Raw genomic sequence first — 57,518 nt, 5'->3', positions numbered from 1 at the left:
TGGGCGACAGAAAAAGAATGTATTTGCAAACCTTGCACCTCCGTAATTTTCGCAACTACCAGCATCAGCACGTTGATTTTTCGGCCCAAAAAACCATCTTGATCGGCAACAACGCCCAGGGAAAGTCCAACCTCCTCGAAGCCGTCGAACTCCTGGCCAGCCTCAAGACCCACCGCACCAGCCGGGACGCCGACCTAGTGAAACAAGGGGAAGCCACCGCCCGCATCCAAGCCCAAATTCAGCGCGGCTATGGCACCGTTGACTTTGATCTGTTGCTCCGCAACCAGGGGGGACGCACCCTCAAGCTCAATGGCGAAACCCTCCGTCGCCAACTCGATGGTCTCGGTACCCTGAATGCCGTGGAATTTTCCTGCCTTGATTTAGACCTCGTGCGGGGTGGGCCTGACTGTCGTCGCCAATGGATTGATAATCTTTTGATCCAGTTAGAACCTGTCTATGCCCGGATTTTGCAGGAGTATCAACAGGTGCTGAAGCAACGCAATGCCCTCTTAAGAACGGCCAAAAAACTCCACCGGAACCAAGCGGCGATCCCCACTGATTTGACCCAACAGTTGACCCTCTGGGATCTGCAATTGGCAGCTACAGGTTCGCGGGTCACCAGAAGGCGATCGCGGGGGTTGCTCAGGCTGATGCCCCTGGCCCAAGCTTGGCACCGTGATATCAGTAGCCAAACCGAAACCTTAGAAATCACCTATTGTCCCAATATTCCCTGGCAACAGGATGACCCCCACCATGTGCAACAGGCCTGCCTCGACAAAATAGAACAACGCCGCCAAGCAGAACAACACCAGGGCAGCAGCATGGTTGGCCCCCACCGGGACGAAATCGAATTTTCCATTAATGGCACCCCCGCCCGCTTCTATGGCTCCCAGGGGCAGCAACGCACCTTGGTTTTAGCGCTCAAACTCGCCGAGCTGCAACTCATTGAGACGATCATCGGAGAACCGCCCCTGTTACTTTTAGATGATGTCCTGGCTGAGCTTGATCCCTCCCGCCAAAATCAACTGCTAGATACGATTCAAACCCGTTTCCAAACCCTGATTACAACCACTCACCTCAATTCCTTTGGGGCAGACTGGCTAAAGCATTCGCAAATTTTGACGGTAAACCAAGGCACCTTACAACCCTACGCCCGTCCCCTGTCGGAAACCTACGGCCCCTGAGGTAGATTGGCTCCCCACGACAGATGACAATCCTGGAATTCGATCATAATGTAAGGGTATTTGCTCTTTTTGGTGTGAGCTGACCATGATTGCCAATCCTTCTAGTTCTCCGAGCTTCGATAACGTTACGCCCCTACCCCAGAGTGGTGCTTCGGTACCCATTTCTGTTTATCAACAACTAGCCGAAAAACTCCGGGCCACCCAAGCGGAGATGACAGCCCTCCAGCAGGAAAATCAACAGTTGCGGGTGCATAACCGGAAGCTATATAACCAGGTGCATCAGGTGGTGCAATCTACAGAATGCCTCAAGGAAATGGTCAACCGCCATGATTTTGGCATTGAGCCACTGCCACCGGTTACCCCCCACCACCGTCCCCCACAGGAAAAGCCAACTGTGAATAATGTGGTCGCGGCTCTACCGACGCCAGAACCAGTACGGCAGTTTACGACGGTACTGCCGGAGCATTTTGAGAGTGGGACGGATTTTGATGCTGGGGTGAGTGCCTGGGTGCTCTTGGTAGCGGCGATCGCCATGATTTTGACAGCATTTGGGGCAGGATACATGGTAGTTTTACCTCTGCTGAACAATAACAACGCCCCATCCCGATAAGCTGGGATTGGTACTTTTTTCTAGACATAATGGCAACAATTCAAGCTTTACGAGGAACAAAGGATATTTTTGCGCCGGAGATCGCCTACTGGCAGAAGGTGGAGGCGGTGGTGCGCGATTGCCTCGGCCGGGCGATGTACCAGGAGATCCGCACGCCCATCTTTGAGCAGACCAGCTTGTTTGAGCGGGGGATCGGTGAGGCGACGGACGTGGTCAGTAAGGAAATGTATTCTTTCACAGACCGGGGCGATCGCCCAATTACCCTCCGACCTGAAGGGACAGCAGGGGCAGTCCGGGCCTATATTGAGCGGAAATTGTTTGCCCAGGGTGGTGTGCAGCGGCTGTGGTACACAGGGCCAATGTTTCGCTACGAAAGACCCCAGGCGGGCCGCCAACGGCAATTTCACCAGGTGGGGGTCGAGGTGCTTGGCAGTGCGGATCCCCGCGCCGATGTGGAAGTGATGGCGATCGCCACGGAAATTTTGCAGAAACTGGGCCTGAAAAATCTAAGTTTACAACTGAACTCGGTGGGCAATGGCGGCGATCGCCAACGGTATCGTGAAGCTCTGGTGAATTACTTACTCCCTTTTAAGGCGGATCTCGATGCCGATTCCCAGGAGCGGCTCGAGCGCAATCCCCTGCGCATTTTGGATAGTAAAGATCAAAAAACCCAGGAAATCGCCCAAAATGCCCCCAGTATCCTGGATTATCTGGGAGATGACTCAAAAAAACATTTCGACCAAGTGCAAGCCTCCCTTACGGCCCTGGGCATTGATTATGTGTTAAACCCTTGCCTTGTGCGGGGCCTAGACTACTACACCCACACCGCCTTTGAAATCCAATCCAGCGACCTCGGTGCCCAGGCCACGGTCTGTGGAGGCGGGCGTTATGATGGCCTCGTGGCGGAATTGGGTGGCCCCGAAACGCCAGCAGTGGGTTGGGCCATTGGTTTGGAGCGTTTGGTGATCCTGTTACAACAATTGGGAGAAGCCCCCGGCCCCCAACTTGATTTTTACCTCGTTTCCAAAGGAGAACAGGCCGAGGCCGCCGCTGTGATTTTGGCCCATAAGTTGCGTTTTGCGGGGTTCTCGGTGGAGCTTGATCTCAGTGGTAGTGCCTTTGGGAAGCAATTTAAACGGGCTGACCGTAGTGGGGCGATCGCCTGTTTGGTGCTCGGCGATGAAGAAGCCGCCAACCAGCAGGTACAACTCAAATGGCTCCAGACCAAGGCCCAAGAAACCCTGGCCCAAGCAGATCTGCTGGGAAATCTTGAGTCGTGGCGTCAAAAAATTCAGCAGGCAAAACATTAGAATCCCAGAGGAGGCGTCGATGGTGCACTGGCAATTTCTGCTACAAAAAAAAGGCGATCGCAATTGGGACATCCTCCAGACCGAGACCCTGAGCTTAGCGCCTGGGGAGTATCGTCTAGCTGCCCGGGGCGACGCCCAAGTAGAAATTCACTGTGAGATTTGCTTTCCCCAAGGGCAAAGATCGCAGCGCATAGATGTCACCACCGACCAGGGCTTATTTGCGATCATGCCCCTGCAACACCTCGGTGCTGGAAAATGGGTGATCATCTGCCGGAGCCTTGAGGTGACTAACCCCTGGGAAAAACGTCTCACGCTCCAGGTCACCCAGCCAACATTTAAGCCGTTGCCGCTGCCCCCAAACCCCAATGTCTTTTCCTTTGAAACAACGTTTTCCTTGGCAGACAGTCACCCAGAAACAGCAGATCAGTCTACCCAAAAAATAAGCGACGACATTCCCCCTCCACGGGAGGAAACAGCAGCAACACCCGTGATGAATTCTTTGGCCGACGCTGACCAAAGTGCAGCAAACCATGAAACGTTAGAAGAATTAGCCGGAGTAGATGAGGCTCCCACTCTGTTAGAAACGTCAAAAACATCCACACCCCCAGCATCCCCAGAACCAGACGAAGAGGAACACGCCACCGCCCTGCTAGAAAATTCCCTCACGGCATTGGATGAGCTGCTCAGGGAAGAATTAGAGCCGATTTGGGCAGAAATGGATCAAGTGGCCCAAGCTCAAATTGCCGCTGCACCACCCGCGCCGCCCACTTTGGATATTCCTCCGGCCCCACTCTCCTATCAGATCGTTCTGGCGCAGACCGTTTATCTCTGGGATAAAGCCCAGGCACCGGAACTCCGGGGAGACATTCAACCCAATCCCGCCGCTGGCGATCGCCAACCAATTTCTGAGCCTGGCACCCTAACGTTTACCCTCCGGGATCCCCAGACAGCCACAGTGGTAACCACCTTAACGGCGGCGATCGCCCTTGATGATTTTCCCTGTGCCTTTAGCCAAACCATTACCATCGATGGGTCTTTGACAACTCTGCTCCTGGTCGGAGAAATCACCCTACACACGGAGGCAGGGGCATTACTCGCCCAGCAAACCTTTAGCCTTATGGCAGATTATGGGGCGATCGCCAACCAACTCCAAGTAACCGCGCCCCCAAAACCAGATTCTCCAGCGCCAACTACGCCCACCCCCAAACCCCTCAAGCTTCCTACCCCTGAGGCCGTGGCTCCTAGTCCCCAGCCCCAAAGTCAGCAAACCCCGACCATTCTGCCCCCCAAGCTCAAAACCAAAGGTCAAAAGTCAACCACGGGCCTGCAATTGCCCAACTTCACTGCCAAGGCAACTGTGCCTGATGTTCCCCCGTCAGACCAAACTGAACCGACCGATGAAGCACCTGTAAGCTTCTCAGATCATGCCCTAAAAGCCTCAGAAGCTAATGACCCCCAGACAGCGGCGCCAAAGACGGACAAAGATACTGCTGCACAAGACTCTAATCCCCCTGCTGCCGAAGCCTCGGAAACGCCTCCGGCAGAGGATTTGGATTGGAATTCACGGTTTTTTACCCGGTTAAATGCCCTGGCCGTGGATGGAGAAGATGCCACCTGGTTAATGCCCGAACCGGAACCGCCGACAGTCCCCCCTGAAGCAACCCTAGAAGCAGAGAACCCACCACCGACACCATCGCCCCGCTTGGAAATTGTTGTTGATAGCCTCTGGGATGAACAACTTGAAGTCCAAAGCCCAGAAGAGGTACCGGAAGCTACCCCAGAAACGACGTCTGAATTCCCTGAGCCGGAAATGCCTTTCGCTCCAGAAACACAAACTGACCCACCACCATTACCGATTCCAGAACCCCAGCTGCACCTTGATAAAACGGCTTACCAGGTGGCAGATTTAGCCGTTGTTGAATTGAGTTTACCCGCCGGGGGCGATCGCCTCCATGGACAACTGTGGCTCCAGGATCGCCAAACGCGGGAACTTTTAGCCGGGCCATTTCAACTAATGACCTTTACCCCAGGCTCCGAAGGACGGCTCTATTGTCGCCAAGTGGTTTCGATTCCCCCCGGTGCTTTGGCGTTGAGGTTTGAGGCGATCGCCCTTGACCCCCACTCCCAACAAGAAAGCCGTAAAGTGAGCCAAGACTGTCAGGTGTTGCCAACCGCAGCCACAAACGGAGATTGGCCTGCCCTCGAATCTGGAGAATCTTGGTGATGTTACCCTTGGGCAAAGAATCGTTCTACTCGGTCTGTCTGGCATAACGGAGCATTTTGATGAAAAAACCCATCCTGATCATTGCGAGTTCAATTTTGGCCCTCGGTGTAGTGGGGGGTGGAGCTTTGCTAGCAACGGAAAACTGGTTAGGCCAGCGCCTGGAAACGGAACTCGAAAGCGAACTCACCGAGAGCACGGGCATTGAGGCGGCAGTGGGTCAGACCGAGGTGCAACTCCTCCAACGTCGGGTAATGTTTCATGATTTGGCCTTTGCGAACGTGCCGGGCTTTTCTGGGGAAAATCTATTGGTAATTCGTCACATCGAACTGCAAAACCCCCAACTGCAAGGCAAACCCCTCCAGGTGGCGATCGCCAACCTCGAAGGGGTCACGGTCAACATCGAAGGCGATCTAAATGACTTGCCGGATCCGCGCCTTGTGGGTGCCCTACCCAATGTCAACATCGCCCAATTGATCGAACAACTAGAGCCACAGATCCAAGCTTCCAGCACGGCCGATGGTCAACCCACCACGACATTTACGGTGGATCAACTAGCGGTGCAAAATATCCAGGTAAATTTAAACCTCACGGTGCCTTGGCAGGAGCAGGCGATCGCCCGGCAGATCACTGTACCGGATGTCAGCCTTACGGGGGTGACGAACCTCAACCTAGGCGACAAATTAGGCGAAAGCCTTGGGGCGGCCCTCACCGAAGAATTATCCTTGTTTTTCTTTGAAGAAATTTTGCCCGGTTCCTTTCAATATGCCCAGGAATCTTTACCCGGAAACCTAGACCTCTCTGGGTTTGAACTGCCGGACACCATCGAAATCCCATCCCCCCAGCGCCCCTAGCCTGACCTTGGGGAACAATTGTGGCGCGTTTGAATTCTTTGCGCTGCAACGGGGTCGTGTAGTCCCTGGAAATTTTGGCTATCCTTAAGACGGCAAACGGCGATCGCCACGATTCCGATTTCTAGTTATTTTGTCATTATTTCAAGTGTGAGTATTTTATGGATCAGCGGCCACCATCAATGGGAACTTGCCCCAGAAAAATTACCCAGGCCCGGCAGCAACCTTGGCGTCACCGTCTCCAGGCCTTTTGTCTCGCCCTTGGTTTGGGTGGCCTTTCCCTCGGTATCGATCCCCTCACCGCCCAGGCCCAAGTCAATAATCAACTAGACGAATATTGCCGCCTCAATGCTGGGGCGATCGCCGCGAAAGATCAACGGCGCGCCGCCGCTATCCAAGGTGATCGTAACGCCCAAGCCGAGTACCAAGCACTCCTACAACAACACAAAGATCAACTGCAGCGTTGCCGTCAAACCTACTGGCCACGGCACCAGGCCATGTGGCTCCGCGTCTATCCTTGCGACACAAAAGCCGGGATGATTGAGCGGATTCTCGACGACATTGTCAACAAAGGCTACGATCAGCTTTATCTCGAAGTCTTTGCCGATAGCCAGGCCCTGTTACCCAAAAACCAAAACAATACCCCCTGGCCGTCCCGCATCCAAACCCCCGGCCTCGAAAATCGCGATGTGATGGCTGAAATCATCGAGAAAGGTCGGGCGCGTGGTCTAGAGGTCTATGCTTGGCTATTTGGGATGAACTACGGCTATGTCTATGGAAATCGGGGCGATCGCCAAAGTGCCATGGCCCGGAATGGTTACGGTGAAACCAGCCTCGACTTTGTCCAAGATGGTGCCCAAGCCTTCGCAGATCCCTACAATGCGATCGCCCAGGCCGACTATAAAAATCTCGTCAATCAGATGCTCCAGCGGCAACCCGATGGCATTTTATTCGATTACATCCGCTACCCCCGGGGCACCGGTGCCCGCTCCGTGGCGGCTTCCGTGGCGGATCTGTGGATCTATAGCCCCGCCTCAGCCCAAGCCCTCTACGACCGCGCCGAAAATCGCCAGGGTCTAACCCTCATCGAAAAATATCTCCGCCAAGGCAACATTACCGTCGGGGATGTGGCGGCAGTTTTAGCCCAATACCCCGAAGAAGGCACGCCCCGGTGGCAGGGTCGAAAAATCCTGGGGGATGAAGCCGATCTAGACGTCAATGCTCTCCATCAACGCCTCGTAGCGGAACTTTGGTATCTCACCGTCAGCCATGCGGCCCAAGGGGTCGTGGATTTTGTGAATAGCGCCGCCGCTCAGGCCCAAAGTCGCAATATTCCTGCGGGGGCCGTATTTTTCCCGGGGGGTAATCAACCCGTGGGTCAACGGGGTTTTGATTCTCGCCTCCAACCTTGGGATAAATTTCCTGGTTCGATGGAGTGGCACCCCATGGCCTATGCTGTCTGTGGCAACAGCAGTTGCATTGTTGACGAAATTAATCGGGTGCGTCAGTTTGCGCCAGCGGGGACAAAGATTATTCCGGCCTTGGCGGGAGATTGGAACCGTGCCCAGGACAATCGCCCTTCCCTCAAGGATCAAATGGCCGCCATCAAAGCTAGCTTCCCGGACATTACCCAGGTGAGTCATTTTGCTTACTCTTGGCAGGAACCACAATTTGATAATGACCGCAAATTTTGTCGCGTCTAGAATACTGGGGGGATTGGCTCGGTGACGAGGTACTTAGAGATTCATTGCATAGGTGTCATGAACGATTCAAGCACACCCCACAATAGAATCTAGTCATCGGTAGCCAATTATTTTCCCTAATCTTTTCTCTGTGATGGTTTTGTCGTCATTATCTCGTTTGTCTTCCCGTTTTTTGATTCATCAACCGGAACCTTGGTGGAAGCACGTGGTCGTGGCGATCGCCTATTGTGTTACGGCCCTGTTTTCCCACAATTTTACGGTTTACCCAGAAACAGGTTCGACGCCCATTTGGATTCCGGGGGGGCTAGCAGTGGGCTTCCTGGTCGTGTGGGGGCTACCCATGTGGTGGGGGGTCTTGGGGGGCATTTTGGTCGCAGAGATCGTCATTTACCAAGCCTGGCTCAGTGTGCCTAATTTGTTGATGACCCTCGGCATTACGGCGATCGCCACCGCCGGAAAAGTCTTAGCGGCCTATTGGTTACAATGTCGCAACCAACACCGTTATTTTTTAGACCGACCGGAGACGACCCAAAATTTTATCCTCTACAGTTGCATTCTGAGCCACCTCCCCGTGGCGATCGCCTGTGCCCTTATCGTTTGCCTGGCCGGGAAAGCCCCTTGGTCGCTGTACCCAGAAATTGCTGGGACTTGGTTTCTCAGTGACAGCTTTGGCATTCTCATTTTTGCGCCTCTGATTATTGCCACCCAGCATGGCTACCGTGAATTTATCCATCACCTCAAAAAATATTGGTTAGCGGCCATCAGCATCGCCGCCCTGACCCTCGGCATTAGTCACCTGGTGATCAACGGCTACCACGGTGAATATCTCCTTGCCCCTCTCCTGGTGTGGACAACCTTTCAGTTTAAAGAAGTTGGCGCAACACTCCTGATGGTGATGATCGTTTTGATGGTGGCGATTAGCACCGTCCAGGGCTATGGCACCTTTGTGGGGGAGTCGCTGCGTAATTCCCTGCTGCTCTCGCAATTTTTTATTGCCTGCATTGGCCTGATGACGTTGATGTTGATTGCGGTACTAAACGAAAAAAAGCAAGCCAAAGCCGATCTCAAGGCAATGAATCAAACCCTTGCCAGCCAAAATCAACGCCTCGAAGAGCTGGCGACCCAGAAAGAATTAGCCCATCAGCAGCGGGAAAATCTCTTGGTTAAATATAATCAAGCCCTGAAACGACAACTAAACCTTATCCAAGCTAAACAAGCCGCAGAAATGGCGGCCCAGGAAAAGAGTGAATTTCTCGCCAACATGAGTCACGAGATTCGCACGCCCCTAAATGGGGTGATTGGTGTGGCCCAATTGCTACTGACTATGGATCTCAAGGATGATCAAGCAGAATTGGTCGCCATTATTGAAGACAGTGGTAAAACCCTACTGAATATCATCAACGATATCCTTGATTTTCTTCGGATTGAGTCGGGCAGCCTCCGCTTAGAAGCCCGTTGTTTTTCGTTTCAGGAACTGTTGAAATCTGTCTTCACCCTCCTGAAAGTACAGGCCGACCAAAAGGATATTGATTTGCAATATTGTGTGGCGGATTCGATTCCCAATATTTTGATGGGGGATGATTTACGGCTGCGGCAAATTCTGTTTAACCTTTTGGGTAATGCCCTCAAATTTACGGCAACGGGATCTGTGCAATTGGTGATCACAAGCCACACGGTGCCGTCCCTGAGCGATCCCCCAACGGAGGAACTGAGTTTTCAAATTTTAGATACGGGCATTGGCATTCATGTTGCCCAACTCAATCAACTATTTCAACCTTTTATCCAGGCTGATGCTTCCATTAGCCGTCGCTATGGGGGGAGTGGCTTGGGGTTGGCGATCGCCAAACGTCTGGTGAATCTCATGGGCGGCAAAATTTGGGTTGAGAGCAATGGTGAGCTGGCTGGTGATCCACCGCCAGACTGGTTTACTCCCGGTGAATTAGATCCCCAGAGTTATGGTGCTTCTTTTTACTTTACGTTTTTGAGCCATCCCGTCTCGGAGCTAGATGGTGCTCCCAACCCAAATTGAACGAGCGAGCGGGCTAATTACGCGGAGTGGAGTAGGGGAGCCGCGCCCAGGAGTTTTTGGGTGTAAGGGTGTTGGGGATGATTGAAAATATCGGCAGTCTGACCCAATTCAACGATTTTGCCCTGGTTCATCACCGCAATGCGATCGCACAAAAACTTCGCCACCCACAGATCATGGGTAATAAACAGATAGGTCAGATTAAACTCCGCTTTTAGGGCTTGCATCAAATCTAAAACCTGAGCCTGGATACTCGCATCGAGCATACTCACGGGTTCATCACAGATCACAAGGCGCGGCTCGGTAATCAAAGCCCTGGCAATGCCCACCCGTTGCTGTTGCCCCCCAGACAATTGCCGAGGATAGCGAGCGTAATACTCCTCAGCGGGCGTTAGACCGACCTTTTCCAGCATTTGCAATACCTTTTCTTTAACCGCTGGCTCCGTCGCTAACTGGTGAATATGGAGGGGATCACCGATATTTTCCCCCACGGTCATTAGGGGATTCAAAGAAGCATGGGGATCTTGAAAAATCATCTGGAGGTGCCGTCGCTCCGGTCGCATTTGTCCCACTGACAGTCGGTTTAATTCTTTCCCTGCAAATACGACTTTGCCCCCGGTAGGTTTGATCAGTTGCAAAATTGTCCGGGAGAGGGTGGATTTGCCGCAGCCGGATTCGCCGACAAGGCCCAAAATTTCCCCTGCATAGATGTCAAGGTTAATCCCATCGACAGCGCGGATCACCTGGGTTTTTTGGCCGGTGATCAGCCGTTGAAACAGGTTGCTCTCCAGGGTGTAATGTTGCTCTAAGTTTTCGAGGGAGAGGATCGGTTGTTTCTCTTGGTGAGGGGAAATTTCTTGATCGCTGTGGAGATGGAGGGCGGCTTCCAGGAGGGATTGGGTATAGGGATGCTGGGGGTCATTGAAGATTTGCTTGACGGGGCCAGTTTCGACAATTTGGCCTTGGTGCATCACGGCGATGTCTGTACAGTATTCGGCGACCATGGCGAGATCGTGGGAAATCAGCAACAAGCCCATCTCCCGTTCGGCGCAGAGACGGGTCAGTTCCTGGAGGATTTCGTTGGCAACGGTGACATCGAGGCTGGTGGTCGGTTCGTCGGCGATGATGAATTTTGGATCCAGCAGCAGGGCCAGGGCGATCGCCACCCGTTGACGCATCCCGCCGCTAAATTCGTGGGGATATTGATGCCAGCGGTTTTCGGGAATGCGCACAGCCGCCAGGGTTTCAATGGCTTTTTGTTTTGCGGTTTGGGCGCTGAGGTCGGGACGATGGCAGCGGAGGGTTTCGAGGCAGTGGTTGCCGATGGTCATCAGGGGATCCAGCCGGGTCATCGGGTCTTGGAAAATTAACCCCACCACTTCGCCTCGGTAATGGCGTAGGGCTTCGCCCTTGAGATCTAAGATGGGTTTTGCCTGAAAAGTGGCATTGCCAGTCACTTGGGAACCCCGTGGCAGCAGTTGCAACAGGGCGCGGCCAATGGTGGATTTACCGCAGCCGGATTCGCCCACGAGGCCGAGGCGATCGCCTTGATTCACTTGAAAAGACACCCCAGCAACGGCCCACTGTAAAGCTTGACCCTGGGCGGGATAGGCGATGTGTAGATCTTGAACCTGAAGCAGAGGAGGGGTCATGACGAACTTACCAAGGAACACTGACCCTCTGATTTTAAGGGGATTTCTGGCCCTGCCGAGTATTTTTCCAGATAAACAGTATATTTTTAGAGACTCTTCCAATGGCTACTATGCGATCGCTTTATTTCCTCGTCCCCGGTGTCAGTAAAAAATTTGCCAGCGGTGGCCTCTTTGCCGAAATCAAGACCTGTGAACTGGCCCAACAACTGCAATCCGCCCATTTAGTCACCTACCGAGAAAAATCCCCAGATCATCTTTATTTACCGGAACTGCTGCCCCAGGTGCAGCCCCAGGAAGCTATTTTTGTGATCAGTTGGGGCTTTGATATTCCGCGTCTGGTCAAACAACTGCGATCGCATCCGGTGGTTTACCATGCCCACAGCACCGGCTATGGGTTTAAGCTCCCCAGTCGCATTCCCATTTGGGCGGTGAGTCGCAATTCCCTAGGCTATTGGGGACAACGGGCACCGAATAATCCTTTGTTTTATCTACCCAATCAAATTTCCCCGGAGTTCGAGAACTGGCAGCAAGAACGGGATATTGATGTATTGGTGCAAACCCGTAAAACTTCTAGCTATGTGCTCCAGCAACTGGTGCCCTACCTCCAGCAACGATGTCGCGTAGAAGTGATAAATTCCTTCGTGCCAGACCTTGCGGCCCTCTTTAATCGCAGTAAAATTTATCTCTATGATTCTGCGGAATATTGGCTGAATAATGCGGTGAGTGAAGGCTTTGGTTTGCCACCCCTAGAGGCGATCGCCTGTGGTTGTCAGGTCTTTAGTAGCGTCAACGGTGCTTTAGCAGATTACTTAGATCCGGGCTTCAATTGTCAAAAAATCAGTACCTATTGTGTCGAATACGATGGCGATCGCCTTTTGGCCGCCCTCAACAATCCCCCAGCCGCCACCAATGCCCAAGCCCTCTTGCAGGAATACCGCACCAAAACGATTCTGCTCCGGTTTGCCACCATTCTCCAGGAGGTTAATCATTTCTTTGACTACCAAGGCCAATATCCAGGCAATATCCAACTCCAGCGACAAAATCCTCTCCTGGTGCGCCTCCGCTTGGCCCTCCGCCAACAACTTGCCCGGTGGCGCGCCTAATGCCATTTCATTTTTTTGATCTTTTATAAATGCTTTTTTGTAATTTTGATCGGCCATGACCATCGCCAGAACCATTTGCCTCGGCTTTCTCGGAGCTATTCTATTGGGTACGTTACTTTTGATGTTGCCTTTTTCCACCGCCTCCGGAGAATGGAATAGCCCCCTCATCGCCCTATTTACCTCGACTTCCGCCGTTTGTGTTACAGGATTAATCGTGGTGGATACAGGCACAGCCTTTTCCAACTTTGGTCAGGGAGTTATTCTCCTGTTGATCCAACTGGGGGGACTAGGCTACATGACCCTCTCGACATTTCTCATGCTGCTGCTGGGGCGTCGGTTTGACTTGGCTCAAAAATTTGCCATTAAAGAATCCTTTGACCAACCCTACAACCAAGGGACGCGCAACTTAATTCGTTCAATTATCGCCACGACCCTAATTGGGGAACTGACGGGGATTTTTCTCCTGTTTGGGCGGTTTAGTCGAGACTTTGATCCCGGTGAAGGGTTGTGGCTCGCAATTTTTCACAGCATCAGCGCTTGGAACAATGCGGGCTTTAGTTTGTTTGCGGACAGTTTAGTTGGCTATCAAGATTCCCTTTTGGTGAACGGGGCGATCTCTGGCTTGATCATTTTTGGTGGCATTGGTTATGAGGCGATCATCGAAATGTATCTGTGGTTGCGGCACCGTCTCCAGCGCAAAAGCCGACGCTTTACCTTTTCGTTGAATTTTGAAGTGGTCACCTCTACCACCTTCTGGCTCCTGGGCCTGGGGACTGTGGCTTTTTTGTTTGTGGAATGGGCCAATCCAACCACCTTTGCGGGGATGAGTTGGGGTGATAAGGCGATCGCCGCTTGGTTTCAATCGGTGACCACCCGCACCGCTGGGTTTAATAGCATTGACATCGGCAAGCTGAGTACCGCCGGACTGTTTATCACCATGGGTTTGATGTTTATTGGGGCGAGTCCCAGTGGCACCGGGGGCGGGATCAAAACAACCACCATTAATATCCTGGCGAATTGCACTAAATCCGTGCTCTATGGTCAAACCCGTGTCACTGTTTTTGACCGTGAAATTGCCCAGAGTATCGTTTTTAAGGCGATCGCCGTTGTTTTTGGTTCTGCCACCGTGATCACCATTGCCACGGCGATTATTTCCATCAGCAACCCTGAGATCGAATTGATTGCGATTTTGTTTGAGGTGATTTCGGCCTTTGCCACCGTTGGCCTGTCCACGGGGATTACTGCCAGCCTTTCTGCTGTCGGTCAACTGACCCTAATTGCCACCATGTACTGTGGTCGGGTCGGGGTACTCTTGCTGATGTCGGCCATCGTCGGGGAAATCACCCCACGCCGCATTAGCTATCCCGAAGAAAATTTATTGGTGGGTTGAGCCGCAGCACCTCGGCCAGAGGAATGTCCCAAGGCTTCACCAGCGCTTGAAATTCGAGTAGGATCATCGGTTAAGATGCGGCGATCGCCTCCACAGCATTTTGAACCTTTCGCAATCACATTAGCCACGAGTTAACAACCATTTGGGTTTTGGAGTAAAACAAACGGTGAATTTACGGAATTGGAATTTTCTCTTTCAGGGTTTTCGGCAGGAAGAAAGTCGTCAGTTTGCGGTCATTGGCCTGGGACGATTTGGTCGTGCCGTCTGCACAAAATTACACAACATGGGCTACGAAGTCCTCGGCACCGATATCAACCCGAAATTAGTCGCCCAGGTGGTTTCCGAAAAACTCGTCTCCCACGCAATGCAGTTGGATTCCACCGAGGTGATGGCCCTGCGTCAGGCGGGCATTTTTGAATTTGACACTGTCATTGTGGCGATTGGGAATTATCTCCAAGAAAGCATTGTCACGACCTTGAATGTGAAGGAAGGGGGCGTCGAACATGTGGTGGCTAAGGCCTCCTCGGAGGTACATGGCAAGCTCCTGAAACGGGTGGGGGCCGACCGCATTGTTTACCCAGAATATGAAGCTGGAGCCGCCCTCGCGATGACCCTCACAAAACCGTCAATCCTCGACCGCTTTGATATTGACGAAGAACACAGCATTGTCGAGATTAAAATCCCAGAGGCTTTCCATGATAAAACCCTAGCGGAACTGTCCCTACGGGCTAACTACGGGGTGAATGTGTTAGCAGTGGGCAATGAAGAGCATTTTGAAATTAACCCTGGGCCAGAGCATCGCCTGGATAAGTCGCTAATGATGATGGTGATTGGGACTAATGACGCGATCCATCGCCTACCGTTGTCCTAAGTTGCCCCGGCCCATGACCAAACCCTATCAACGGATCCCCATCGCAACAAGTGATGACCCCCTGGTGCCAATCCCCGCAGGTCTTTTTTCTTTGGTGACGCCCCACCCCTACATGGCTTTGGGGGCTGATTATGGGGGGCGATCGCCTTATTTTTTGCGCCGCCGAGTCCTCGACAAACTCATCCAAGCCCAGAATTTCTTACGGGCTGCCCATCCAGAATTCCAAATTCAAATCTTCGATGCCTACCGACCGATCCCGGTGCAGCAATTCATGGTGGACTACACTTTCACCCAGCTAAAAGGCGATCGCCCCTTAACTCCCCCCGAAACAGCCCAGATTTGGGAGCAGGTGTTGCAATTTTGGGCCGTGCCGAGCCGCGATCCAGCGACCCCACCGCCCCACAGTACCGGCGCGGCCCTGGATGTGCGTTTGGTAAACCGCGCTCAGGAACCTCTGCCGATGGGAGGAGAGATTGATGACATTGGCGATCGCTCCTACCCAGATTTTTATGCCGCCGCCACCACGCCCCCAGAGCAGCAGTACCATCACAATCGCCAACTGCTTAGGCAGGCCATGGAACAGGCAGGCTTCGTGATTCATCCCAACGAATGGTGGCACTTTTCCTATGGGGATCAGCTCTGGGCCTGGCAAACCCAAAGGGCGATCGCCCACTACGGTAGAATCTAGGACACAATTTTTCTGATAAATAATGGCGCGTAAACCCTGGTTAGAACTGCCCTTGGCAATCTTTTCCTTTGGCTTTTATAAAGTCAACAAATTCCTGATTGGGAATCTCTACACTTTGTATTTGGCGCTGAATAAAAAAAATGCAAAAGAATGGCGCATTATTGGAGAAAAATCCCTCCAAAAATTCCTCAGCTTACCCGTTTTAATGACCAAAGCGCCCCGCTGGAATACCCACGCCATTATCGGTACCCTGGGGCTACTTTCTGTCGAAAAAGAACTCACCATTAACCTCGAAACCATCCGTCAATCTACAGAAGCTTGGGTCGGTTGTATCTACGACTTTCCTGGTTATCGCACGGTGTTGAATTTCACGCAACTTACCGACGATCCCGGCCAAACAGAACTCAAGATCTCCTTAACCAAGGGCAAATATACCGTCGGTTTACGCTACTACCACCCCAAGGTGAATCCTCGCTTTCCGACAGTTAAAACAGACCTAGATCTAACCGTAGCGACCTTGGTTGTTTCGCCCCAAAATAACGACTTTTATCAAACCCTAGCCCAGAAAACAAACCCTTATTTTCGTCTGCTCCACTACTACATTTTTACGCTGTTTAAATTTCGGGATGTCTTACCCGCAGCTTTTGTCAAAGGAGAATTTCTGCCCGTTGGCGCCACCGATACCCAATTTTTCTACGGCGCTTTAGATACAGCAGAACGTTTAGAAATTACGATCCAATCACCTTGGCTGCAGACATTTGATTTTTATCTTACTTTCTATAACCGCGCCAGTTTTCCCCTGCATTGGCAAAAAATCACCGAGAATTTAACCTGTGATCCCCTGGGAGAAAAAGGCTACTATCTAATTCGGATGCGGCCCCGCACCCAAGCAGCCGAGGCACAATTACCGAGCGTTGTGGGCGAAGAAACCCAGGTTGCACCCCACCAGAAAAAACTGGCAATTCAGTCGTTATAAATAGCCATGTTCCTGGAGGAAGTCGAGGCCAATGTCCGGGGCTTTTTGCTCCCGTTGGTAACTGACAAATCGCTGAACATATTTCGCGAGGATATCCCCCTCTAGGTTCACCCAACTGCCCGGCTTGAGGTAGGCCAAATTCGTTTCGGCGTAGGTATGGGGGATCACTGCCACTTTGAACCACTGGCCCAGGCGATCGCATTCGGCCACCGTTAGACTAATGCCATTGACCGCAATGCTTCCCTTGGACACCAAACAAGGGGAAATATTCATGTCCCAGGTCGCTTGATAATCGGCGATCGCCGTAAACCACAATTCCCAGGCACGGGCAGTTTCGACAACCTTCTCTAAAGCGCCAATGGTATCCACATGGCCTGACACAAAATGACCACCGATCTTACTACCCACCCGCAAGGACGTTTCAATATTCACCCAATTGGAGCGGGCAACGGCATCACCGAGGATGGTGCGCTTGAGGGTTTCGGGGGAGGCCGTAGCAACAAATCCTTGTTCAGCAATGGTTTCGACGGTCAGGCAAACGCCATCTACGGCCACACTATCACCGAGGGCTAGATCCGACATCACTTGACTGGCCCCATGGCCCTGGATATCGATGGCAAAGCGATCGCCACCAAGGGCTTTAACGGTACCAAGGGCTTGAATCAATCCAGTAAACACAGGGCGTGATGCGATCGCAGTAAAAGGGCCATTCGATTGTAGCGGGAATTGACCGAAAATCAGGCCCAACATCCCCCCAGAATATCGAAGCTGTAGGATACTAGTTAGTAAGGGAATCAAATATTGCTCCCGTTGCCATCCCTACCCCGAGGCCCAGATCCATGATTGAAATGCACGTTGCTGGCATTGCCCTTGATGCCATTACTCGGAGCCCGATCATTCTCCTGAAGGATACCTCGGAACGGCGTGCCTTACCGATCTATATTGCCCAGGATCAAGCCCGCTCAATTATGAATGTCTTGGAGCAAAAAACACCGCCACGGCCCCTCACCCATGATCTTTTTGCGGATCTATTGGAAGCTTGGGATCTCACCCTCGATAAAATCATTATCCATGCCCTAGAAGAACACACTTTCTATGCGGTGCTTTGTACCTCCCAGGGGGAAGAAACCCAAGAAATTGACTGTCGCCCCAGTGATGCGATCGCCATTGCCCTACGCACCGAAAGTCCGATCTGGGTTGTGGAGGAAGTGATTTCTGAGGCTTCAATTCCCGTAGACCGAGATGCTGATGAAGAAGAACGACAAGCTTTTCGTGCCTTTGTCGATCAAATTAGCCCCGAAGATTTAATTCGCCACAGCCAATCCGCCAATCCAGAGGAAAGCTAAACCGAAGGAGGGTTCAAGGCGGATGACAATTTTTGTCTACAGCTACAGTGACCCACTCCTGGATGCCGCCCCAGAACCGGAACTATGGGGGGTCGAGGTTGATCGCATTTATAGCGATTGGGGGCAACGGCAACAGCTCACCCAGTTACTCACGGATCTCGACGCCGGTGATCGCCCTGATTATTTACTACTACGTCGCCTCGATGAATTGGGGGATAACCTCAGCGAGATTGGCGATCGCCTCCAGCACATCGAAAATTATGGTGTGGGGATTATCGCTACCGAGCAAGACTACCAAAGCGATCAACCGCTGGATCAAAAAGCCCTGGGCCAACTCTTTCAAACCATTGGCGATCGCCTCAGACAACAAAAAATTCAACGGGGCCACGCCAAAAACCGCCGCCAATTTCTGCCACCCCCAGGCAAAGCCCCCTACGGTTATAAACGGGGCCAAGACCGTTACCTCATCGACCGCAGTACCGCCCCCGTGGTGAAAGATTTTTGTGAACATTTTCTTCTCTTCGGTTCCCTGCGGGGGGCCGTGCGTCACCTAGAACAACGCTTTGGGAAAAAAATTGCCGTATCCACCGGGCGCAACTGGTTAAGCAATCCCGTCTACCGGGGGCAGCTCCATTACTGCGATGGGACAACCATTCCCAAAACCCACGCCGCAATCCTTACCGACAATGAAGCCGCCCAAATTGATCGCCTCCTGCGCCGTAATCGTCCCATCGCCCCCCGCAGTGCCAGTGCTCCCCGCTGTTTAGCCGGGCTGGTGCAATGTCAAACCTGTGGCAGTGCCCTCACCATCAGCCGTGTCAGTCGGCGTAATCATGCCAAGACCTATTTATACCTGCGTCCCCTCGCCTGCCCCCGCAAGCCCAAATGCCGGGCGATCGCCTACGAAAAAATTTTCCGGGCCACCGTACAAAGCATTTGTCAGGAGTTCCCCGCGATCGCCCAGCAATACCAAGGCCCCTCCCTAGATCAGCAACAGGGCCAGATTCAGCAGGAGATTCAACAAAAGGAAAGCCTCATTGCCGCCCTCCCGGATCTCACGGCCCAGGGCATTTTTGACCCAGAAACGGCTGCCCAACGCCGCTATGTGCTGCGTAGCGAAATTAGCCAACTGCAAACCCAATTAAACCAACTTCCCCCCGCTAACCTGGGGGCGATCGCCAAAACCATTACCCTCGAATCTTTTTGGTATGACCTATCCGAAGCCGAGCGACGCTTTTACCTGCGGGAATTTATCGAACAAATTCAACTCCACCGTACTAGCCGTGACGATTGGCAAATCCAGTTAAAATTCATTTTTTCGACCAGTTTCCGATACACTGATGAATGATTTAATTCAACTAAACCCTTATTAGTACAGCAATAATTGGCATGGAAATCGGGCAAAAAGTACAAATCTACCGTTTGCGGGATCGTGTTGGTAAAGATCTCGCCGATAAACTCGGTAAAGTAGGCACCATCACAGACTTTCGCGTCACCGACGGTAGCGGCATTGGGGCGATCGTGACCTTTGATGATAAAACCGCCACTTGGTTTTTTGGGGATGAACTGCGTCCTGCATCCTAGGACACATTTTTCTAACTGCCCAATTAGACCACCGAGGCGTCTCCCGTGGGGGGACGTTTTTTGTCGGTGCGCCAAAGCCAAAATTTCACCATAAACCGAGGGTAATTACCCTCACGCCTGAAACTTTTTTGCGGCACAATGGTCATCAAAGACGATCTATGCGCAACTCCATTGCCGATAAGCCCATGAAAAAACCTGCTCTACTAACTCTCATCTGTGGTTTTAGTGTCGCGATCGCCAGTGTGCCCTTCGCGCCGAGCCAAGCCCAAACTGCCAGCGATCTCGAAGGGAACTATCAACAAAGCGAAAATTCTTCCCTCTATGGCAACACAGATGGCTTCAATCCCTACGATTTGATCCACATGATGCGCTTAGGCAATAAGGATCCAGAACAATTCCGCGAGAGCACGAACTCCAACATTAACAACGCGGCTGCCGATTATCGCTCCCGACTACAGGAATATTGGCGTCAGAAAAAACAAGCCGAAACCTCTGCCGTTAATGGAACTCCGGAGGAAAGTTCGCTCATCACCCCCACAGAAACCTTCGAATAAAACCGACTTTTGTGGCCTCGGCCCATTTCCATTAGGTTCCCCATAGATCGATGCTTGATTACAACTCCGGATCGTCTGTGGGATTTTTATTGGGAAAATTTCATCTGACGATTATCGTTTCATTGCGGCGATCGCCAATCCCCAGACCACTAACTCTACAATGCAATAAAGCAGACTAAAGATTCATAAAACTCATAAAGTTCATATTCGCCATGTCTTGGGTCACAGCCTTGGCCCAGTCACAGTCTCAGGAGGAATACCATTTTGAAACGAATGGATGCGGGAGAATTATTAGAACGCTATGCGGCCGGAGAACGGGATTTCCGGGAAATAGACCTTGAAGGAGCGTTTTTGGGGGGCGGCAACTTTGATGGGATCAATCTGCGGGAAAGTCATTTGTCCCGGATTGTGTTCACGGGGGCATCCCTTAAACAGGCAAATTTTCGGGAGGCAGATCTTACCAATAGCAGTCTCCAAGCCAATCTCAGTGAAGCAAATTTAATTTCCTGCGACCTGACCGACGCGAATTTAACCACCGCCCAACTCACCTACGGGGGACTCCGGGCAGCCAATTTAACCAATGCTCAACTGGTCTCAGCGGATCTCAGTTGTGCCACCCTCAACGAAGCGATTTTGCGGGAAGCTAACCTGACCAATGCGACCTTAACGGATGCATTCATTGGGCGGGCGAACTTAACCCAGGCCAACCTAGAAGGAGCCAACCTTGCCAATGCGAACCTCACCAGCACGATTTTGATCGGCGCGAATTTAAAGGGAGCCAACCTTTCCCACGCAATTATGCACGGGGTCAATGCCACCGGGGCGATCGCCGACCACGCAGACTTTAGCCAGGCGAAACTCAATAGCGCCAACTTTACCAACGTTAAACTGCGCCAGGCGGTACTCCGGAAGGTGCAAATGGCCTGGACAACCATGCGGGGGGCGGATCTGAGTGAGGCTCAACTTTTCCGCAGTAAGCTTTATTGGTCAAATTTCACCAGTGCGAATCTAACCCGGGCCGTGCTGCTGGATGCAACGGTGGATCAAGTAAATTTCCACAACGCGATTTTTGATGGGACAATTCTCCCCGAAGGTCTTGATGTGGGTAATTAAGTGAAATTTCTGGGGGTTGATTTTGGTTGGACGTCTGGTGCCAGTGGTTTGTGTTGTCTAGAAATACAAGATCAGCAATTGGCGATCGCCCAGTTTGATCTGCTTCTTGATCCCGCCGAGATTGTCACTTGGGTTGATCAACTGCTCCCGAAAGAAACAATGGGCCTCGTTGCCGTTGATGCGCCGACAGTTATCCCCAATGAAACGGGAACACGCCTCCCGGATCGCCTCACCCACAAATATTTTGGGAAGTACCACGCGGGTTGTTATCCAGCCAATCTAAATCGTCCCTTTGCCCCCCGCACCACCCAATTGGGCTTGGATCTTGAAGCCTTAGGCTTTGGCCATGCCCCGGAAATTGACGCTCGAAAACCGGGCCGTTACCAGATTGAGGTATTTCCCCACCCGGCGATGGTGCGTCTATTTCAGCTAGAGCGAATTATCAAATACAAAAAAGGCAAGCTAGGCGATCGCCGCCAGGAATTATTACGTTTGGTGAGTCTGATTGAAACGGTATTGACGATTCTTACCCCGCAATTGACACTAAATCACCGCTGGGACGATCTCGTTCAACCGATCCCAACGGCCAAAGGCAGTGATCTCAAGGAAATCGAAGACCGCATCGATGCCTTAGTTTGTGCCTATGTGGGCGCCTACTGGTGGTACTGGGGCCAGGCGAAAAACCAAACCCTTGGCGATCGCCACTCCGGTTACATTATCGTCCCAGCACCTGTTACGATGGGTGATCAGCAATCATAAATTGTGAATTTTTAAGATAAAAAATTACGTTCCCTTACAAAAGTTTCTATTGATATGACAGTAACGGCTGAAGCTCCTCCCCAAGAAAAAGTAAAACGTCGTGTGGTGTTCCCCTTTACGGCGGTAATCGGCCAAGATGAAATGAAACTGGCCCTCAAACTCAACATCATCGACCCCAAAATCGGCGGCGTGATGATCATGGGCGATCGCGGTACCGGAAAATCCACCACCATCCGTGCTTTAGCCGATCTCCTGCCCGAAATCGAAGTGGTTGCCAACGATCCCTTTAACAGCGACCCCAAAAACCCCGAACTCATGGGCGATGAAGTGCGGCAAAAACTCGAAAACAACGAACCAATCGAGGTCGCCCGCAAAAAAGTACCGATGATTGACCTGCCCCTCGGCGCAACAGAAGACCGCGTTTGTGGCACCATCGACATCGAAAAAGCCCTCTCCGAAGGGGTAAAAGCCTTTGAACCGGGCCTGTTGGCAAAAGCAAACCGGGGTGTCCTCTATGTGGATGAAGTTAACCTCCTCGATGATCACCTGGTAGACGTCCTCCTCGACTCTGCTGCTGGCGGTTGGAATACCGTTGAACGGGAAGGGATTTCCATTCGTCACCCTGCCAGTTTTGTCCTTGTTGGTTCCGGCAACCCCGAAGAAGGAGAACTGCGGCCCCAACTTCTCGACCGTTTCGGGATGCACGCTGAGATCCGCACCGAACGCAATCCCGAACAGCGCGTTGAAATCGTTGAACGTCGTTCGGCCTTTGACCAAAATCCCACAGAGTTTCTGCAACAATACGACGCCGAGCAAAAAGCAGAACAGGAACGCCTCGTCCGCGCCCAGGAACTTTTACCCCAGGTCACCATTGATCGGGAACTAAAGGTGAAAATCTCCGAAGTTTGTTCCGAAGCGGATGTGGATGGTCTCCGGGGTGATATCGTCACCAACCGCGCCGCCAAAGCCCTCGCCGCCTATGAAGGCCGCACCGAAGTGACCGTGGATGATATTCGCCGGGTGGTTACCCTTTGTCTGCGACACCGTCTGCGGAAAGATCCCCTCGAATCAATTGATTCTGGCTACAAAGTCCAGAAAATTGTCGCCCGTGTCTTTGGTCTAGAAGAAGACGAGTAAACCATTTTTTGATTGCATAACATTACATCCTCAGGGCTGGAGAAATTCTCTCCAGCTTTTTTGTTTGCTAGTTATCGTGACTCCCTAAAAGTTGATGGCGGAGTTTTTTAATTTGATCGCGGAGTAGAGCGGCCTGTTCAAATTCGAGATTTTCGGCGGCTTCTTTCATTTGCTCTTCTAGCTGCTTAATCACATCGGGAATTTTTTCGAGGGGGACTTCCTCCATATGTTCAACAACTTGCTGTAATTGCTGGGTATTTAAGCGGCGGGAAATATCGAGAAAAGATAAAATTGCATTTTCATCCCGCTTTTTGATCGGTTGGGGAGTGATGTTGTGTTCTTTGTTGTAGGCGATTTGGATTTTGCGACGGCGTTCTGTTTCGGCGATCGCCTTTGCCATACTATCGGTGAGATTATCGGCGTAGAGGATCGCCTGACCCCGCACGTGGCGGGCTGCCCGACCAATGGTTTGGATTAAAGACCGTTCCGCCCGCAGGAACCCTTCCTTATCGGCATCCATAATCGCCACCAGGGAAACCTCCGGTAAATCTAGACCTTCTCGGAGTAAATTAACCCCAATTAAAACATCAAATTCACCTTTGCGGAGAGCCTGCAAAATTTCAATTCGTTCGATGGATTTAATCTCAGAATGGAGATATTGCACGGCTACCCCCTGGTCACTGAAATAATCCGTTAAATCCTCCGCCATTCGTTTCGTTAAAGTGGTAATTAAAACCCGTTCTTTTAATTTTTCCCGCTGACGAATTTCCCCTAACAAATCATCCACTTGTCCGTCGGTGGGGCGCACATCAATTTCTGGATCGACAACGCCTGTGGGACGAATGACTTGCTCAATAACCCGCGCTTCTGATTGCTCGATTTCCCAATTACCGGGGGTCGCAGAAACAAACACACATTGATTGACTTTTTGCCAAAATTCTTCAGACTTTAAAGGACGATTATCGGCGGCACTGGGTAACCGAAAGCCATGGTCAATTAAGACTTTTTTGCGGGCTTGATCACCGTTGTACATCCCCCGAATTTGCGGCACAGTGACATGGGATTCATCAACCACTAAAAGCCAATCTTCAGGGAAATAATCAATTAAACATTCGGGGGGCGATCCGGCTTCCCGTCCGGCTAAGAAACGGGAATAATTTTCGACTCCATTACAATAGCCAACTTCCTGTAAAAGTTCGAGATCATAACTCGTTCGCTGCTTTAAACGCTGGGCTTCGAGGAGTTTATTTTCTGCTTCTAAAACTGTGAGTTGACTATCTAATTCGGCTTTGATTTGTTCGCAGGCGATCGCCAACTGTTCTTGGGGCGTAACAAAGTGGCGGGCGGGATAAATATTAACCTGATCGAGGCTTTGTAAAATTTCACCCGTGACGGGATCAAGGAGGCGAATCGCATCAATTTCATCGCCGAAAAATTCGACGCGAATCACCCGATCTTCGTAGGCAGGGACAATTTCTAAAATGTCGCCCTTCACCCGAAAATTGCCGCGACTTAAATCGGTATCGTTGCGGTTATATTGCACGGTCACAAGTTGCCGCAGTACAGCCCGTTGATCCAGTTCTTCCCCCACTTTGAGAGACAGGGCCGCCTTTAAATATTCGCTCGGAATTCCTAAGCCGTAGATACAGCTAATGGAAGCCACCACAATCACATCCTTGCGTTCAAACAGCGATCGCGTGGCGGAGTGGCGCAACATATCAATTTCGTCATTGATCGAAGCGGTTTTTTCAATATAAGTATCGGTGACGGGAATGTAGGCTTCCGGTTGATAGTAGTCGTAATAACTGATGAAATATTCCACGGCGTTGTAGGGGAAAAATTGCCGTAACTCGTTACAAAGCTGGGCTGCGAGGGTTTTATTGTGCGCCAAAACGAGGGTGGGTTTCTGCATCTGGGCGATCACCGCCGCCATCGTAAAGGTTTTGCCTGTGCCCGTCGCCCCCAAGAGGGTCTGATATTTCGCTTGGGATGCTAAGGATTTGACCAGTTGGGCGATCGCCTGGGGTTGATCACCAGTAGGTTCAAAAGGGGCATGGAGACGAAACAAAACATTACTCCCGTTAGACATAACTTAAATTAATGAGATACTTTAGAAACAATGTTGCGAATTTATGACAAAGTGTGTCTAAGATCAGCAAGGAATCTTTGTCCCATCATTTGGGATAATTGAAGTAAAGTAACGAAAAAATTCTTAAAACATAATCCTACTCAAAATTTTGATTCAGTAGGTGTTGGCTCAGATACCTCAAGGAGAAATCCCATGACCACCGAAAATTCGACTTCCACGAACGATAGCACAACTAAAAGTCCCACCCGTTCCCGTAGCACGGCGAAAAAAGACGAGGTGGTTGCTCTCTCTGTAAAAGAGCCTGCCAAATTAGGCCTCCCCAATAATCGCCCCATTGAACCCAGCCACCTCAAGGTCACCAGCACCTTTCGCTCTTCTGGTGCAGATCGCCCTGTGACTGCGGGCACGATGGATATTTCTAGTACGATGACTGTTTCCGGGAATCGCCCGATTATGGCCAGCCACCTCCAGGTCAGCGACACTATCGTCATTATGGGGAATCGCCCCGTGGCCCCCAATGAAACCGATGATATGGCGACTTTGATCGGCTACCTCGACTAATTCTAAAAAGTGGCGAAACAATGGCGATCGCCAAACCATCTCCCCTATCCCCTAGGGGTTTTTTTGTGGAAAATTTTAACGAAGCTGCTTGATCATCCGGTAGTTCGTTAATGTTTGTTGGTGGCGTTGAACCTGTTGCTCTTGGAGAATCCGAAACCCCAGGGCTGCAAAAAAAGGTTTCGCGGTAATACTAGCTTCAACGGTTAGGGTGCTGAGTTGTAACTGGTCTGCTTGGGCGAGGAGTGCCTGATAGAGTTGGCGACCAATGCCCCGCCGTTGGTGATCTTTGTGGCAATAGAAACAGCCAATGTGACCCGCTGGCGAAAGTTCCGCAAACCCAAGGATTTGTGTATCCTCTTCGGCAATGTAAGTAAAGCAAGCATGACAACGGGTTTCCCAATCGCGGAAATACAGGTCATCGGGTGCCCAGGCTCGCAGTTGGGCCGGGGAATAGTCCTGGGCATTGATGGTATGGACAGTGTCGTGGAACAGTTGGGCGATCGCCGGAATATCCTGAGTTTGAAACGGACGAATCGTAACCATAACAACCCTTTAGACATTTTGTAGAAATGGGAAAATTCCTGCCTTCCTCTTCGGGGCAATTACTCACAGATGATTGGCTTCCGCAAAGGGAAACCTAAACGGGGAAGCGTTTCATTTTGGCGATCGCCTCTTTGGCAGTGCGCATGAGAACAGGTTTAATCTCCGGAATTTGAGGGATTTGCCAGAGAACATCGACCGTGCGCCGCAACATCCGCACAATATCTCCCTCATCAAGGCTGGTATTTTCACAGAGTTCAGTCCACTCGACCCCCAAAGCCCACTGTTCTACTAGGCCGATAAATTTACTTTCAAGCCAAACAGGCATGGTCACACCACAATGCTTTTGCACTTGGTATAGTTGGCGGCGCAGTTCCCACAGACTAACGGGGTTATGGCCCTGGTCTTTTTTACGGATACCGAGCACTTCTAAAACGGCGTTGGGTTGAGGATAATCCGTCCAACTATCGCCCCGGGGTGGTTCGCTGATGATTGCACAGATGGCGGCGGCTAGATGCTCAGGGGCCAGGTGATCCAACTGACCCGACAGCAGACACAGCGCCAACCATAGTTCGTTTTCCCCACGAATTGTTGCCGCAGTACGCCCCAAAACCGTTGGTGTATAGCCGTCGAGGGCGCGAAATTCCTGTAAGACTTCAATGAGGTTCAGAAAATCTTGCCAGTAATAGGAGCGTTTGTTGGCGTGTTGACGGTAGAGGGTTTGGCGACGGTTTAATTCTTTGCGGAGGTCTTTGCGTCGTTGGTGACGTTTGAGGAGTTTGCCGGGTTTGTCCTGCTGGCTCAGGGGAGAAGCGGCAAATTTGGCCTGGACAGCGGCAAAGCGTTGTTTTTGGGCTTCTACTTCAGGGGCTTCGGTGAGGGGCAGAAGGTAATCGGCGATCGCCGCCACGAGGGGAAAAGCTTCAGCATCAATTTTGCCATTTTTCCCAAGGGTAAGATTTTGATCAATGGGTAACGGAATTTGCGCCAGTTGATCGGCGGGAAAAAGACCTTCATTGAGGGCAACCACATCCGTTTCTTTAATTAGGTACCAACGCTTATCGGTGCCCAAACACAGAAACTGCTGTTCCTCAGTTTGTTCTACAAGGACGGCGGGAACCGCTTCTTTGACCCGCAGGTTTTTCCCTTTGAGGTGCAAAATGGAGCCGAGGGGAAGCTGATCCAACAAAGGGGCCAACAGTTTACGGTTTTCGAGTTCCGCCTGTTCCCGGAGAATCCCCAATAGCCGTTCTTCTTCCTTGAGCCGTTCCTTGAGTTTGCTGTAGCGTTCAAACTGCCGTTCATCAAAAGCGGCTAGGTCAATGTCGAGGCGAGCAATTTCCGTGGTCAGTTCGGCGATCGCCTCCTGTTCCGGGCTGAGTTGTTGTTGTACCTGATATTCCGCAAAACTCCGGGATAAGAGTTCCTTCGATTCTTCCAGGCTATGTTTCTGCAACAGATTAAGCACCATACCGTAGGAAGGCGTAAACCAACTGCGCAACGGTTCTGCACTAGAGAGGGCAAGGCGAGAGGCTTCTTTTGCTCCCTCAAAGGGCGTTTCCACAGTGACCACATAGCCCACTTTATCCATGCCCCGACGACCCGCGCGACCCGCCATCTGCAAAAATTCCGAAGGCGTCAACATCCGGTGCCCTTCATCGGTACGTTTCGAGAGGGCAGAAATTACCGTGGTGCGGGCGGGCATATTGATCCCTGCAGCCAAAGTCGCCGTCGCAAACACCAATTTCACGAGGCCCATTTCAAACAGCTTTTCGACCAGTTCTTTCCAGGCTGGCAGAATCCCCGCATGGTGAGCGGCAATGCCCCGCAGTAGAGGTTCCACCTGTTCGGGACGGGCAAATTTTGACTGTTGGGCGAGGTATTGCCAAAGCTGTTCGCGCAGGGGGAGATTTTCCTGGAGATAGTCCACTAGCTTTTCGGTAGAAAAGGGATTTTTAGCGATGAAATCCAGCACCAGGGCTTTAAATTCTGGGGTGTCATCACATTGATTGAGGAGCTTTTCCTGGAGCTTCCCTTGGTTATCTAAGAAAAAGTGCAGCAGGGTCGCTTCCAAGAGTTTGGCTTCTTCTGGGGAAACGAGGGTGATGTCGTTGAGTTGGGTCACCGAGCGATCGCAGCCGCGCCGACTAAAAATGATGTAAATCGCGGGCAAGAGATCCTTTTGGCGGAGTTGGCGCACAATGGCAAATAAACTAGGACAATCTTCCCGTTGGCGTTTTTTGCGCTTACCTTGGGGGGCATTGGTGCGCGATCGCAGGCGCGAATTCATTTTGCTCCCTCCCTGATCCAGGAGCGGGTACAAGCCTTTTTTATTGCTGTAAAGAAACTCTAGAGGTACGGGGCGGTGGTCAGAATCGACTAATTCGCAGCGGTGTTCTTTGCTGTTGGGGTGGTCTTCATGGGCCGCTTGGCGGGTTTTGTTAATCCAGGCGGTAAAAATTTCTGGGTTGCCGATGGTCGCCGACAGGCCAACAATCTGAATTTCTGAGGGACAATAAATAATTGATTCTTCCCAGACGGTGCCGCGACCGCGATCGCTAATGTAGTGGCATTCATCCAAGACGACCGTTAAAACATTTTCCAGGGACGTGCCCACCTGACCAATGGGGGTTTCGTAGAGCATATTTCGGAAAATTTCCGTGGTCATGACGACGATGGTCGCCTGGGCATTGATGATGATGTCGCCCGTGATCAAACCCACTTGTTTTTCGCCGAAGGTTTCGCCAAAATCCCGAAACTTCTGGTTAGAGAGCGCCTTCAGGGGAGTGGTATAAAAAACCCGTTGCCCCATGGCGAGGGCCCGGTGGATCGCATATTCGCCAATGACAGTTTTACCGGAGCCAGTCGGCGCACAGACCACCACGGATCTGTCGGCATCGAGGGCGGCGATCGCCTGTTTTTGAAATTGATCTAACTGAAACGGAAAAACTTGATTTAAATCTACTTGCAACCTAACCCACCTTTGCTCCTGATCCGGTACTTTAGCCTAACGAATTCGGTCTACCGAAATCAAAAAACTGTTTATGCTATGAATTTTTTGTTCAAAATCCATTATAAAGGGGAGTCCTCCAGGCCCAGCGGGAAAATGCCAACCCAGCTTGCCCAAAAAATGTGCTGTGGACAGTGCCTTTCGCTGCGCAAAAAACGGTGGAGCGTTGAAATTCTATGCTTCTGGGCTGTGGTCTGGCGTTTGATTGCTGAGAGACCAATGGTACTCGTAGGGGATACGGAGCTGGTCACAACTGCGCTCTAGTTGCTTTTGTTGAGAAAAAGCCTTGCGTAGGGTGAGGATCAATTGTTGGATTTGGGTCTGGGTCATGGGATCTTTGGCGGCGACCCGTTGGGCTTTGCGCTCCAAAATTTGCAGGATCGTTTCGTAGTGGATGTGGGAAGGCAAGGGTAAAGGTTCCATAACAATCAAAAAGTATTGCGCAGACTTTGAGGTCTCACTATATCAGAGCTCCGGGGGCAACTTTTGGACAGGCGATCGCCAACCCCAAATTCCCAGGGGCAAAATTTCTGCCAGAATACTGACCCCCCGCATCAAGGCCACGATGGTTAACAGGCTGCCAACACCGACATTTGTATTTCCCACGGTTTCTAAAAGGGCCAGGGCGACCACTTCAAATACCCCCAATCCCCCCGGTGCCCCAGGAATAATAAATCCGGCCAACCACGCCCCACTAAAGACCCCCAGCAGTTGGGGAATCTGGGAGGCACTCAGGGGGGCGATCGCCCACCAAGTTAAGAGAAATCCCGTCCCCCGTAAGCCAATGAAAACCAGTTCTCCCAGCAGGGGTTGCCAGGGATAAATGTTCAACTGTACCGGGTCATGATCCTGGGTTTTCCCTTGGGAAACTTTTTGGATGACAGGATTAAAAAAGTATGGATGAATGCCACCGAGGACACCAATCAAGCCCAGGGGCACCAATAGTTTTAAAAGCGGCAATTGCTCCAGCTGCATGAGGCTAAGCCCCAACCCTAAGACCATGGCGATCGCCGCCGCCGCTGCCAATAGAAGGGGTTCCAATAGCACTGCTAAACTCGCTACGCCCCAGGGGCTACCCACAGCCACAATCCGGGTCATTCGTCCGTAGAAATGCCAAATATTCCCCGGCAAATACTTCGCCATATTCGTCCGCAGATATAAGGCGATCGCCTCCCCATAACCAATGGGCACCCGGAACAGCGTGAGAATCCGTCCCCACACCAACGCCGACCACACATGGGATGACGTCGTTACTAAGATACTTGCCCCCACCAAGAGCCACCCCCGGCGATCCAGACGAATTTGGGTCACCTCTTGCCAATGGTTCCGGAGGGTTGCCAACAAAAAAAAGAGCGTCAGGCCAACAATAAACCAACGCAAATAGGGCTTGAGGAGTGATAACTTTCCTTTCAAAATTCCTGCCAGATGCCTATGACTGACTCGATTCAACACTGCGGGCATTATAGAGGCTCATGGCCTTCTCAACCCCTTCCCGGAGACTCAGGGCCAATGCTTCTTCCGCCAGCCCCAACACATCATTTAAAACGGGCTTTTCTGCTGGCGCAAACTTCCCAAGCACGTGGGAAATCGTTGGTCGGTCTCCTTTGAGTTGGGTTTTGCCGATGCCAATGCGTAAGCGGGGAAATTTCTGGGTGCCGAGGTGGGAAATAATGGATTTGATCCCGTTATGTCCCCCTGCTGATCCTTGTAGGCGTAACCGCAGTCGTCCTAGGGGTAAATCCATATCGTCGTAGACCACCAGTACCGATTCCGGGGGAATTTTGTACCAATCAATCACAGCCCGTAAAGACTGCCCAGAACGGTTCATGTAGGTGGTGGGTTTGAGCAAACCGAGTTTTTGGCCGTTGCGGCGCACCTCTGCCCAAACCCCTTGAAATTTTCGATTGTCCTGGAGGGTCGCACCCCAATCTGCGGCGAGGCGATCGACAAATTCAAAACCAATGTTATGGCGCGTGTGATCGTACTTTGGTTCCGGATTTCCCAGCCCCACAATCAACTGGGGAATGACGAGCGGTTTGTCTTGACCCATAACCTCACAAAATACTTAGTAGGACTTTGACTGCTCAAAGAGCGTTTCTAAGTATACTCTGGCGCAGGTACGGTAATTTTCTGCTTCTCGCGGGGTCTGTCCTTCCCCGGTTTGGAGCAGAAATTGGGACAATGCCGCCGCAAAAACCCGGTCTTGATCCCAATTGGGATGGGTTTCTAGGTAGTCGGTTAGGGATTGGTGTAGGGCTTCGGGAATTTCGGCCAAAATGCTCACGGTGGGGTTCATCATTAACTTTAGCTCTGTCGGAATCTGCGGGACTGAAAAATTAAACTAGCGAGGGACGAAGGAACGGATCTGGGAATTGCTGAAAAAGGGTCTTGGCGTTTCCTTCGGTTTCGTCGGTCGTCGCCCTATTGTTGTCTATAAAGGGGTGGGCTTGTCAATATTGCAAAATGTTACGCCAAGGCGATCGCCTTTTGGTCATCTACGAAAAATCAAGGGTTTCAGGCGCATTTTGTTTACGGTTCTTTACATTTGTGCGCCCTTGCAGTGTGGATCTTAGGTTCAAAAAGAGAATTCCCCAGACCAATGCCAAGCCTCAAGAAAATCGTTTTGAGCTGTGGAAAACCTGGGGAAAGTTGTGGAAAAAATGAAATAGATTGGGGAAACCATGGGGAATCATTGGGGGAATTTTTGCGGGAAAAATAAGAATTGCAAATTTGTGAGGAAAGATGAATTTTGTCAGGATTTTTGTTTAAATTTGAGAATTAAAATATCCTCTGGTACGCCCCTTCCCCATGCACAATCGCCACCCCCAAGCCGTTGTTAGTTCGAGTTCTGTGACCCCCCAAAAGCTTGATGTGCGCGCCTGTGGCATCAACAAAAACCATTGGTATGTGGCGGCTCGCAGTGCCGAGTTAACGGATCAGCCCTTGGGTTTTACCCTCTGGCATGAAGATTTTGTGCTCTACCGGGATCAAGTCGGTCAAGTCCAAGCCCTCGAAGACCGCTGTCCCCATCGTCAAGTGAAACTCAGTTCTGGCCAAGTGGTTGGGGATAACTTGGAATGTGCCTACCATGGCTGGCAGTTTGATGCGTCTGGAACCTGTGCCCATGTGCCCTATCTCGCGGAAAATCAGAAGCGGCCTGCCTGTAAGATTCGCACCCTACCCGTGCGGGAACAGGATGGTTTTATTTGGGTTTTTCCGGGGGAGCCCGAACGTTTAACCGACGAAGCCATTCAACCGTTGCCGATTCCAGAATGGGATCATTTAAATTACATTGTCAGCGTCACAACCATTGACTGTGAGGGACATTTTTCCTATCTCATTGAAAACTTGATGGACATGTACCACGGTCACCTCCATGACAATTACCAAGCGTGGGCCTCGGCAAAGTTAGAGGATATCCAGGTGACTGAACAACGGGTGGATGCCCACTACGAAGCCCAGAGCTATTACAAAATTGATAAGATTTGGTCGATCTCCCAATTGTTTTTTCCGGCTCTGCGCAAGCTGCACCCGGAACCGTTGGATGTGAGCTATGTTTACCCCAACTGGAGCGCGACTTTGGGGAATGATTTTAAGATTATGTGCTTGTTTTGTCCGACCCACAGCAGCCGCACCCGCGCTTACTTGTTGCATTTCACTTCCCTCAATGCCTTTTGGCGACTCCATAAGCTACCTGTGCCGTTTCGCCGTTGGGTAAAGGATCTCTGTTTTAATGCGGCAAAGGGGTTACTCGATGGCCTTGTGGAACAGGATGTGTTGATGATCGAGCAGGAGCAAAGGGCTTATCTGGAAAATCCCCAACGCCAAAATGTAGAACTAAACCGAGCATTGATGGCGGTGCAACGCTTGATTAAACAACAGGCGATCGCCCAAGATGGAGTCAAAAATTAGCCTAAACCTGTCCCCCCACACCTTTGAACTTCTCAACAAAATCAGCGATTTTCTGGAACACGCTTTGCTTTTTGGTCAGATACTGTGGATTCAGTGGACTCATCTTGGGCAGAATGGCGTTGAGCTCAGTGCCATGTTCGCTAGCAAACTCCCGCCTTAAAGAGGTGGTGATGTAACGCCTAGCTGCTTCCACATTTAGGCTCTCGGCGGTAATCAGCTTTGCCGCCTCCTGTTGCTGCTCAGCTTGGGCAAAAGCATAGAAAGCTTCGACCACGCTAGCTTTATCATCAATTTGGTCAAGATCAGTTTGATTAATAAAATCTACCAATAGACTCTCCTTGGCACGGTTACCAAGGCTAGCGCGAATAACTCGGCGTACTTCGTCAACGAGGTCAGCTTTGCTCTTGGTTTTCTTGTTGTGGTCGAAGACCAGCTCCAGGATGTAATCCAGGTTAATTTCTTGGGATTTCAGTAAATCCACCTCAAAAACTACATCATTCCAATCGATAGTGGATTTCTGTTGGGCTTCAGCAGCTTTTTCGCGGCGTAACCAGTCGCGGATATCGTTGTAAGTGGAGCGATAATCTTGAATGGTGCGATCGCCAGGAACCTTGATAGCTTGCAGGGTCACTAAGTCTTCATCACTCAAATAGTGTTCTGCTTTAAAGGCTTCAACCGCCGCCGGGTCATTTATATCGACCTGTTGTAAGGCTTTTAGGCTGGCAAATTCATCGTAGTTTTGCAGTACATTTTCAACGCGCAAGTATTCGCCAAACAACTTAGCAAAGTCTTTTTTGTCTTTTTCTAAAACAATTTCGTCAGGGTTGGGGAAACGTTGCTCTAATTCTGCCACTACCGACCCAAAGCCACGCCGTGCTTCACCCGTCACTAAATCGGTAAAGCCTTCCATGTATTCCTGATAGCTTTTTTCCAGCACCATGTTTTTGGTATTTTTATCGCCAAACAGGGTAATAGCATCAATGGTGGCTTGTTCTAAATCGCGGAAGGTGACGATATTGCCAAAGGTCTTAGTAGCATCATAAATCCGGTTAGTGCGGGAATAGGCTTGCAGCAAACCGTGATAGCGCAGGTTTTTGTCCACAAATAAAGTGTTAAGGGTAGGCGCATCAAACCCCGTCAGGAACATCCCCACCACAATTAGCAGGTCGATTTCTTGGGCTTTGACTTGCTTGGCCAGATCGCGGTAGTAGTTTTGGAAACCGTTGCTATCAACGCTGAAATTGGTTTTAAACAGGGCGTTATAGTCATTAATAGCAGCACTTAAAAATTCTTTAGCGCTGCTGTTCATGGCGGAGACATTAAAGCTTTCATCCAAAATTTCGCCCACGGTTGCCTGTTCTTCATTAGCGGCAAAGGAAAAAATAGTAGCGATTTTTAGGGGTTTATCGCGGTCTTTTTGCAACTGCTTAAAGGTTTCGTAATACAGCTTGGCCGCGTCCACACTGCTCACCGCAAACATCGCGTTAAAGCCTTTGCTGCCAGCTTGCAAGCGGTGGGTTTTTTGGCGGAAGTTCTTCAGATGTATTGAACAATCTCACGGATACGCTCTGGGTGTAACAGGGCTTCTTTGTTTTCGGCGGCGCTCAGTTTTTGCTCGTCTTGCTCGGTTTCAATGGCTTTAAATTGTGGGCGCACATCGTTGTAGTCCACCTTGAACTTCAGTACTTTCTCATCACGAATTGCATCGGTGATCACATAGGAATGTAATTCACGCCCGAATACGCTGGCGGTGGTGTCTGCGCCCAAAGCGTTTTTGGGAAAAATCGGCGTGCCAGTAAATCCAAACTGATAAAATCGCCTAAATTTTTTCTGTAAGTTCTTCTGGGCTTCCCCAAACTGGCTGCGGTGGCATTCATCAAAAATAAATACGACCTGCTGGTTATAGCTAGCTAGGTCACTTTCGGACTTCATCAGGTTATTGAGTTTCTGGATGGTGGTGACGATGATTTTGTTGTCATCCTTTTCCAAATTTCGCTTCAGCCCCGCAGTGCTATCAGAACCATTGACGCTATCGGGGGAAAAGCGTTGGTATTCCTTCATGGTCTGGTAGTCGAGGTCTTTACGATCAACTACAAAAAACACCTTATCGATAAACTCCAACTCCGTCGCCAGCCGTGCCGCTTTGAAGCTGGTTAGGGTTTTGCCGGAGCCTGTGGTGTGCCAGATATAGCCACCGCTTTCGGGTTTACTCCAGTTTTTGGCTTCATAGGGGCTGTTGATTTTCCATAAAATACGCTCGGTAGCGGCAATTTGGTAGGGGCGCATCACCAGTAGAGTGTTATTCACATCAAACACCGAGTACTGCAACAGCACATTGAGCAAGGTGTTTTTTTGAAAAAAGGTGGCGGTAAAGTCTTTTAGATCTTTAATCGGGCTATTATCGACTTTCGCCCAGTTCATGGTGAAGTCAAAGCTATTTTTATTCCGCTGGGTGGTATTGGCAAAGTAGCGGGTATCAGTGCCATTAGAAATCACAAATAGCTGTAAATATTTATATAAGGAATGTTCTGTATTAAAGCTTTCTTTGCTGTAGCGATGGACTTGGTTAAAGGCTTCACGAATTGCTACGCCGCGTTTTTTTAGTTCTATTTGTACTAGCGGTAAACCGTTGACCAGAATGGTTACATCGTAGCGATTGGCTTGGGTTCCTTTTTGTTGAATTTGCTTGATGACTTGGACTTTATTACGGGCAAGGTTCTTTTGGGAACCTCGAAATTTTCAAAAAATGGATAGGCTTTGAGAAAAACTATCAGTCACAGCATAAAAGCAAAAATATTTGCTCATATGATGTTGTCAATTCACCCTATTTGCCTCCATTTTTTTTGATTTTAGGCACAAGATTGCTGCAAGTAGACGTACCGTCGGAAGTTGTAGGCTAAGTTCTTCAGGGCAATTTGTGTCTCAATACGAGCATGACCAATCACCCTTTCCATCTTGCCCCCCATAGAGGTCACAAAAGTACCAAAGATATGCTCCACTCTCGAACGGACATGAGAGCGTTCTTTATTTCTGGCTTTTTGTGTCTCACTTAGGGGATGATTACGGTTCCCCTTCTCATGAATATGACTGTCCATACCCATCAGTGCTAATACTCTTTCCCGTACTTGGATTTGGTAAGCACTGTCTGCCCAGATGCCATCCCCTCTATTACTGCCATCCAAGACTGCCGCAAACATTTGACTGTCATGCACTGAAGCTGCTGTCACTGCATATTTTCTGATGAGTTTATATTTCACATCGACATTGATGTGGTTCTTGTAACCAAAGTGATTCTCCTGATTTTTCTTTGTCCAGCGAGCATCACAATCCTTCTGTCGCTTTTTCCTGGGCTTATCTTTCCAGTCTTCGGGAATTTTGCCTGATTTCACTACTTCATTCTCTTCCCGACGATTGCGCTGTCTCGGTACTGGGATGAGTGTTGCATCAATTATTTGTCCTTCTTCTGCTTGATATCCTTGTTTTTGCAAATAGCCTTCAAATTTCTCAAACAGTGCTGCCGCTAGCTTTTGCTCTACTAGCTTTTGTCTAAATAGCCAGACTGTTGTCGCATCTGGTACTTTATCTTCGATGCCCAAACCGACAAACTTCATGAATGATAGCCTGTCATTGACTTGATATTCTAGAGCTTCATCACTAATACCGTAGAGCCTTTGCAGTATCAGCAATTTGAACATTCGTACGGGATCTATTGCTTTCCTGCCCGCCTTACTTTTTCTCTCTTTTGGTTGAACCTGATTGAGAATCTCTCTAAATTCTTCCCAAGGAATCCATTCATTGAGCTTGACGAGGATATCTTGTTTCTCCTCCAAATACTGATGTCGTTTTTCCCAATCCCAGAATCCTAATTGACTCATCTTGAGACACTGCTTTGGCGATACTTTGGTATCTATGATCTCATATTCTTGCTTCGCTTCAAGCTATTTTTCGAGATCCCCTTTTTATCAAGTAGGTAGATGTTTTGAATGCGACCATTATCAAAGACAAAATCATGGATATAGTCATCATGAATTTTGCGAGTTTTATCGGTGATGCCGTCGCTCAGTTTATCTAAATAGGTTTCGACAAAACGTTGCCATTCACTATCGGTAAACTGCACATCATTGAGTGTTTGCAATTGCTCACGCACATTGGCTAGCATTGCTTGGGGATTGGTGACGTTGGGCAGGTATTCATAACCTTGCTGGATTAGATCCTGAATAAATTCGCTCTCTAAATCGTATTCGCTTTGGTAGCTTTCCTTAACTCTTAATTTTTTGCTGTATTTATCGAGAATTATAAAGTTATTGGATTCGGCGATTGCCTTATAGTCGGTCATGATTTAGTTTCGTTTCAGATAAAATTTTGTTTGGATAGCTCAGAGCCAATTTTCCACAGCCAAATGTGGCACACGCGAAAATTCACGTTGATTTGCGGTAACCACGGTTAAATTCAAAGCCAACCCATGGGCTGCAATCAGTAAATCATTTGCACCAATTGGTGTTCCTTCCCTTTCTAAATAGGTGCGAATCTCGGCGTAATAAAATTCAACGGGTGACTCAAGGGGCAAAACGGGCATCACTTCAAGGATTTGATTGACTTGTTGTTTTAAACGGAGTGATCCACTTTTTTCTGCGCCAAACCGTAACTCTGCGGCAACAACGATATTTGTGCAGATCTTCGCCTCGCCAACTTCGGCAATGCGTTGGGCGATTTTTCCAGATGGATGCTTGACCAAATCTGAAATGATATTTGTATCCAACAGATAGAGATAGGTCATTGCTAAAATTGAATATCATCAAGGGGCGGTAAGCCTTGATCAATATCTGGAAAGTCTTCATCAATGTCTGGCAGGGTCGCCAACAATTCTAATAAGGACTTTTTCTTACAAGGTTCAATAATCAATTTCTCGCCTTCTTTGCGAATGACCACATCATCACTCGGCATTTCAAAGGCGTGGGGAATGTTTAGGGTTTGATTGCGTCCATTGTGAAATAAACGGACTTGATATTGATTAATCATCGTTTTTATTTTTATGTTATCTGTAACTGTAAAAGCTGATGTTCAGGATAGTTTCTATTTATTTGTGCCAGCATGATCGCCTTGACCCCCTCCCTAGCCCTCCCCTGAAAAGAGTAGGGGACAAGCTTTCTTGTTCTCCCCCTTCTTAAGGGGGAGCTAGAGGGGGTAAGTATTGCGTAAGCTGCTGATGAACGCCCTCAATATTGTGTATCACTTCGTCATTGGTGAATCGTAAAGTAGTAATACCTAATGAAGCCATAAAATCAGTGCGGATCGCGTCATAGGTTTGTGCTTCGGCTGATTTATGACTGTCGCCATCGACTTCGATGACAATTTTTAATTCGGGGCAATAAAAATCAGCAATATAGTGCCCGATGCCGTGCTGTCGGCGAAATTTTACGCCCATTTGTTTGCCGCGCAGGATTTGCCATAGTTTTTTTTCGGGTTCGGTCATGTTGTTGCGGAGTGTTTGGCGGCGGGTTTTGTATTCGGTTTTGTTGAAAATTTGCTTCATTTTGCTGTGTCCTGAGAGTGTTTTACCCATCCCTAGCCCTCCCCTATGAAGGGAGGGGACAAGATTCTCCGATTAAGAGGGAGTTAGAGGGGGTGGAAAGTTTAGTAATAAGTCGCGGTAATATTCGTATTGCTTTTGGCGCAGTTCAATTTCACGGGGTAAGCCTTCGCTAATGGAGGTGGTGAGGGTGTCGAATTTGTCGAGGATGGCGACGATGCGGGCTTGTTCTTCGAGGGATGGAATTGGAATCTTTAAACCCTGAAGTTTGCCAACTGCTAAACCTGGTTGGGCTGATTGCGATGCATATTGATTCAGATTCATAACGGTTAACATATGAAAAGCCCAGTCAATATTTACCTGATTATTTGCAGTCACAACCACTGCATGTTCGGTAGCATAAAACTTGCCTTTCATCCGTTGCACATTTCCACAGAGTGCACCTTGCCTGCCAATCAGCAAATGTGCGCCATCATGACTGTTTTCATTTACAAAACCACGAACACCATTCCCTCCAAAACAAGGATAAATATATTCGCCGTTAACGGTTTCCATTATCTTGCTGGCTGAGATATGTTGACCTGCACGCATTTGGAAAACATCCCCCAATATCTTCCACTCCACTTCACCTTCTTCAAAAGTCAATAGGCGATCGCGGTAATATTCATACTGTTTTTGGCGTAGAGTCAGTTCTGTAGTCAGTTCTGTAAAGGTGTTCAAAATCCGCACGATTTCGCCTTGAATGGCAAGGGAGCGATCAGGGCGATCGGGGCATGGGATAGGGATTTTAATTTTTGCCATATCCGTAGCCGATACATCAATTACCTTTGTCCCCTTGGCATATTTTCTTTTTTCACTCATAAACGTACCTGTTTGAGTGAAATAGGCAAAATATTTTCCTAAAATATTGTTGCTTGGTTTAAATATCGTGGCGTGTCCACCAGTAACAGCTTGCTGTTCACCAAAATAAACTAAAGCTTTTCCGACATCTTCAAGGTTTTCGCTTGTATTTGTAATTACTACATCACCCTTATTAACTTTCCTTAGCTTTGTAGCTGTCTCAGGTCTCAGTACAGGACAAAAACTTGAAAAGGATAGAGGGAGAGGGTTTGATAGGAATTAGAAGATAACCAAGCAAACCCTCATGAGTCAGATTAGCGAAATTCGCGACCAATTGCGACCCCATATTGGATGGCATGGAGCCAGACTCTCCTTCGTTGCGATGTTCCTGATAGCATTATTCCGGGCGAAAACCGTCAATCTCGCCGAACTCGCCACAGTCTGGGGAGGTGACGCCACTGAGGAGTCCAATTACAAGCGCATGCAGCGATTCTTCAAGTCCTTTGAGGTCAACCTGGATAAAATCGCCCAGATGGTGATGAATATCGCGGCTATCCCGCAACCTTGGGTCCTGAGTATTGACCGCACCAACTGGTCATTCGGAACAACGGATTTCAATATCTTGATGCTGGGTGTTGTCCATGAAGGCATCGGTTATCCACTGATGTGGACAAGAGTTATGTTTATTTCTGGTGTATGGAGGAGAGGAAAGAAAAAGCGTATCCTGCTGAATTAAGCAAAAACCAACAAGGATACACCCATGGATAAAGATAGTCTGATTTCGTTACCATCACCAGAAGCAACAGGAACTTTCCAAGACACATTAACGGAAATCCTACGTAAAGGTGCCTGTCAACTCATCGCCCAAGCAGTAGAAGAAGAGTTACAAAATTTTCTAGCTCAGTACAAAGACCAACGAGACAAACAGGGACGAAAAATGGTGGTACGCAATGGCTATTTGCCAGAACGCTCAGTCATCACAGGTATCGGAGAAGTCCAGGTAAAAGTACCAAAGGTACGAGACCGCAGCGGCAGCGGCATAAAATTCAATTCCTTGCTGCTGCCACCCTACCTAAAACGCAGCAAGAGCACAGAGGAGTTACTGCCATGGCTATATCTAAAGGGCATCTCAACAGGAGATTTCCAAGAAGCCCTAGGGTCATTACTGGGAGAGGAAGCAAGTGGATTGTCTCCAGCAACGATTAGTCGCCTGAAGCAGAAATGGGTCGGGGAGCATCAAGCCTGGCAACAGCGTTCCTTGCAACAAAAGCGCTATGTGTATGTGTGGGCAGATGGGATTTATTTCAACATCCGCGCCGAAGAAAGACAATGCATTCTGGTGCTCATCGGTGTGACGGAAAACGGGGCTATTGTCAAATCTGGTGTATGAGAAAGAATTAAGCGGCATCCTGTTGTTGAGATGATGGGGGTGTTTTTTGAACTTTCAATCCATCTTTAAATGGAACTCCTTCAATGACATCGGCAAGATATTTGAAGCCTCGAATGCGCAACCACCGTTTCTGAGCACTCTGCATTAGTTTGAATACCAAGGCCAGAATCGTTGCCTTGGAAACACATCCTCTGGTTTTATCGGTTCTCAATCTCACGGTCGCAAAAGTCGATTCAATGGGATTGGTACTGCGAATATGCTGCCAATGGGGCGCTGGAAAATCAAAGAAGGTAAACAGACTATCGCGGTCTTTTTCCAGACATTTTGTCGCTTCTGGATATTTGGCTTCATAGGTTTGGATAAAACGCTCATAGGCTTGTAGAGCATCGGCTTTAGTCCCAGCGCGATAAATCTGCCAAATGCCCTCCTTCGCTTCCATTTGTTGTTTCTTGGGTAATTTATCGAGGATATTTGCCGTTTTGTGTACCCAACATCGTTGTTTGCGGGTCTCGGGATAAACCTGAGCCAAGGCATTCCAGAATCCCAGAGAACCATCGCCAATGGCCAGTTCTGGAGCGATGGCCAAGCCGCGCTGTTTGAGGCTCAGCAGCAGGGGTTTCCAGCTCAATGCCGATTCACGATATCCTGCCGCTAGGGCTAGCAATTCTTTCTCGCCGTTTTCCGTCACACCGATGAGCACCAGAATGCATTGTCTTTCTTCGGCGCGGATGTTGAAATAAATCCCATCTGCCCACACATACACATAGCGCTTTTGTTGCAAGGAACGCTGTTGCCAGGCTTGATGCTCCCCGACCCATTTCTGCTTCAGGCGACTAATCGTTGCTGGAGACAATCCACTTGCTTCCTCTCCCAGTAATGACCCTAGGGCTTCTTGGAAATCTCCTGTTGAGATGCCCTTTAGATATAGCCATGGCAGTAACTCCTCTGTGCTCTTGCTGCGTTTTAGGTAGGGTGGCAGCAGCAAGGAATTGAATTTTATGCCGCTGCCGCTGCGGTCTCGTACCTTTGGTACTTTTACCTGGACTTCTCCGATACCTGTGATGACTGAGCGTTCTGGCAAATAGCCATTGCGTACCACCATTTTTCGTCCCTGTTTGTCTCGTTGGTCTTCGTACTGAGCTAGAAAATTTTGTAACTCTTCTTCTACTGCTTGGGCGATGAGTTGACGAGCGCCTTTACGTAGGATTTCCGTTAATGTGTCTTGGAAAGTTCCTGTTGCTTCTGGTGATGGCAACGAAATCAGACTATCTTTATCCATGGGTGTATCCTTGTTGGTTTTTGCTTAATTCAGCAGGATACGCTTTTTCTTTCCTCTCCTCCATACACCAGAAATAAACATAACTCGGAAAACGGCGAGAAAGAATTGCTAGCCCTAGCGGCAGGATATCGTGAATCGGCATTGAGCTGGAAACCCCTGCTGCTGAGCCTCAAACAGCGCGGCTTGGCCATCGCTCCAGAACTGGCCATTGGCGATGGTTCTCTGGGATTCTGGAATGCCTTGGCTCAGGTTTATCCCGAGACCCGCAAACAACGATGTTGGGTACACAAAACGGCAAATATCCTCGATAAATTACCCAAGAAACAACAAATGGAAGCGAAGGAGGGCATTTGGCAGATTTATCGCGCTGGGACTAAAGCCGATGCTCTACAAGCCTATGAGCGTTTTATCCAAACCTATGAAGCCAAATATCCAGAAGCGACAAAATGTCTGGAAAAAGACCGCGATAGTCTGTTTACCTTCTTTGATTTTCCAGCACCCCATTGGCAGCATATTCGCAGTACCAATCCCATTGAATCGACTTTTGCGACCGTGAGATTGAGAACCGATAAAACCAGAGGATGTGTTTCCAAGGCAACGATTCTGGCCTTGGTATTCAAACTAATGCAGAGTGCTCAGAAACGGTGGTTGCGCATTCGAGGCTTCAAATATCTTGCCGATGTCATTGAAGGAGTTCCATTTAAAGATGGATTGAAAGTTCAAAAAACACCCCCATCATCTCAACAACAGGATGCCGCTTAATTCTTTCTCATACACCAGATTTGACAATAGCCCGGCATCTGGGCAGACAGTGCTTACCAAATCCAAGTACGGGAAAGAGTATTAGCACTGATGGGTATGGACAGTCATATTCATGAGAAGGGGAACCGTAATCATCCCCTAAGTGAGACACAAAAAGCCAGAAATAAAGAACGCTCTCATGTCCGTTCGAGAGTGGAGCATATCTTTGGTACTTTTGTGACCTCTATGGGGGGCAAGATGGAAAGGGTGATTGGTCATGCTCGTATTGAGACACAAATTGCCCTGAAGAACTTAGCCTACAACTTCCGACGGTACGTCTACTTGCAGCAATCTTGTGCCTAAAATCAAAAAAAATGGAGGCAAATAGGGTGAATTGACAACATCATATGAGCAAATATTTTTGCTTTTATGCTGTGACTGATAGTTTTTCTCAAAGCCTATCCATTTTTTGAAAATTTCGAGGTTCCCTGTTGATACAGCGTTTTTCGGTCTTATGAGGCGGAGTAGCAACAATGGGTAAACCAATTCTGCAAGTCTTGGCTTGATACTTGTGAGAAGGCGGCCTCAATCCCTTGTGCGAGCTCTGGATAAGTACGGGCTCCCCACGAACGTAAAATACTTTTGACTTTGGAGAAACAATTCTCAATCGGTGAAAAGTCTGGCGAGTATGGAGGAAGAAATATCAGTCTTGCACCAACTGCTTCAATACAGTCCCTAATGGCTTTCCCCTTGTGGATAGAGCAGTTGTCCATAATCACACAGGCTCCTTGCCATAACTGAGGTACTAACTGGCGATGTATGAAAGCTTCAAAAGTGAGACCATCACTACTGCCCAGTAGATTTACATTGGTCAGTACCTTCTCAAGACTAATGGCACTAATCATGGATACTCGTTTCCCCCTTTTGCTGGGACGTTTCCCATGGGCACGTTTTCCCCTGGGTGCTCGACCCCGTAATCGAGTCAGCGCTAAATCAACCCCTGATTCATCAATAAAGATCAAGTCTTTTACTAAAATCTCCCGCACCAGTTGCCAAAATTCATATCGTTGCTGCTGTACTCGTTCTGTTTCTTTCTCATCGGGATGCAGTGTTTTTTTTGAGGGTTATCTTGAGTTTTTGGAGCATCCGAAACATTGTGGTCACACTAATCCTGACGCCAACGGTTTCTTCGAGAAGGTCACAGAGTTCGGCTAAGGTTGCATCATTATGCTGCTTTACTAGCTGTTGCAGGGTGATGAGTTGAGTCTCATTGAGTTTAGTGGGGGTTTGTTTGAGGCGCTGCTTGGGTTGAATATCTCCTGTTTCACGATATTGCTTAGTTAGTTTACGCACGAAACTGTAGGCAACCCGGAATTGCTCAGCAATTTGGCGCTGTGATAGTTTGCCTTCGAGATAGGTGTCAATAATTTTTTGGCGTAAATCAACAGAGTAGGGTCGCACTGCAAATTTTGATTGGGTAGATTACAGCTTTATCTTACTCGCTATCGCTTTACTAGCCCGAAAAATGCTGTAATCCGTAGTAAGTATAAATTTGTCCATAGTGAATAGCTGGTACTCCAGATTCGGTAAAATCTGTTTTCGGCAAGCCATTTCCCCGAACCAAATCGCCAATCTCCTCCAACGGCTTCCACTCCACCGCCGCCCCATCCAATAACCGTTTCAGAAAATTCATCCCACTCATTCCCCAATCTCCGCCACGATCCCATCAATCTCAGCCCGCAGGCGATCAATCTTCGCTACCGTCGTTTTTAACTCAGCATTAAGCTCGTTTATATCAATTTTCTCCCGCGTATCCTCCGGCTCCACATAACTACTCACCGACAAATTGTAATCATTCGCCGCAATCTCCTCCAAGGTCACAGATTTCGCAAAATAATCAACATTTTCCTTACTCTCAAACACCCCCAAAATTTTCCCAATATGCTCATCCGTCAGGGTGTTCGTGTTCGTTTCCTTTTTAAACAACCCACTCGCATCAATAAACTGGGTTTTAGTATCCGGCTTATGCTTCGATAACACCAAAATCGTCACCGCGATGGTCGTCCCAAAAAACAAATTCGGCGCAAGGGCGATCACCGTTTCCACATAGTTGTTATCGACCAAATACTTTCTGATTTTCTTCTCAGCGCCACCTCGATAAAAAATACCGGGGAAACAAACAATCGCCGCCCGTCCCTTACTCGATAAATAACTCAAACAATGCAACACAAACGCAAAATCAGCCTTAGACTTTGGCGCAAGTACCCCCGCAGGCGCAAAGCGATCATCATTAATTAGCGTTGGATCATCCTTACCGATCCACTTCACCGAATAGGGCGGATTAGAAACAATCGCATCAAAGGGCTTTTCATCCCCAAAATGCGGATCAGTCAACGTATTACCCAACTGAATGTTGAACTTGTCGTAGTTGATGTTATGCAAAAACATATTCATCCGCGCCAAGTTATAGGTCGTGTGGTTAATCTCCTGCCCGTAAAAACCTTCTTCAATCAGGTGAGCATCAAAATGCTTTTTAGCCTGCAACAGCAGCGAACCCGAACCACAGGCAGGATCATAAATTTTATTCACGCTGGTTTGCCCGTGCATCGCCAACTGAGCAATCAACCGTGACACATGCTGCGGCGTAAAAAACTCGCCCCCCGATTTCCCTGCATTCGCCGCATAGTTCGAGATCAAAAACTCATAGGCATCACCGAACAAATCAATATGGCTGGCATCAAAATTCCCGAAATCCAGTCCCGCCACCCCTTTCAGCACCGCCGCCAACCGCAGGTTTTTATCCTTAACTGTGTTGCCGAGACGGTTACTAGTGGTGTCAAAATCCGCAAATAGCCCCTTGATATCCCTCTCAGAAGGGTAGCCATTCGCCGAACTCTCAATCGCTACAAAAATCGCTGCTAGGTCAGTATTTAGGCTTTCATTTGTATTAGCACTCGCGGCAATATTAGCAAACAATTGACTAGGATAAATAAAATAGCCCTTCGTTTTAATCGCATCTTCTTTAATGTCGGGCGTGATCACGCTATCGGGCAGCTCAGCGTAATGGATGCTGTCGTCACCGGCTTCGATGTAGCCAGTAAAGTTTTCACTGATAAAGCGATAGAACAGCGCCCCCAGCACATACTGTTTGAAATCCCAGCCATCGACTGAGCCGCGTACATCATTCGCGATTTGCCAGATCTGGCGTTGCAAGGCGGCCCGTTGTTGGGAACTTGTCATTTTTTTTCTACTTTATATCCATGCTTAAGTCGCCATCATCTGCGTATTATACACAATAAGCACCTCTCTCCGCGCCCATGTTTAGATTGTTAATTCAAGAGCTGGCGGCGTTTTTGTTCAAACTCATATTCGGTGATCAAACCTTCTACCCGGAGTTTTTCGAGTTCCCGGAGCGCTTCGGCAATGGCAGCAGTTTGTTGGACAGCGGCGATCGCCTGGTCAGACGCTGGGGCTTTCGCTAACCCAAACCGGGCTTGGAACGAGTCAAAATCTTGCAGTAGGTACCAGACCGCTTCGATGGCACAGGCAATTTGGGGGATCGGCGTTGACCAGAGGAGAATATACACAACGCCCCAGACTGGTTGCCCGACATAAAATTTGTGGACGCCGGAGAGGGGCGTGACGGAACCAAGGAGGGCGAGACCGACAGCAATTTTTCGGTCTTTGGGCTGGGTCAAAAATTTGGCGATCGCCTGTTTCATGGCAGCTTAGATGTGGAAAACCATACTTTGCGACAGGAAATGCCTCCACTAAAATTTAAGGAAGACACTCACCCCCTATGGTAGAGCAACTTATCCAAGCCGCAGCAGTGCATAGGAGTAATGATGGGATTTTTTGATTCAGAAATTGTCCAGCAGGAAGCCAAAACTTTATTTGAAGACTACCAAAACTTAGTCCAACTCGGCAGTGACTTTGGTAAGTTCGACCGAGAAGGCAAAAAAATGTACATCGACCAGATGGAAAGCGTCATGGATCGCTACAAAATTTTCATGAAGCGCTTTGAACTCTCCGATGACTTTATGGCCCAAATGGCCGTTGAGCAGATGAAAACCCAGCTTGGTCAGTTTGGCATGACCCCCCAACAAATGTTTGACCAGATGAATCTGACCCTCGAACGCATGAAGGCTCAAATCCCTGACTAATGGCAGCAAAAACAATTATCGCCTTTGACTTCGATGGGGTGATCTGTGACGGGCGTCCTGAATATTTCCATTCCGCTTCGCTTGGCTACCAAAAGATTTGGCCGGACGAACCCATAACCCCAACGGCAACCTTGCAGGGGAGTTTCAATGATCTACGCCCTCTGATCGAAACAGGTTGGGAAATGATTATTCTTTTGCGGGCGCTGCAGCAGGGCATTCCCACGGTTCAACTTTGGCAAGCATGGTCAGCCATTGTTCAACGAACTCTACAGCAGGAAAATCTCAGTGCTGCCCAGTTAATGGAAGCCCTTGATCAGGTGCGCGATCGCCAACTGCAAACCCAGTTAGATCAATGGCTCGGACGACACCATTTTTATCTGGGAATGGTAGCTTTACTGCAAAATTTATTGCAGCAAAATGACGTAACGCCTTACATCATCACGACGAAGGAAGCCCGGTTTACGCGACAGTTACTCCAGCACCAAAACGTCGATTTCCCGGCGGCCCAGATTTTTGGCAAAGAGCAAAAACAGCCCAAAACCGCTACTTTAAAACAATTGCTTTCTCCAGAGGTAGAGACTTTTATCTTCATCGAAGATCGCCTCAAAACCTTAGAAAAAGTCCAACAGCAACCTGAATTAAGTACCTTGCAACTGTTTCTCGCAGACTGGGGTTATAACACCGCCCCTGAGCGATCTAGCGCCACACAGCAGGGGATTCCCGTCGTAAATTTGTCCCAATGGGTTCAAGCGGTCACTGAAACAATTTCTTAAAGTCTATAGTTGCCGTTCCACTTGGATCATCCGCCGGTAGGACAGCCAGCCGCCCCCAATCATCGCCAGGGCAAAGATGCCCAAAAACCACAGATGATTGGCGATCGCCCCGATGGTTTCCCCCTCAGCCCAAAGACCCACTAAAGCCTCATTCATGTGAAAAATCGGATTGTATTGGGCTGCATTAAGCAGAGCCTCCGGGAAGAGGGAAGTCGGTAAAAAAGCGCCGCCAAGGATCAATAACGGCACGCCGAAGGTCGCGACTAAAGCGTTCACATCCTCGGTGCGTTTCGCCAGTTGAGTTCCCAGAATAAAGCCAACCCCCACATAGGCGATGATACTCAGGAAAATAATCCCAATGCCCACCAGCACCGACCCCGTAAAGGTCGCCCCCACAAAAATGGCGATCGCAAAGACCAATAGTGCTTGACCAATCCCAATCAAACAATGGGCCAGGAAAATTCCTAAAAAATAGGCCGTCCCACTCAACGGAGAAATAAATAAACGCTTGAGGGTATGTTGTTCCCGTTCCGAAACGACCGTTGCAATACTCCCCCCCAAGCAGCTAAAAAATAGGGCTGCCCCTACCAGCGTTGAGGGGGCGGCAAATTCCATGGCTTCAGCCAAGCTCAAACCTGCCCGCTCCGCCAAAATAAATCCATTGAGGAACAGGAGAGATACCGGAAATAAAATCCAAAAAATTAAGCTCCGTCGCCGTCGCCACAACTCCAGCAAGATTCTCTGGCTAACGGCGATCGTTTCGTACCAATATTTCATCCGTAAAGGTGCCTAGCGATCATGGCCTACAGGGTTTGATCCAACTCCGCAATCAATTCATCTAATTCTTCAAGGGCTTGGTTAACATCGAGCCGCAGAGTGCCAATATTCGGATTTTCAAGCAGCTTGAGTAATACTGTTCGTTTACCTTTGATCGCGTCAATTTTTGTTTTAAGTACAGCCAGATCTGTCATAGCACTTCAAGATTTGTAGGAATAAATACTATCCGCTAAAGACCATACCCCAAAAAATGGGAGCTTGCCCAGGTCTATTCGATATCCGCGAGGTTAATTCGAGAAGGACGCTGCTCTGCGAGGCCCCCTGCTTCCTTGAGTTTCGCCAGGAACTCTTCTGTGAGTTTCATAAATGCCTTCGCTCCAGCCGTATTTGGCATCGAAACAACGACTGGCTGAAATGTATCCAGGGCCTTGGCGACATTCACATCCATGGGAATTTTGTATTTAAAAATTTGCGTACTGGTAAAGTCATCACTAACCCGTTTCATCACTTGGTTATAGTAGCGATTGAGCAGGCTCCCACCAGAAAGAATAAAAACGATGCCCAATAGATCTAATTTAATCGGATCGATATTTCTAGGGTCAGTATCCTGATGGCTATCCCGTAAGGCACGGATTCGCCGTTGCAGTAGTTGAATTCCCACCACAGACAAAGGTTCGGGGCGGGCAGGCAAAATATAAAAATCGCTGGCGGCCAATCCACTCCGGGTTACCAGGTTATAGCCGGGGGCACAGTCCATAATGATGAAATCATATTTATCCATTACCGGGGCCAGGATCTTACGAATTAAGACCAGCTCAAAATTGTTCCAGATGGCTTGAAAGTCTAGGCTGGGATCTTTATGGGCTTTTTGGTGCAGCATCTCCGAGACGAGATATTCGTCATAAAGCTCAATGTCACCGGGAAGGAGGTCTAGGCCCTGGACGTTGGCAATGTAAGGGCAAATGATGTCGTTGATGTCCAGGCTTTGTTTGAGGGTCGGTTTGATGGCCATTTCGATGAGATGGCTAATGGTACGGCGGCCTTTGCGGATCCGGGCAAAATCCTGGGGGGGCATCAAACTGAGGGTGGCACTAATCTGGGAGTCGAGATCAACAACAAGTACGCGTTTTTTGTGGTGGCGGGCAAGGCAGGCGGCGAGGTTGACGGTGAGGGTGGTTTTACCAACGCCCCCTTTCATGTTGACGGTACTAATGATGAGTGCCATAGGAACCTGGGAAATAGGTGGTTGGGTGAGTGGATTGACGGGGAAGTTAAGGGTGTTAGGTTAAGATTTTTAGTTATTGTACCGCCATCTTCTAGTTTCCTTTGGGAATTAGGGCAACCGCAAAATTGAGGATGCTAATGGTCAGGGACTCTGTAAAAAAGTAGGGTTAAATTATTTTTGATCAATGGGTCAGTTTGCCTGGGAAAATTTAGCAGAATATCTTCGTTTCTCGATTGCGCCCCAGGCGGAAAAGCTGGATCAAGATCCCCTGGCTCTCGGTCGAGCTCTTGATGGTCTAGGCGATCGCCACCTCCTGGCGCTCCGGGTGCCCGAAAATTTAGGGGGTTCTGGGCTGAGCACGGTGGAATATTACCAAGCTACGGTAGCGATGGCGGCGGCTTCGGGCGCTTTAGCTTTTCTGCAAACCCAACACCAGAGTGCGGCCAGTCGCATTGCCTGGTTCGGCAACTCTGAGCAGCAACGATTATTACCCCAAATGGCCAAGGGGGATGTGCGAATTGGTGTGGGCTTTTCCCATCTCCGGCGGCGGGGCGAACCGGCAGTACAGGCAATTCCCCAGGGTGATCGTTATTGCTTAACGGGGACGATTCCTTGGGTGACAGGCTATGGTTTTTTTCAACGGGCGATCGCCGGAGCCACATTACCCGACGGTTCAGAATGGTATGGCCTGATTCCCCTCGAAACATCACAGCCATCAGAGCAGGGAGAAATTTTTTGTAGTCAACCCCTCCCCCTCGCCGCCATGGGAGTAAGCCAAACGGTGACAGTCAAACTCCAAAATTGGTTAGTTCCTGCCACAGATGTTCTGGTGATCCAGCCCCCCGGCACGATTCACAAAGGCGATCGCCAACAGATTCTACACCATGGTTTTTTCGCCCTCGGTTGCGCGCGGGGGGTGCTCGATTGGTTGGCAACGGCTGAATTTGATGATTTAGCGGCCCTAGAAGATCATTGGCAAGTACTTCATGATCAGTTGTTTCGTGCCATTGAGGAACCCCAAACAGAAAGTTTCCAAACCCAATTAGCGTTGCGTCTAAGCGTGATCCAAATGGCCCAAACCTTCGCCCAAATTGCCCTTACTTGGTCCGGGGGAGCAGGAAATTTACTCACCAGTCCGGCTCAACGTCTTTATCGCGAAGCAATGATGTACAGCATCTTTGGTCAAACCCAGGCCATTCGCGCCGCCATGGTCAAAAGCTTGCTACCGGGAAAAAGTTCAGGATATACTATTAAATCGAATTACGCGGGTGTAGTTCAGTGGTAGAACGTCAGCTTCCCAAGCTGAATGTCGTCGGTTCGAGTCCGATCATCCGCTTTGACTTGGAAAATCAAGATTATTTCCCAGGATTAAAATTGAGTGGTTTTGCTCCATTCAGTTTGGAACAATTATCAGCCTACCCTAAACATCCAAAAAGGTTCCCGGCAGATTATTGAATCCACTGGGAACTGAAATTTTGAGATTATCTAAGGACAAAAATTCGCCTTTTAGTATTTACGCCAACGGTTGAGATAGAATTCACCGATGCTGGCAACGCCTGTCGCTTGGTGAGCCTGGGCTTCTAAGGCGCGGAGGCGATCGCCTTGCAATTTGTATTGTTGCTGCAAATCCGCATGGGCCTGTTTCAGACTGGCGATCGCCTGGGCTTGGTCAGCTTGGGCGGCTATTTGTGCTCGACTAGACTGTAGCGCCTGTTCGAGTTGAGCGATCGCCTGGCGTTGCTGGGTTATTTGGCTTTGTAACGTTGCCTCAGCGGTACTGGCTGCTTGGAGTTGCTGTTGCAGTGTTGCTGTTTCTTGTTGCAAGGCCGTAAGGCGTTCCTGGAGTTGGGTTTGTTCAGTTTGGGCTTGTTGTGCCGCTACCCCCTGTTGCTGGAGTTGAGCAATCTCTGCTTTCTGAGATTCAAGGGTTTGGGCAAGGGTTTTGTTCTCGCTTTGAATTTTTTCAAACTTGATCATTACTTGATCGAATTCTTGTTGTAATGCTTTATTTTTTTCGTTGGTTACAGCAAGATTTTTTGCTGATTCATTTAACTGTTTTGTTAAGTCTTGAATCTGATTTTTTTGATCAGTAATTTGCTTCTCGAGGGTCGCAATTTTTGGAGACTGATCGGTGACTGTCGGAGCTGATTTTTCGGCAGTATTGGGACGAGCCACTGGCCGTTTAAGGGGAGGAGAAGCCTCTGCTAATTTAGCTTCTAGATCGGCAATGATCTTCGCTTGAGAAGCCACTTTTTCTGCTAATTCTGCATCGGGATTAGGGGCCGTTGGTTTGGTATTAGCGGCAGTGGTTTCGGCCAAATCTACTTGTACTTTTGCGGTGTCTTCGACCTCGTTTTCAACGGACACCAAAAGATTCTTTTCTGCTTCCGGTGCCGTGATTGAGACAGTACCCGCCATTAGATTCTCGACAAAGGCAGACCGGGAAAAGCCAGATTTTTGAGCCATTTCTGCAAGGCGATCGATGGCTTGGGACGTAAGGGATAGGGTAACAGCATTTTTGCCAGTGGTCTTACGTTTCTTTTTTGCCATGTAGATTGCCTCAAAATTTTCTCTAGCCTTTAACTATAGGATAGGCATCTGCCCACTGTAAAGTCAGAAAAAGCCTTCATAATACTTCACAAAAGAAAATTATTGACCTTCTTTAAGGCTGTGGGGATCAGCGAGTTTTTTATTGGCAAAAGGGGGCATTGGCCAACCTAAGCGGGTCGGTTGTTGGTAAATTTTGCGGAGGGTATTGATATCAGCGGCAGAGATCCTTGCTTGGGTGCCCATTTGTCTTGGGAAAAGCGCATCTGCAGCATTGGGACTATGACCCCAGATACCAAGGGCGTGGCCCAATTCATGGCAGGCGGTGTTTTGGGTGGCGATCGCCCCTTGGTGATCATTCAGCAGGATGGTCATGCGGTGACGGAGGATATTTCGGTTATCGATATAAAATTCGTAGCGAGTTTCGGCATTGCGGCCCAAGGAATAACGAATTTCGCCTGTTTCTGGGTCGGTCTCCCTTTGAACTGGGGGAGCTTGGCGCTGGATGATGATATCCGCAGTCTCTATTGTTTCTACCGTTAACAACGGTATGTATGCTTGCCATTGGGCGATCGCCGCAAAAGTAGCCCGTTGCCATTGCTGTTGACGTTGTTGAGCCGCTGGACTGACAGTGGAATCAAGGGGAGCCACATAAACCTTCACTGGAAATTCCGACCAAATCAAATGACCCAGGGGGGAAGGGGTGACGGCCTCAAAGTAATCTGCCGCAGTTATCGGGTCTGGCGTCCCTTGGAGCACTTCTGGCAAAGGATGAATTTGGGCTTGGGGTAACCGCGTGAGTAAGTCTGAGCTTAAACCATAGCTGCCCCACTGAATCCCTAAGGCGATCGCCAGGCCCCCAAGGAGACCAAACCAAAAACGCCACCCCCAAAGGTGACGCCGCCAAGCACGAAAAATATCGTCCAACCTAGCCAAAGGAATCCTATTGACCAACGACTGGTGTTAACCAACCCGCACTCAGAATGACTGTCAAGCTCATAAAGGTAATGCACAAAATCCAAGTGGCACGGTTGAGAGCTGTTTCGGCACTTTTTGTACTGGTAAACATCTGCGCCTGACCGCCAATGCCCCCTAAACCGTCTCCCTTGGGGCTATGGAGTAAGACCAGAAGCACAAGGCCAACAGCGGAGACCATCCACACAATTTGCAAAATAGATTCCAACATAGATCAATGACGAACGAATAAATGTTTGATTTCAGCGGGGAAACTTTAGGATAACCGATTTATCGACGTCGGGTCACGGCATAGGGGGCCGGAGCAATGAGAGACTGACCCGTCATTTCCTGTGGTTTGTCAATACCCAGAATATCGAGGATCGTCGGGGCGACATCTGCTAAACAGCCATTTTCCCGCAACACCACATCAGCACCATGGCCAACTACCTTACGGCGTTCCCCTTCAATCAAGATAAAGGGCACAGGGTTAGTTGTGTGCGCTGTCCAAGACTTCCCATTTTGATCGGCCATATATTCTGCATTGCCGTGATCAGCGGTGATTAATGTCGTGCCGCCCATTTTGCCGATGGTTGCTACCAAACGGCCTAAACAATGATCAACGGTCTCAATGGCCTGTACCGCCGCTTCGAGTTTTCCAGTATGGCCGACCATGTCCGGATTGGCATAGTTAATCACCACCAGACTATAAATACCTTTTTCGATGGCTTGGCAGGCCGCATCCGTCACTGCCTTAGCGGACATTTCTGGCTTTTGGTCGTAGGTCGCCACCTGGGGGCTAGAAATTAACTCTCGGTCTTCTCCTTCGAAGGCAACCTCTAAGCCACCATTAAAGAAATAAGTAACATGGGGATATTTTTCTGTTTCTGCGGTGCGGAATTGCTTCAGGCCATTGTCCGCAATCACTTCCCCAAGGATTTTCGTCAGGTTTTGGGGCGCAAAGGCGACCTGTACGGGCAAATTGGCGTCGTATTGAGTAAAGGTGACAAAATTGAGATCCGGAATCAGTTCCCGCTCAAACCCTTGGAAATTCTTGTCTACCAAGGCATAGGAGAGTTGGCGGGCACGGTCGGGTCGGAAATTGTAGAAAATCACCCCATCGCCTGGTTCAATGGCGCCTTCCTTAAGGCGTACAGGTGGGATAAATTCATCGGTTACACCGTTGTCATAGTGGCTTTGGAGAATCTCGGCGAAGGAACGTTGGTCGAGATTACCGTTTTGGGTCATCACGTCATAGGCTTGCTTGACGCGATCCCAGCGGCGATCGCGATCCATGGCAAAGTAGCGGCCACTGATCGTCGAGATCGAGCCGACCCCAAATTTATCGATGTGCGCTTGGATTTGTTGGAGGTAATTAATCCCTTCTGTGGTGTTGGTGTCGCGTCCGTCGGTGATGGCATGGATATGGACATCGGCAATGCCGTTAACCTTGGCTAGGTCTAACAAACCGAGGAGATGATTGAGATGGGAGTGGACACCACCATCTGAGCAAAGACCGATAAGGTGTAATTTTTTTCCGGCTTGGCGGGTTTCTCGACAAACTTTAACGAGGACGTCATTGCGGAGGAAGGAACCGTCTTCAATGGCATCGGAAATACGCACCAGTTCCTGGGGGACGACACGTCCTGCGCCAAGGTTTAAGTGACCGACTTCAGAATTCCCCATTTGGCCATCGGGCAACCCCACCCTTTTTCCGGATGTATGGATTAATGTCGAAGGGTATGTAGCGAAAAAGGCATCGACATTTGGTGTATTGGCAGCCGCAATGGCATTTGCGTTAGCTTCTTGACGGTAGCCCCAGCCATCTAAGATTACGAGCACCACTGGGGATACAGGTGCGTTCGCCATGATGAATTCTTTCCTCTATTGTGGGTGTCTGTACGGGGGAATGCAAATCGATAATATCACTTTCTGTAATTTAGACTATCATTCCCGAAAATTAATAATGTTTTAATGTTGTTTTCTCAAAGTTTACGTAAATTTATCGGTCATCTCACATATTTTTCTAACGGCGTCGCCAAAGGCAAAAGATTGCGCCGCCTAAACCACCAAGGGGAAATAGGATGGGGGCAAACCAGGCAAGGGTTGCAATTTGCCAACGACGGAGATTTAGACGTCGCTCTTGGGGGGTTCTCGGTTGGATTGCGAGGGGCGCCTCTTCCGTTTGGGCCAGCCAATTCACGGTATTGAGCAAGAGGTCGCTGTTTAGGTATTGTTCTAGCCAACCATTGGTTACAAAGGTGGTGTTACCAATTGCCACAAGGCGAGTTGCCTTCATTGTAGCTTGGGAATCTATTTTTTCCAGGGCCCAGCCAAAGGTCAGGGGGCCGGGGCGATCGCCTGGGGGGTTAAAGGTCGGATCCGGGATTTCGGGTTGGCTTTCGGCCCAGGCCTGGTCATCGGTACTGAGGATTGCGGTGGCGGCGATCGCCTCTGTGGTGTCGCTGAAAATGGGGCGCACCGCTTGATAGATAGAGTTTTGTCCAGCAAGGGCCGTGGTGATCGGATGGTCACCGTATTGATTTAATACGAGGGTCGATTGTCCTAAACCGAGGAAGTCCGCCCGGTTCCCTTGGTCGAGAATGAGCCGTTGATCGAGGCTGAGGCCCCACTTGTCCAGGAGCGAATTTAACTGGGGATCCGTTTGGGGATCGAGCAGAAGGAGGAGACTTTGGTTATTCGCAAGGGCAGTTTCCAAGAGGGCAACTTCCCCTGGGAGAAATGGCGTTTGGGGGCCAATGACTGCAATCAGATCGGCATCTGGGGGAATCGTAGGCGTTTGGGTGAAATTTAGCGGAGAGACTGCATAACCTTGGGTGGCCAAAAGTTGGGCCATTTGCCCTAGCCCTCCGGGAATTTGATCGAGGGGCGGTTCGCCGTGGCCTTGGAGGACGTAGAGGTGGGGTTGGCGATCGCCTTGGATTTGCAGAATGCTATTGGTCAGTTGGCTTTCTGTGAGTGGTTCCCCCTGAGCTAGCACTTTCAGCAGTTGGGTTTTATCGCCATATTCAAGGTGAACTTCGCCGCGACTCTCGACCTGGAATCGCTGTACTGCCTCGATATTACGGTCTGGATCGACAAAAACATAGCGAAAATTATTGGGATTGAGCCGTTGATAATTGTCTAAAAAGGGCTTTAAATTCGCATCGTCCGTTTCTTGGAAGAGCCACAGGGTTAGAGGTTGAGATAGATTTTGCAGCACCCCTTGGGTTTGGCTAGAGAGGGTGTGGATTTGGTTTTCTGTGAGGTCAATGCGGAGAGGGAGCTGGACAGCTAAAAAATTCGTCAGACAAAAAATCAGCAAAATGGCGATCGCCCCGACAACCCCATTCGTCCCCATCTGGGTAGATCGCTTGCGCCAGAACCGTTGCAGCCCCGTTCCCAGACCTGGAAAATGACTGACCCCCCAACCCAACAACAATAACCCAACCAGAATCAAGCCATAGGCGAAGCCTTCTCCCGTGGCCCCCAGGATGACAGCGCCCGCAACCACCAGAGCCAAGCCTAACCAAATGAAATATCGTGAAAATCGTTGCTGTGGAAACATGATGCTCTGTTAACAATATCAAGAAACCATCAACGCCGTGCCCAGCGCAAAGCTTCAATGGATTGGGCCGTGAGGACAACCCCCAGAATGCTATAGCTGAGGAGTAAGACCAGGCTACTGCTATCGAAAATTCCCTCGAGGAAATTGTTGTAATGCTTCAGTAAAGAGAGATGTTTGAGGCCATTGCCCAACGGCCCCGACAGGCGATCGCCCAGCATATCCAACAGCCACAACATCAGCACTAGGGTAAAGGTCAAGGCCGCCGCAATCAGGGAACTGTCTGTGAGAGACGACACAAACATCCCCAAAGATAAAATAGCGGCCACCAAGAGCAACAAGCCCAAATGCGCCAAGAGAAAGAGACTGAGGGGAAAGGCCGGGGCTGCATTCACTAAGACAATCAGTTCCCACAGCACCATGGGCAGGAACAGTACCGAAAAAAATGTCACGACTCCCAACAATTTGCCCACTGCCACCGCCCAGTTCGTCACCGGAGAGGTCGCTAAAAGTTCCAAAGTGCCCTGTTTGCGTTCTTCAGCAT

Annotated in this window: 55 protein-coding genes, 1 tRNA gene and 4 pseudogenes (1 of these 60 only partly in view); 29 read left to right on the top strand and 31 right to left on the bottom strand. The window is 49.6% G+C overall.

All coding sequences use genetic code 11. From position 1 onward, the window contains the following. The first annotated feature begins 17 nt into the window (after positions 1 to 17). The 7 genes from recF to FEK30_RS15635 all read left to right on the top strand — a co-directional run bounded on the left by recF (position 18) and on the right by FEK30_RS15635 (position 9,908). Positions 18 to 1,184, top strand: a complete 1,167-nt coding sequence (recF, locus tag FEK30_RS15665) for a DNA replication/repair protein RecF (protein WP_138073690.1) — start codon at positions 18 to 20, stop codon at positions 1,182 to 1,184. A gap of 85 nt (positions 1,185 to 1,269) precedes the next feature. Next, positions 1,270 to 1,794, top strand: coding sequence for a hypothetical protein (locus FEK30_RS15660; protein WP_138073689.1), 525 nt, complete (start codon positions 1,270 to 1,272; stop codon positions 1,792 to 1,794). A gap of 29 nt (positions 1,795 to 1,823) precedes the next feature. Then, a complete protein-coding gene (hisS, locus tag FEK30_RS15655; protein ID WP_138073688.1) occupies positions 1,824 to 3,104 on the top strand; it encodes a histidine--tRNA ligase in 1,281 nt (426 codons plus the stop codon). 19 nt (positions 3,105 to 3,123) lie between these two features. Continuing rightward, a complete protein-coding gene (locus FEK30_RS15650) occupies positions 3,124 to 5,328 on the top strand; it encodes a hypothetical protein (protein WP_138073687.1) in 2,205 nt (734 codons plus the stop codon). A gap of 59 nt (positions 5,329 to 5,387) precedes the next feature. Continuing rightward, complete coding sequence (locus FEK30_RS15645) at positions 5,388 to 6,179, top strand: AsmA family protein (RefSeq protein WP_138073686.1); 792 nt, start codon at positions 5,388 to 5,390, stop codon at positions 6,177 to 6,179. Between the two features lie 179 nt (positions 6,180 to 6,358). Next, positions 6,359 to 7,879 (top strand): glycoside hydrolase family protein, encoded by a 1,521-nt coding sequence (locus FEK30_RS15640; RefSeq protein WP_138073685.1) that lies wholly within the window; start codon positions 6,359 to 6,361, stop codon positions 7,877 to 7,879. A gap of 133 nt (positions 7,880 to 8,012) precedes the next feature. After that, positions 8,013 to 9,908 (top strand): MASE1 domain-containing protein, encoded by a 1,896-nt coding sequence (locus tag FEK30_RS15635; protein WP_138073684.1) that lies wholly within the window; start codon positions 8,013 to 8,015, stop codon positions 9,906 to 9,908. Between the two features lie 17 nt (positions 9,909 to 9,925). Here FEK30_RS15635 and FEK30_RS15630 read toward each other — a convergent pair whose 3' ends face one another. Then, positions 9,926 to 11,545 carry a dipeptide ABC transporter ATP-binding protein gene (locus FEK30_RS15630; protein WP_315862725.1) on the bottom strand — a complete coding sequence of 540 codons (1,620 nt, stop codon included), beginning with the start codon at positions 11,543 to 11,545 and terminating at the stop codon, positions 9,926 to 9,928. 113 nt (positions 11,546 to 11,658) lie between these two features. On the opposite strand from FEK30_RS15630, the gene FEK30_RS15625 reads away from it, so the two are divergent. The 5 genes from FEK30_RS15625 (at position 11,659) to FEK30_RS15605 (ending at position 16,585) form a co-directional block, all read left to right on the top strand. After that, on the top strand, positions 11,659 to 12,660 hold the full coding sequence (locus FEK30_RS15625; protein WP_223209933.1) for a glycosyltransferase: 1,002 nt from the start codon (positions 11,659 to 11,661) through the stop codon (positions 12,658 to 12,660). 55 nt (positions 12,661 to 12,715) lie between these two features. Further along, the gene (locus tag FEK30_RS15620; protein ID WP_138073682.1) at positions 12,716 to 14,050 is read left to right on the top strand and encodes a TrkH family potassium uptake protein; all 1,335 of its coding nucleotides are present in this window, start codon (positions 12,716 to 12,718) and stop codon (positions 14,048 to 14,050) included. Positions 14,051 to 14,216: 166 nt separating this feature from the next. Beyond that, on the top strand, positions 14,217 to 14,921 hold the full coding sequence (locus FEK30_RS15615) for a potassium channel family protein (protein WP_012307864.1): 705 nt from the start codon (positions 14,217 to 14,219) through the stop codon (positions 14,919 to 14,921). A 13-nt stretch (positions 14,922 to 14,934) separates the two neighbouring features. Further along, on the top strand, positions 14,935 to 15,609 hold the full coding sequence (locus tag FEK30_RS15610; RefSeq protein WP_138073834.1) for a M15 family metallopeptidase: 675 nt from the start codon (positions 14,935 to 14,937) through the stop codon (positions 15,607 to 15,609). Between the two features lie 22 nt (positions 15,610 to 15,631). Beyond that, entirely contained in the window at positions 15,632 to 16,585 is a 954-nt protein-coding gene (locus FEK30_RS15605) for a DUF6208 family protein (protein WP_138073681.1), read from the top strand. Here FEK30_RS15605 and ribE read toward each other — a convergent pair. Further along, positions 16,580 to 17,263 carry a riboflavin synthase gene (gene ribE, locus FEK30_RS15600; protein ID WP_138073680.1) on the bottom strand — a complete coding sequence of 228 codons (684 nt, stop codon included), beginning with the start codon at positions 17,261 to 17,263 and terminating at the stop codon, positions 16,580 to 16,582. The two genes, FEK30_RS15605 and ribE, sit on opposite strands and share 6 nt — an antisense overlap. A 161-nt stretch (positions 17,264 to 17,424) precedes the next feature. Here ribE and FEK30_RS15595 point away from each other — a divergent pair, with 161 nt between their 5' ends. The 7 genes from FEK30_RS15595 (at position 17,425) to bchI (ending at position 23,078) form a co-directional block, all read left to right on the top strand. Then, positions 17,425 to 17,931 (top strand): bifunctional nuclease family protein, encoded by a 507-nt coding sequence (locus tag FEK30_RS15595; protein WP_138073679.1) that lies wholly within the window; start codon positions 17,425 to 17,427, stop codon positions 17,929 to 17,931. A gap of 22 nt (positions 17,932 to 17,953) precedes the next feature. Beyond that, positions 17,954 to 19,279 (top strand): recombinase family protein, encoded by a 1,326-nt coding sequence (locus FEK30_RS15590; protein ID WP_138073678.1) that lies wholly within the window; start codon positions 17,954 to 17,956, stop codon positions 19,277 to 19,279. Positions 19,280 to 19,320: 41 nt separating this feature from the next. Continuing rightward, positions 19,321 to 19,515 carry a cytochrome b6f subunit PetP gene (gene petP, locus FEK30_RS15585; RefSeq protein ID WP_012307858.1) on the top strand — a complete coding sequence of 65 codons (195 nt, stop codon included), beginning with the start codon at positions 19,321 to 19,323 and terminating at the stop codon, positions 19,513 to 19,515. Between the two features lie 158 nt (positions 19,516 to 19,673). Beyond that, positions 19,674 to 20,069 carry a hypothetical protein gene (locus tag FEK30_RS15580; RefSeq protein WP_030007329.1) on the top strand — a complete coding sequence of 132 codons (396 nt, stop codon included), beginning with the start codon at positions 19,674 to 19,676 and terminating at the stop codon, positions 20,067 to 20,069. A 273-nt stretch (positions 20,070 to 20,342) separates the two neighbouring features. Then, on the top strand, positions 20,343 to 21,182 hold the full coding sequence (locus tag FEK30_RS15575) for a pentapeptide repeat-containing protein (RefSeq protein ID WP_138073833.1): 840 nt from the start codon (positions 20,343 to 20,345) through the stop codon (positions 21,180 to 21,182). Next, on the top strand, positions 21,183 to 21,941 hold the full coding sequence (locus tag FEK30_RS15570) for a DUF429 domain-containing protein (protein ID WP_138073677.1): 759 nt from the start codon (positions 21,183 to 21,185) through the stop codon (positions 21,939 to 21,941). 54 nt (positions 21,942 to 21,995) lie between these two features. Further along, positions 21,996 to 23,078, top strand: a complete 1,083-nt coding sequence (gene bchI / locus FEK30_RS15565) for a magnesium chelatase ATPase subunit I (protein ID WP_012307853.1) — start codon at positions 21,996 to 21,998, stop codon at positions 23,076 to 23,078. Positions 23,079 to 23,145: 67 nt separating this feature from the next. On the opposite strand, the gene uvrB is transcribed toward bchI, so the two are convergent. Further along, complete coding sequence (gene uvrB, locus FEK30_RS15560) at positions 23,146 to 25,167, bottom strand: excinuclease ABC subunit UvrB (protein ID WP_138073676.1); 2,022 nt, start codon at positions 25,165 to 25,167, stop codon at positions 23,146 to 23,148. 192 nt (positions 25,168 to 25,359) lie between these two features. Between uvrB and FEK30_RS15555 the strand changes: the two genes are divergently transcribed. Next, positions 25,360 to 25,728: a hypothetical protein gene (locus FEK30_RS15555; RefSeq protein ID WP_030007324.1), complete on the top strand. Its 369-nt coding sequence runs from the start codon at positions 25,360 to 25,362 to the stop codon at positions 25,726 to 25,728. Positions 25,729 to 25,803: 75 nt separating this feature from the next. Here the strand turns inward: FEK30_RS15555 and FEK30_RS15550 are convergent, their stop codons facing one another. From FEK30_RS15550 to FEK30_RS15525, 6 genes are all read right to left on the bottom strand, one after another. Further along, the gene (locus FEK30_RS15550) at positions 25,804 to 26,271 is read right to left on the bottom strand and encodes a GNAT family N-acetyltransferase (RefSeq protein WP_138073675.1); all 468 of its coding nucleotides are present in this window, start codon (positions 26,269 to 26,271) and stop codon (positions 25,804 to 25,806) included. A gap of 94 nt (positions 26,272 to 26,365) precedes the next feature. Further along, complete coding sequence (locus tag FEK30_RS15545; protein WP_138073674.1) at positions 26,366 to 29,239, bottom strand: DEAD/DEAH box helicase; 2,874 nt, start codon at positions 29,237 to 29,239, stop codon at positions 26,366 to 26,368. A gap of 213 nt (positions 29,240 to 29,452) precedes the next feature. Beyond that, positions 29,453 to 29,701, bottom strand: coding sequence for a DUF5340 domain-containing protein (locus tag FEK30_RS15540; protein ID WP_041443595.1), 249 nt, complete (start codon positions 29,699 to 29,701; stop codon positions 29,453 to 29,455). Positions 29,702 to 29,743: 42 nt separating this feature from the next. Then, positions 29,744 to 30,691, bottom strand: a complete 948-nt coding sequence (locus FEK30_RS15535) for a hypothetical protein (RefSeq protein ID WP_255447909.1) — start codon at positions 30,689 to 30,691, stop codon at positions 29,744 to 29,746. 16 nt (positions 30,692 to 30,707) lie between these two features. Next, positions 30,708 to 31,328 carry an aminoacyl-tRNA hydrolase gene (gene pth, locus FEK30_RS15530; protein WP_030007320.1) on the bottom strand — a complete coding sequence of 207 codons (621 nt, stop codon included), beginning with the start codon at positions 31,326 to 31,328 and terminating at the stop codon, positions 30,708 to 30,710. Between the two features lie 15 nt (positions 31,329 to 31,343). Next, a complete protein-coding gene (locus FEK30_RS15525; RefSeq protein WP_030007319.1) occupies positions 31,344 to 31,574 on the bottom strand; it encodes a DUF2811 domain-containing protein in 231 nt (76 codons plus the stop codon). 512 nt (positions 31,575 to 32,086) lie between these two features. Between FEK30_RS15525 and FEK30_RS15520 the strand changes: the two genes are divergently transcribed. Further along, on the top strand, positions 32,087 to 33,190 hold the full coding sequence (locus FEK30_RS15520) for an aromatic ring-hydroxylating dioxygenase subunit alpha (RefSeq protein WP_138073672.1): 1,104 nt from the start codon (positions 32,087 to 32,089) through the stop codon (positions 33,188 to 33,190). 1 nt (position 33,191) lies between these two features. Here the strand turns inward: FEK30_RS15520 and FEK30_RS16920 are convergent, their stop codons facing one another. From FEK30_RS16920 to FEK30_RS15485, 8 genes and pseudogenes are all read right to left on the bottom strand, one after another. Continuing rightward, positions 33,192 to 34,700: a type I restriction endonuclease subunit R, EcoR124 family gene (locus FEK30_RS16920; RefSeq protein WP_220094730.1), complete on the bottom strand. Its 1,509-nt coding sequence runs from the start codon at positions 34,698 to 34,700 to the stop codon at positions 33,192 to 33,194. Between the two features lie 26 nt (positions 34,701 to 34,726). Further along, a pseudogene (locus FEK30_RS16915) lies at positions 34,727 to 35,899 on the bottom strand (HsdR family type I site-specific deoxyribonuclease); the annotation flags it as partial. 140 nt (positions 35,900 to 36,039) lie between these two features. After that, positions 36,040 to 37,065: an IS5 family transposase gene (locus FEK30_RS15510; protein WP_138071033.1), complete on the bottom strand. Its 1,026-nt coding sequence runs from the start codon at positions 37,063 to 37,065 to the stop codon at positions 36,040 to 36,042. Between the two features lie 32 nt (positions 37,066 to 37,097). Continuing rightward, entirely contained in the window at positions 37,098 to 37,526 is a 429-nt protein-coding gene (locus FEK30_RS15505; protein WP_138073671.1) for a type I restriction endonuclease, read from the bottom strand. Positions 37,527 to 37,565: 39 nt separating this feature from the next. Further along, positions 37,566 to 37,967, bottom strand: a complete 402-nt coding sequence (locus FEK30_RS15500; RefSeq protein WP_138073670.1) for a type II toxin-antitoxin system VapC family toxin — start codon at positions 37,965 to 37,967, stop codon at positions 37,566 to 37,568. A 2-nt stretch (positions 37,968 to 37,969) separates the two neighbouring features. Beyond that, a complete protein-coding gene (locus tag FEK30_RS15495; protein WP_065711140.1) occupies positions 37,970 to 38,209 on the bottom strand; it encodes an antitoxin in 240 nt (79 codons plus the stop codon). 145 nt (positions 38,210 to 38,354) lie between these two features. Further along, a complete protein-coding gene (locus tag FEK30_RS15490; protein WP_255447908.1) occupies positions 38,355 to 38,753 on the bottom strand; it encodes an endonuclease domain-containing protein in 399 nt (132 codons plus the stop codon). Positions 38,754 to 38,795: 42 nt separating this feature from the next. Further along, a complete protein-coding gene (locus tag FEK30_RS15485; protein WP_138073669.1) occupies positions 38,796 to 39,791 on the bottom strand; it encodes a restriction endonuclease subunit S in 996 nt (331 codons plus the stop codon). Between the two features lie 73 nt (positions 39,792 to 39,864). Here FEK30_RS15485 and FEK30_RS15480 point away from each other — a divergent pair. Then, positions 39,865 to 40,233: pseudogene (locus FEK30_RS15480) on the top strand (IS4 family transposase); the annotation flags it as partial. Positions 40,234 to 40,320: 87 nt separating this feature from the next. Beyond that, positions 40,321 to 40,926, top strand: a pseudogene (locus tag FEK30_RS15475) (transposase); the annotation flags it as partial. A 31-nt stretch (positions 40,927 to 40,957) separates the two neighbouring features. Here the strand turns inward: FEK30_RS15475 and FEK30_RS15470 are convergent. Beyond that, the gene (locus FEK30_RS15470; protein ID WP_138073668.1) at positions 40,958 to 42,229 is read right to left on the bottom strand and encodes an IS256 family transposase; all 1,272 of its coding nucleotides are present in this window, start codon (positions 42,227 to 42,229) and stop codon (positions 40,958 to 40,960) included. 84 nt (positions 42,230 to 42,313) lie between these two features. On the opposite strand from FEK30_RS15470, the pseudogene FEK30_RS15465 reads away from it, so the two are divergent. Then, positions 42,314 to 42,991 (top strand): annotated as a pseudogene (locus tag FEK30_RS15465) (IS256 family transposase); the annotation flags it as partial. A 36-nt stretch (positions 42,992 to 43,027) separates the two neighbouring features. Then, the gene (locus tag FEK30_RS15460; protein ID WP_138073667.1) at positions 43,028 to 43,333 is read left to right on the top strand and encodes a transposase; all 306 of its coding nucleotides are present in this window, start codon (positions 43,028 to 43,030) and stop codon (positions 43,331 to 43,333) included. Positions 43,334 to 43,482: 149 nt separating this feature from the next. Here the strand turns inward: FEK30_RS15460 and FEK30_RS15455 are convergent. The 4 genes from FEK30_RS15455 to FEK30_RS15440 all read right to left on the bottom strand — a co-directional run bounded on the left by FEK30_RS15455 (position 43,483) and on the right by FEK30_RS15440 (position 46,692). After that, positions 43,483 to 44,431, bottom strand: a protein-coding gene (locus FEK30_RS15455; protein WP_138071064.1) for an IS630 family transposase whose coding sequence is annotated in 2 segments (ribosomal slippage) — positions 43,483 to 44,092 and positions 44,091 to 44,431 — 951 coding nt in all. Because the reading frame shifts where the segments join, the coding sequence is not laid out codon by codon here. A gap of 52 nt (positions 44,432 to 44,483) precedes the next feature. Then, a complete protein-coding gene (locus FEK30_RS15450) occupies positions 44,484 to 44,663 on the bottom strand; it encodes a restriction endonuclease subunit S domain-containing protein (protein WP_220094728.1) in 180 nt (59 codons plus the stop codon). Between the two features lie 5 nt (positions 44,664 to 44,668). Continuing rightward, positions 44,669 to 46,210, bottom strand: a complete 1,542-nt coding sequence (locus FEK30_RS15445) for a type I restriction-modification system subunit M (protein WP_138073666.1) — start codon at positions 46,208 to 46,210, stop codon at positions 44,669 to 44,671. 89 nt (positions 46,211 to 46,299) lie between these two features. After that, a complete protein-coding gene (locus FEK30_RS15440; RefSeq protein ID WP_138073665.1) occupies positions 46,300 to 46,692 on the bottom strand; it encodes an SHOCT domain-containing protein in 393 nt (130 codons plus the stop codon). A 123-nt stretch (positions 46,693 to 46,815) separates the two neighbouring features. On the opposite strand from FEK30_RS15440, the gene FEK30_RS15435 reads away from it, so the two are divergent. Further along, positions 46,816 to 47,133, top strand: coding sequence for a DUF1825 family protein (locus FEK30_RS15435; RefSeq protein ID WP_012307841.1), 318 nt, complete (start codon positions 46,816 to 46,818; stop codon positions 47,131 to 47,133). After that, on the top strand, positions 47,133 to 47,906 hold the full coding sequence (locus FEK30_RS15430) for an HAD family hydrolase (RefSeq protein ID WP_138073664.1): 774 nt from the start codon (positions 47,133 to 47,135) through the stop codon (positions 47,904 to 47,906). Before FEK30_RS15435 ends, FEK30_RS15430 begins: the two co-directional genes overlap by 1 nt. Positions 47,907 to 47,909: 3 nt before the next feature. Here FEK30_RS15430 and FEK30_RS15425 read toward each other — a convergent pair whose 3' ends face one another. From FEK30_RS15425 to FEK30_RS15420, 3 genes are all read right to left on the bottom strand, one after another. Beyond that, positions 47,910 to 48,683 (bottom strand): ABC transporter permease, encoded by a 774-nt coding sequence (locus FEK30_RS15425; protein ID WP_012307839.1) that lies wholly within the window; start codon positions 48,681 to 48,683, stop codon positions 47,910 to 47,912. Positions 48,684 to 48,709: 26 nt separating this feature from the next. Beyond that, positions 48,710 to 48,877 (bottom strand): hypothetical protein, encoded by a 168-nt coding sequence (locus tag FEK30_RS16800; RefSeq protein ID WP_012307838.1) that lies wholly within the window; start codon positions 48,875 to 48,877, stop codon positions 48,710 to 48,712. Between the two features lie 74 nt (positions 48,878 to 48,951). Further along, on the bottom strand, positions 48,952 to 49,908 hold the full coding sequence (locus tag FEK30_RS15420; protein ID WP_012307837.1) for a ParA family protein: 957 nt from the start codon (positions 49,906 to 49,908) through the stop codon (positions 48,952 to 48,954). 184 nt (positions 49,909 to 50,092) lie between these two features. Between FEK30_RS15420 and FEK30_RS15415 the strand changes: the two genes are divergently transcribed. Both FEK30_RS15415 and FEK30_RS15410 read left to right on the top strand, forming a co-directional pair. After that, on the top strand, positions 50,093 to 51,193 hold the full coding sequence (locus FEK30_RS15415; protein ID WP_138073663.1) for an acyl-CoA dehydrogenase family protein: 1,101 nt from the start codon (positions 50,093 to 50,095) through the stop codon (positions 51,191 to 51,193). After that, positions 51,173 to 51,244 (top strand) — tRNA-Gly (locus FEK30_RS15410). The genes FEK30_RS15415 and FEK30_RS15410 overlap by 21 nt, the downstream gene beginning before the upstream one ends. 170 nt (positions 51,245 to 51,414) lie before the next feature. On the opposite strand, the gene FEK30_RS15405 is transcribed toward FEK30_RS15410, so the two are convergent. From FEK30_RS15405 to FEK30_RS15380, 6 genes are all read right to left on the bottom strand, one after another. Then, positions 51,415 to 52,458 carry a hypothetical protein gene (locus FEK30_RS15405; RefSeq protein WP_138073662.1) on the bottom strand — a complete coding sequence of 348 codons (1,044 nt, stop codon included), beginning with the start codon at positions 52,456 to 52,458 and terminating at the stop codon, positions 51,415 to 51,417. Positions 52,459 to 52,557: 99 nt separating this feature from the next. Beyond that, entirely contained in the window at positions 52,558 to 53,391 is an 834-nt protein-coding gene (locus FEK30_RS15400; protein WP_255447907.1) for a matrixin family metalloprotease, read from the bottom strand. 7 nt (positions 53,392 to 53,398) lie between these two features. Continuing rightward, on the bottom strand, positions 53,399 to 53,641 hold the full coding sequence (gene secG, locus FEK30_RS15395; protein WP_062435414.1) for a preprotein translocase subunit SecG: 243 nt from the start codon (positions 53,639 to 53,641) through the stop codon (positions 53,399 to 53,401). 59 nt (positions 53,642 to 53,700) lie between these two features. Continuing rightward, positions 53,701 to 55,278, bottom strand: coding sequence for a 2,3-bisphosphoglycerate-independent phosphoglycerate mutase (gpmI, locus tag FEK30_RS15390; protein ID WP_012307831.1), 1,578 nt, complete (start codon positions 55,276 to 55,278; stop codon positions 53,701 to 53,703). Between the two features lie 157 nt (positions 55,279 to 55,435). After that, positions 55,436 to 56,977, bottom strand: coding sequence for a GldG family protein (locus tag FEK30_RS15385; protein ID WP_138073661.1), 1,542 nt, complete (start codon positions 56,975 to 56,977; stop codon positions 55,436 to 55,438). Between the two features lie 29 nt (positions 56,978 to 57,006). Further along, positions 57,007 to 57,518, bottom strand: partial view of an ABC transporter permease gene (locus tag FEK30_RS15380; protein ID WP_445260585.1) — the 3' portion only. Its footprint extends 283 nt past the window's final position; 512 of the gene's 795 nt are visible here — the last part of the coding sequence; the start codon falls outside the window, past its right edge — the gene reads right to left on this strand; the stop codon is at positions 57,007 to 57,009.

Origin of the sequence: Picosynechococcus sp. PCC 11901 (assembly GCF_005577135.1) — a bacterium.
GTDB lineage: Bacteria > Cyanobacteriota > Cyanobacteriia > Cyanobacteriales > MRBY01 > MRBY01.
Note: the sequence above shows the minus strand (reverse complement) of the source record. Positions and strands in the feature narration are given on the sequence as shown.

Coding starts and splice junctions, on each gene's coding strand:
- recF (WP_138073690.1), top strand. CDS start 18: ATGTATTTGCAAACCTTGCACCTCCGTAATTTTCGCAACTACCAGCAT.
- FEK30_RS15660 (WP_138073689.1), top strand. CDS start 1,270: ATGATTGCCAATCCTTCTAGTTCTCCGAGCTTCGATAACGTTACGCCC.
- gpmI (WP_012307831.1), bottom strand. CDS start 55,278: ATGGCGAACGCACCTGTATCCCCAGTGGTGCTCGTAATCTTAGATGGC.
- FEK30_RS15550 (WP_138073675.1), bottom strand. CDS start 26,271: ATGGTTACGATTCGTCCGTTTCAAACTCAGGATATTCCGGCGATCGCC.
- FEK30_RS15385 (WP_138073661.1), bottom strand. CDS start 56,977: ATGTTTCCACAGCAACGATTTTCACGATATTTCATTTGGTTAGGCTTG.
- FEK30_RS15610 (WP_138073834.1), top strand. CDS start 14,935: ATGACCAAACCCTATCAACGGATCCCCATCGCAACAAGTGATGACCCC.
- FEK30_RS15540 (WP_041443595.1), bottom strand. CDS start 29,701: ATGGAACCTTTACCCTTGCCTTCCCACATCCACTACGAAACGATCCTG.
- FEK30_RS15435 (WP_012307841.1), top strand. CDS start 46,816: ATGGGATTTTTTGATTCAGAAATTGTCCAGCAGGAAGCCAAAACTTTA.
- FEK30_RS15510 (WP_138071033.1), bottom strand. CDS start 37,065: ATGAGTCAATTAGGATTCTGGGATTGGGAAAAACGACATCAGTATTTG.
- FEK30_RS15425 (WP_012307839.1), bottom strand. CDS start 48,683: ATGAAATATTGGTACGAAACGATCGCCGTTAGCCAGAGAATCTTGCTG.
- FEK30_RS15505 (WP_138073671.1), bottom strand. CDS start 37,526: ATGACCGACTATAAGGCAATCGCCGAATCCAATAACTTTATAATTCTC.
- FEK30_RS15500 (WP_138073670.1), bottom strand. CDS start 37,967: ATGACCTATCTCTATCTGTTGGATACAAATATCATTTCAGATTTGGTC.
- FEK30_RS15420 (WP_012307837.1), bottom strand. CDS start 49,908: ATGGCACTCATCATTAGTACCGTCAACATGAAAGGGGGCGTTGGTAAA.
- FEK30_RS15650 (WP_138073687.1), top strand. CDS start 3,124: ATGGTGCACTGGCAATTTCTGCTACAAAAAAAAGGCGATCGCAATTGG.
- FEK30_RS15580 (WP_030007329.1), top strand. CDS start 19,674: ATGCGCAACTCCATTGCCGATAAGCCCATGAAAAAACCTGCTCTACTA.
- petP (WP_012307858.1), top strand. CDS start 19,321: ATGGAAATCGGGCAAAAAGTACAAATCTACCGTTTGCGGGATCGTGTT.
- FEK30_RS15625 (WP_223209933.1), top strand. CDS start 11,659: ATGGCTACTATGCGATCGCTTTATTTCCTCGTCCCCGGTGTCAGTAAA.
- FEK30_RS15575 (WP_138073833.1), top strand. CDS start 20,343: ATGGATGCGGGAGAATTATTAGAACGCTATGCGGCCGGAGAACGGGAT.
- pth (WP_030007320.1), bottom strand. CDS start 31,328: ATGGGTCAAGACAAACCGCTCGTCATTCCCCAGTTGATTGTGGGGCTG.
- FEK30_RS15450 (WP_220094728.1), bottom strand. CDS start 44,663: ATGAATTTTCTGAAACGGTTATTGGATGGGGCGGCGGTGGAGTGGAAG.
- secG (WP_062435414.1), bottom strand. CDS start 53,641: ATGTTGGAATCTATTTTGCAAATTGTGTGGATGGTCTCCGCTGTTGGC.
- FEK30_RS15620 (WP_138073682.1), top strand. CDS start 12,716: ATGACCATCGCCAGAACCATTTGCCTCGGCTTTCTCGGAGCTATTCTA.
- FEK30_RS15590 (WP_138073678.1), top strand. CDS start 17,954: ATGACAATTTTTGTCTACAGCTACAGTGACCCACTCCTGGATGCCGCC.
- FEK30_RS15525 (WP_030007319.1), bottom strand. CDS start 31,574: ATGAACCCCACCGTGAGCATTTTGGCCGAAATTCCCGAAGCCCTACAC.
- FEK30_RS15645 (WP_138073686.1), top strand. CDS start 5,388: ATGAAAAAACCCATCCTGATCATTGCGAGTTCAATTTTGGCCCTCGGT.
- FEK30_RS15520 (WP_138073672.1), top strand. CDS start 32,087: ATGCACAATCGCCACCCCCAAGCCGTTGTTAGTTCGAGTTCTGTGACC.
- FEK30_RS15555 (WP_030007324.1), top strand. CDS start 25,360: ATGACCACCGAAAATTCGACTTCCACGAACGATAGCACAACTAAAAGT.
- FEK30_RS15415 (WP_138073663.1), top strand. CDS start 50,093: ATGGGTCAGTTTGCCTGGGAAAATTTAGCAGAATATCTTCGTTTCTCG.
- FEK30_RS15635 (WP_138073684.1), top strand. CDS start 8,013: ATGGTTTTGTCGTCATTATCTCGTTTGTCTTCCCGTTTTTTGATTCAT.
- FEK30_RS15640 (WP_138073685.1), top strand. CDS start 6,359: ATGGGAACTTGCCCCAGAAAAATTACCCAGGCCCGGCAGCAACCTTGG.
- uvrB (WP_138073676.1), bottom strand. CDS start 25,167: ATGTCTAACGGGAGTAATGTTTTGTTTCGTCTCCATGCCCCTTTTGAA.
- FEK30_RS15605 (WP_138073681.1), top strand. CDS start 15,632: ATGGCGCGTAAACCCTGGTTAGAACTGCCCTTGGCAATCTTTTCCTTT.
- FEK30_RS15405 (WP_138073662.1), bottom strand. CDS start 52,458: ATGGCAAAAAAGAAACGTAAGACCACTGGCAAAAATGCTGTTACCCTA.
- FEK30_RS15445 (WP_138073666.1), bottom strand. CDS start 46,210: ATGACAAGTTCCCAACAACGGGCCGCCTTGCAACGCCAGATCTGGCAA.
- FEK30_RS15495 (WP_065711140.1), bottom strand. CDS start 38,209: ATGATTAATCAATATCAAGTCCGTTTATTTCACAATGGACGCAATCAA.
- FEK30_RS15595 (WP_138073679.1), top strand. CDS start 17,425: ATGATTGAAATGCACGTTGCTGGCATTGCCCTTGATGCCATTACTCGG.
- FEK30_RS16800 (WP_012307838.1), bottom strand. CDS start 48,877: ATGACAGATCTGGCTGTACTTAAAACAAAAATTGACGCGATCAAAGGT.
- FEK30_RS15430 (WP_138073664.1), top strand. CDS start 47,133: ATGGCAGCAAAAACAATTATCGCCTTTGACTTCGATGGGGTGATCTGT.
- FEK30_RS15440 (WP_138073665.1), bottom strand. CDS start 46,692: ATGAAACAGGCGATCGCCAAATTTTTGACCCAGCCCAAAGACCGAAAA.
- bchI (WP_012307853.1), top strand. CDS start 21,996: ATGACAGTAACGGCTGAAGCTCCTCCCCAAGAAAAAGTAAAACGTCGT.
- FEK30_RS15490 (WP_255447908.1), bottom strand. CDS start 38,753: ATGGGTAAAACACTCTCAGGACACAGCAAAATGAAGCAAATTTTCAAC.
- FEK30_RS15470 (WP_138073668.1), bottom strand. CDS start 42,229: ATGGATAAAGATAGTCTGATTTCGTTGCCATCACCAGAAGCAACAGGA.
- hisS (WP_138073688.1), top strand. CDS start 1,824: ATGGCAACAATTCAAGCTTTACGAGGAACAAAGGATATTTTTGCGCCG.